At 58.8% G+C, this 50,462-nt stretch carries 46 protein-coding genes and 3 pseudogenes; 32 read left to right on the top strand and 17 right to left on the bottom strand.

What is annotated here, in order from left to right:
• The 5 genes and pseudogenes from ALO80_RS31780 to ALO80_RS29825 all read left to right on the top strand — a co-directional run.
• A pseudogene (locus tag ALO80_RS31780) lies at positions 1–192 on the top strand (hypothetical protein); the annotation flags it as partial.
• A gap of 69 nt (positions 193–261) precedes the next feature.
• Positions 262–2,610, top strand: a complete 2,349-nt coding sequence (gene fecA / locus ALO80_RS18695) for a TonB-dependent Fe(3+) dicitrate receptor FecA (protein WP_055010066.1) — start codon at positions 262–264, stop codon at positions 2,608–2,610.
• Between the two features lie 273 nt (positions 2,611–2,883).
• On the top strand, positions 2,884–3,312 hold the full coding sequence (locus ALO80_RS18690) for an HPF/RaiA family ribosome-associated protein (protein WP_003365451.1): 429 nt from the start codon (positions 2,884–2,886) through the stop codon (positions 3,310–3,312).
• Between the two features lie 931 nt (positions 3,313–4,243).
• Positions 4,244–4,576, top strand: a complete 333-nt coding sequence (locus ALO80_RS18685; RefSeq protein WP_054984412.1) for a DUF3509 domain-containing protein — start codon at positions 4,244–4,246, stop codon at positions 4,574–4,576.
• 263 nt (positions 4,577–4,839) lie between these two features.
• The gene (locus ALO80_RS29825) at positions 4,840–5,172 is read left to right on the top strand and encodes a YXWGXW repeat-containing protein (RefSeq protein WP_002552229.1); all 333 of its coding nucleotides are present in this window, start codon (positions 4,840–4,842) and stop codon (positions 5,170–5,172) included.
• Between the two features lie 60 nt (positions 5,173–5,232).
• Here ALO80_RS29825 and ALO80_RS18675 read toward each other — a convergent pair whose 3' ends face one another.
• The gene (locus ALO80_RS18675) at positions 5,233–5,721 is read right to left on the bottom strand and encodes a phosphate-starvation-inducible protein PsiE (RefSeq protein WP_003316964.1); all 489 of its coding nucleotides are present in this window, start codon (positions 5,719–5,721) and stop codon (positions 5,233–5,235) included.
• 397 nt (positions 5,722–6,118) lie between these two features.
• Between ALO80_RS18675 and ALO80_RS18670 the strand changes: the two genes are divergently transcribed.
• From ALO80_RS18670 to ALO80_RS18640, 7 genes are all read left to right on the top strand, one after another.
• Positions 6,119–6,385 carry a YebG family protein gene (locus ALO80_RS18670; protein WP_054984414.1) on the top strand — a complete coding sequence of 89 codons (267 nt, stop codon included), beginning with the start codon at positions 6,119–6,121 and terminating at the stop codon, positions 6,383–6,385.
• 701 nt (positions 6,386–7,086) lie between these two features.
• On the top strand, positions 7,087–8,337 hold the full coding sequence (wecB, locus tag ALO80_RS18665) for a non-hydrolyzing UDP-N-acetylglucosamine 2-epimerase (RefSeq protein WP_055010065.1): 1,251 nt from the start codon (positions 7,087–7,089) through the stop codon (positions 8,335–8,337).
• A 169-nt stretch (positions 8,338–8,506) separates the two neighbouring features.
• Positions 8,507–10,720 carry a cellulose biosynthesis cyclic di-GMP-binding regulatory protein BcsB gene (locus tag ALO80_RS18660; RefSeq protein ID WP_055010064.1) on the top strand — a complete coding sequence of 738 codons (2,214 nt, stop codon included), beginning with the start codon at positions 8,507–8,509 and terminating at the stop codon, positions 10,718–10,720.
• Positions 10,721–10,732: 12 nt separating this feature from the next.
• On the top strand, positions 10,733–12,853 hold the full coding sequence (locus ALO80_RS18655; RefSeq protein ID WP_055010063.1) for a glycosyl transferase family protein: 2,121 nt from the start codon (positions 10,733–10,735) through the stop codon (positions 12,851–12,853).
• Positions 12,850–14,820 carry a bacteriophage N4 adsorption protein A gene (locus ALO80_RS18650; protein WP_055010062.1) on the top strand — a complete coding sequence of 657 codons (1,971 nt, stop codon included), beginning with the start codon at positions 12,850–12,852 and terminating at the stop codon, positions 14,818–14,820. Before ALO80_RS18655 ends, ALO80_RS18650 begins: the two co-directional genes overlap by 4 nt.
• A 31-nt stretch (positions 14,821–14,851) precedes the next feature.
• Positions 14,852–15,724: an alpha-amylase family protein gene (locus ALO80_RS18645; RefSeq protein ID WP_055010061.1), complete on the top strand. Its 873-nt coding sequence runs from the start codon at positions 14,852–14,854 to the stop codon at positions 15,722–15,724.
• Between the two features lie 81 nt (positions 15,725–15,805).
• Positions 15,806–16,609 (top strand): SirB1 family protein, encoded by an 804-nt coding sequence (locus tag ALO80_RS18640; protein ID WP_055010060.1) that lies wholly within the window; start codon positions 15,806–15,808, stop codon positions 16,607–16,609.
• Positions 16,610–16,804: 195 nt separating this feature from the next.
• Here the strand turns inward: ALO80_RS18640 and ALO80_RS18635 are convergent, their stop codons facing one another.
• From ALO80_RS18635 to ALO80_RS18625, 3 genes are all read right to left on the bottom strand, one after another.
• Entirely contained in the window at positions 16,805–17,362 is a 558-nt protein-coding gene (locus ALO80_RS18635) for a hypothetical protein (protein ID WP_083493331.1), read from the bottom strand.
• 212 nt (positions 17,363–17,574) lie between these two features.
• Positions 17,575–18,486, bottom strand: a complete 912-nt coding sequence (locus tag ALO80_RS18630) for an SDR family oxidoreductase (RefSeq protein WP_055010059.1) — start codon at positions 18,484–18,486, stop codon at positions 17,575–17,577.
• Between the two features lie 110 nt (positions 18,487–18,596).
• On the bottom strand, positions 18,597–19,049 hold the full coding sequence (locus tag ALO80_RS18625; RefSeq protein ID WP_055010058.1) for a flavodoxin: 453 nt from the start codon (positions 19,047–19,049) through the stop codon (positions 18,597–18,599).
• A 209-nt stretch (positions 19,050–19,258) separates the two neighbouring features.
• Here ALO80_RS18625 and ALO80_RS18620 point away from each other — a divergent pair, with 209 nt between their 5' ends.
• From ALO80_RS18620 to ALO80_RS18590, 7 genes are all read left to right on the top strand, one after another.
• Positions 19,259–19,864 (top strand): hypothetical protein, encoded by a 606-nt coding sequence (locus ALO80_RS18620; protein ID WP_054984423.1) that lies wholly within the window; start codon positions 19,259–19,261, stop codon positions 19,862–19,864.
• Positions 19,865–20,015: 151 nt separating this feature from the next.
• Positions 20,016–20,585, top strand: a complete 570-nt coding sequence (locus tag ALO80_RS18615) for a hypothetical protein (RefSeq protein WP_054984424.1) — start codon at positions 20,016–20,018, stop codon at positions 20,583–20,585.
• A 235-nt stretch (positions 20,586–20,820) separates the two neighbouring features.
• Positions 20,821–21,531, top strand: a complete 711-nt coding sequence (gene folM, locus ALO80_RS18610) for a dihydromonapterin reductase (RefSeq protein WP_055010068.1) — start codon at positions 20,821–20,823, stop codon at positions 21,529–21,531.
• Between the two features lie 21 nt (positions 21,532–21,552).
• Entirely contained in the window at positions 21,553–22,116 is a 564-nt protein-coding gene (gene folE, locus ALO80_RS18605) for a GTP cyclohydrolase I FolE (protein ID WP_054984425.1), read from the top strand.
• Positions 22,116–22,487, top strand: coding sequence for a dihydroneopterin triphosphate 2'-epimerase (gene folX / locus ALO80_RS18600; RefSeq protein WP_054984426.1), 372 nt, complete (start codon positions 22,116–22,118; stop codon positions 22,485–22,487). The genes folE and folX overlap by 1 nt, the downstream gene beginning before the upstream one ends.
• Before the next feature lie 43 nt (positions 22,488–22,530).
• Complete coding sequence (locus ALO80_RS18595; RefSeq protein WP_054984427.1) at positions 22,531–22,827, top strand: DUF1244 domain-containing protein; 297 nt, start codon at positions 22,531–22,533, stop codon at positions 22,825–22,827.
• Entirely contained in the window at positions 22,820–23,161 is a 342-nt protein-coding gene (locus ALO80_RS18590) for a HopJ type III effector protein (protein ID WP_055010057.1), read from the top strand. The genes ALO80_RS18595 and ALO80_RS18590 overlap by 8 nt, the downstream gene beginning before the upstream one ends.
• Before the next feature lie 118 nt (positions 23,162–23,279).
• Here the strand turns inward: ALO80_RS18590 and trxB are convergent, their stop codons facing one another.
• Entirely contained in the window at positions 23,280–24,242 is a 963-nt protein-coding gene (trxB, locus tag ALO80_RS18585) for a thioredoxin-disulfide reductase (RefSeq protein WP_055007264.1), read from the bottom strand.
• 366 nt (positions 24,243–24,608) lie between these two features.
• Here trxB and cysZ point away from each other — a divergent pair, with 366 nt between their 5' ends.
• Positions 24,609–25,370 carry a sulfate transporter CysZ gene (gene cysZ, locus ALO80_RS18580; protein WP_055010056.1) on the top strand — a complete coding sequence of 254 codons (762 nt, stop codon included), beginning with the start codon at positions 24,609–24,611 and terminating at the stop codon, positions 25,368–25,370.
• A 184-nt stretch (positions 25,371–25,554) separates the two neighbouring features.
• Positions 25,555–25,902, top strand: coding sequence for a hypothetical protein (locus ALO80_RS18575; protein ID WP_055010055.1), 348 nt, complete (start codon positions 25,555–25,557; stop codon positions 25,900–25,902).
• Between the two features lie 97 nt (positions 25,903–25,999).
• Here ALO80_RS18575 and ALO80_RS18570 read toward each other — a convergent pair whose 3' ends face one another.
• On the bottom strand, positions 26,000–26,596 hold the full coding sequence (locus ALO80_RS18570) for a hypothetical protein (RefSeq protein WP_055010067.1): 597 nt from the start codon (positions 26,594–26,596) through the stop codon (positions 26,000–26,002).
• A 346-nt stretch (positions 26,597–26,942) separates the two neighbouring features.
• Here ALO80_RS18570 and ALO80_RS32360 point away from each other — a divergent pair.
• Both ALO80_RS32360 and ALO80_RS18565 read left to right on the top strand, forming a co-directional pair.
• Positions 26,943–27,278 (top strand): annotated as a pseudogene (locus ALO80_RS32360) (hypothetical protein).
• Between the two features lie 221 nt (positions 27,279–27,499).
• Positions 27,500–28,720, top strand: a complete 1,221-nt coding sequence (locus ALO80_RS18565) for a glycosyltransferase family 4 protein (protein ID WP_055010054.1) — start codon at positions 27,500–27,502, stop codon at positions 28,718–28,720.
• Here the strand turns inward: ALO80_RS18565 and ALO80_RS18560 are convergent.
• From ALO80_RS18560 to ALO80_RS18550, 3 genes are all read right to left on the bottom strand, one after another.
• Positions 28,689–29,792 (bottom strand): NADH:flavin oxidoreductase, encoded by a 1,104-nt coding sequence (locus tag ALO80_RS18560; protein WP_055010053.1) that lies wholly within the window; start codon positions 29,790–29,792, stop codon positions 28,689–28,691. The two genes, ALO80_RS18565 and ALO80_RS18560, sit on opposite strands and share 32 nt — an antisense overlap.
• A 172-nt stretch (positions 29,793–29,964) precedes the next feature.
• Positions 29,965–30,453 carry a glutathione peroxidase gene (locus ALO80_RS18555; protein WP_054984435.1) on the bottom strand — a complete coding sequence of 163 codons (489 nt, stop codon included), beginning with the start codon at positions 30,451–30,453 and terminating at the stop codon, positions 29,965–29,967.
• A gap of 182 nt (positions 30,454–30,635) precedes the next feature.
• Positions 30,636–31,121 (bottom strand): FKBP-type peptidyl-prolyl cis-trans isomerase, encoded by a 486-nt coding sequence (locus ALO80_RS18550; protein ID WP_054984437.1) that lies wholly within the window; start codon positions 31,119–31,121, stop codon positions 30,636–30,638.
• A gap of 14 nt (positions 31,122–31,135) precedes the next feature.
• Between ALO80_RS18550 and ALO80_RS29810 the strand changes: the two are divergent.
• The 3 genes and pseudogenes from ALO80_RS29810 to ALO80_RS18540 all read left to right on the top strand — a co-directional run bounded on the left by ALO80_RS29810 (position 31,136) and on the right by ALO80_RS18540 (position 34,578).
• Positions 31,136–31,441: pseudogene (locus ALO80_RS29810) on the top strand (DUF3565 domain-containing protein).
• Positions 31,442–31,518: 77 nt separating this feature from the next.
• Complete coding sequence (gene pta, locus ALO80_RS18545) at positions 31,519–33,609, top strand: phosphate acetyltransferase (RefSeq protein WP_055010052.1); 2,091 nt, start codon at positions 31,519–31,521, stop codon at positions 33,607–33,609.
• A gap of 63 nt (positions 33,610–33,672) precedes the next feature.
• Positions 33,673–34,578, top strand: coding sequence for an acyltransferase (locus tag ALO80_RS18540; protein WP_055010051.1), 906 nt, complete (start codon positions 33,673–33,675; stop codon positions 34,576–34,578).
• 242 nt (positions 34,579–34,820) lie between these two features.
• Here the strand turns inward: ALO80_RS18540 and ALO80_RS18535 are convergent, their stop codons facing one another.
• The 6 genes from ALO80_RS18535 to rutR form a co-directional block, all read right to left on the bottom strand.
• The gene (locus tag ALO80_RS18535) at positions 34,821–35,510 is read right to left on the bottom strand and encodes an OmpA family protein (RefSeq protein WP_003433676.1); all 690 of its coding nucleotides are present in this window, start codon (positions 35,508–35,510) and stop codon (positions 34,821–34,823) included.
• A 113-nt stretch (positions 35,511–35,623) separates the two neighbouring features.
• Entirely contained in the window at positions 35,624–36,550 is a 927-nt protein-coding gene (locus tag ALO80_RS18530; RefSeq protein ID WP_055010050.1) for an ABC transporter permease, read from the bottom strand.
• A complete protein-coding gene (locus ALO80_RS18525; RefSeq protein ID WP_055010049.1) occupies positions 36,550–37,671 on the bottom strand; it encodes an ABC transporter permease in 1,122 nt (373 codons plus the stop codon). Before ALO80_RS18525 ends, ALO80_RS18530 begins: the two co-directional genes overlap by 1 nt.
• Complete coding sequence (locus ALO80_RS18520; RefSeq protein ID WP_055010048.1) at positions 37,664–39,175, bottom strand: ABC transporter ATP-binding protein; 1,512 nt, start codon at positions 39,173–39,175, stop codon at positions 37,664–37,666. The genes ALO80_RS18525 and ALO80_RS18520 overlap by 8 nt, the downstream gene beginning before the upstream one ends.
• Positions 39,172–40,263 (bottom strand): BMP family ABC transporter substrate-binding protein, encoded by a 1,092-nt coding sequence (locus ALO80_RS18515; protein ID WP_055010047.1) that lies wholly within the window; start codon positions 40,261–40,263, stop codon positions 39,172–39,174. Before ALO80_RS18515 ends, ALO80_RS18520 begins: the two co-directional genes overlap by 4 nt.
• A gap of 220 nt (positions 40,264–40,483) precedes the next feature.
• Entirely contained in the window at positions 40,484–41,212 is a 729-nt protein-coding gene (gene rutR / locus ALO80_RS18510) for a pyrimidine utilization regulatory protein R (protein ID WP_054984445.1), read from the bottom strand.
• A 281-nt stretch (positions 41,213–41,493) separates the two neighbouring features.
• Here rutR and rutA point away from each other — a divergent pair, with 281 nt between their 5' ends.
• From rutA to ALO80_RS18480, 6 genes are all read left to right on the top strand, one after another.
• Positions 41,494–42,576, top strand: a complete 1,083-nt coding sequence (gene rutA / locus ALO80_RS18505; RefSeq protein ID WP_055010046.1) for a pyrimidine utilization protein A — start codon at positions 41,494–41,496, stop codon at positions 42,574–42,576.
• A complete protein-coding gene (gene rutB, locus ALO80_RS18500) occupies positions 42,576–43,313 on the top strand; it encodes a pyrimidine utilization protein B (RefSeq protein WP_055010045.1) in 738 nt (245 codons plus the stop codon). The genes rutA and rutB overlap by 1 nt, the downstream gene beginning before the upstream one ends.
• Positions 43,314–43,323: 10 nt before the next feature.
• Positions 43,324–43,707, top strand: a complete 384-nt coding sequence (gene rutC / locus ALO80_RS18495; RefSeq protein WP_054984448.1) for a pyrimidine utilization protein C — start codon at positions 43,324–43,326, stop codon at positions 43,705–43,707.
• Between the two features lie 40 nt (positions 43,708–43,747).
• On the top strand, positions 43,748–44,527 hold the full coding sequence (rutD, locus tag ALO80_RS18490) for a pyrimidine utilization protein D (RefSeq protein WP_055007252.1): 780 nt from the start codon (positions 43,748–43,750) through the stop codon (positions 44,525–44,527).
• 13 nt (positions 44,528–44,540) lie between these two features.
• On the top strand, positions 44,541–45,080 hold the full coding sequence (rutF, locus tag ALO80_RS18485) for an NADH-dependent FMN reductase RutF (protein ID WP_055010044.1): 540 nt from the start codon (positions 44,541–44,543) through the stop codon (positions 45,078–45,080).
• A 287-nt stretch (positions 45,081–45,367) separates the two neighbouring features.
• Complete coding sequence (locus ALO80_RS18480) at positions 45,368–46,549, top strand: HD-GYP domain-containing protein (protein WP_055010043.1); 1,182 nt, start codon at positions 45,368–45,370, stop codon at positions 46,547–46,549.
• Positions 46,550–46,574: 25 nt separating this feature from the next.
• Here the strand turns inward: ALO80_RS18480 and ALO80_RS18475 are convergent, their stop codons facing one another.
• Together ALO80_RS18475 and ALO80_RS18470 are read right to left on the bottom strand one after the other, a co-directional pair.
• On the bottom strand, positions 46,575–49,304 hold the full coding sequence (locus ALO80_RS18475; RefSeq protein ID WP_055010042.1) for a LuxR C-terminal-related transcriptional regulator: 2,730 nt from the start codon (positions 49,302–49,304) through the stop codon (positions 46,575–46,577).
• A 209-nt stretch (positions 49,305–49,513) separates the two neighbouring features.
• Positions 49,514–50,462, bottom strand: a 949-nt coding sequence (locus ALO80_RS18470) for a DUF1329 domain-containing protein (RefSeq protein ID WP_055010041.1), incomplete at its 5' end; no start/stop codon positions are given.

The raw sequence follows: 50,462 nt of genomic DNA, 5'->3' as shown, positions 1-50,462 counted from the left end.
TACGTCGCACTCTGTGTCGTCTGTGCCATCGCGGTGGAAAAGCGTTTTAGAGCTGTTTGGCTAAAAGCACGGATGACTATCGTGCCTACGCTCCGCGTGGGCATGCAGTTCGTGACGCTCTGCGTCACACGGCGGTTTTGTGGTGTCAGTTGGATTTGCGCTGGCCGGCTAAAATTTTTCAAAAAAATGTGAGCCGTTTTCCACTCCTCGCGTGACAGACAGGGAAAGCATCTCTCAACCTTCCGGTCAAAGGACTTCTGCATGTCAGCCCGCCCTACCCAACTTTCACCGCTGGTGCGCACGTTGCGCCATGTCATTTTCGGTGCCAGCCTCTCGGTCGGCAGCTTGTCGATGGCGCAGGCAGCCGATGTGGCACCCAAGGCGTATCACATCGCGCCGAGCGAGCTTGAAGCTGCGCTGAGCCAGTTCGGTCGAGAGTCCGGCGTGCTGATTTCCTACGGTTCGCAGATCACCAGTGGCCTCAAAAGCCGTGGCCTGGAAGGTCAGTACACGCCCGAGCAGGGCCTCAATGCGTTGCTCGAAGGCACCGGCCTGCAGGCTTTGGCCGATGGCAATAACGGGTTTACCCTGCAACCGGCCAATGCCGCTGGTGCGCCCATCGAGCTGGGTGTGTCCACCGTAGTCGGCGACTGGCTGGGCGCTGCACAGCAGACCAACGTTTTCGAGCATCCCGGCGCACGTGACGTGATTCGTCGCGAGGAGTTCGAGCGTGTCGGCGCGACATCGGCGCGTGAAGTGCTCAACCGCATCCCTGGCGTCAATGCCCCGGACAATAACGGCACCGGCAGCCACGACATGGCGCTGAACTTTGGTATTCGTGGCCTCAATCCACGTCTGGCTTCGCGCTCTACCGTACTGATGGACGGCATTCCGGTGCCCTTCGCCCCTTACGGCCAGCCTCAACTGTCCTTCGCACCGATCAGCATGGGCAACATGGACGCGGTCGATGTGGTACGCGGCGGTGGCGCAGTGCGTTACGGCCCGCAGAACGTGGGCGGCATCGTCAACTTCGTGACCCGCGCGATCCCCGATGCCCCCACGCTCAAGGGCGGCATCCAGACCGAGACCAGCCCGTCGTCCACCCATGACGGCTTCAAGACCACGGGCAACCTGCTGGCGGGCGGCACGGCGGACAATGGTCTGGGTGGTGCGATTCTGTATTCCGGCGTGCGTGGCGGCGACCGGCGTGAGCACAGCGACACCGAAATCGACGACCTGATCCTCAAGGGCAAGTACCAGATCGACGAGGCCAACAGCCTCAATGCCATGGCGCAATACTACGATGGCGAGGCACAGATGCCCGGTGGCCTGAGCGTCAGGGATTACGATGCCGATCCGTATCAGTCGACGCGTCTCAAGGACAAGTTCTGGGGCCGCCGCACGATGTTCAACTTCGGCTACCGCTACGAACAGGACGCGCGCGTGTTCACCGCCAACACGTTCTTCACCAAGACCCTGCGCAGCGGCTATCTGGATCAGGGCAGTTTCGTTTCCCTGTCGCCCCGCGAATACTGGGTGCGTGGTCTGGAAACGCGCTTCTCGCAGGGCTTCGCCCTGGGCGAGACCTGGCATGAGGTGGGCGTCGGCTACCGCTACGTCAACGAGGCCGGCCACGAACTGCGCTACCGCGAACCAGTAACTGGCAATCTGCCGACCACCGCCAGCCGCAACGACCGCGACACGCGTGGCGCTACCGAAGCCCATGCGTTCTACATTGACGACCGAATCGATATCGGCAAGTGGACCATCACGCCGGGCATTCGCTACGAGATGATCGACACCGCGCAGAACAACAACCTGACCAACGCTCGTTATCAAGGCGACTACAGCACCGCACTGCCGGCATTGAACGTGCTTTATCACCTGACCGACACCTGGAACCTGTATGCCAACACGGAAGGCTCGTTCGGCAGCGTGCAGTACAGCCAGATGCCTAACCGCGTCACCGGCGATGAGGTCAAACCGGAAAAGGCCCGTACCTGGGAACTGGGCACCCGCTACGACAACGGCAACCTGCGGGCCGAGATAGGTGCGTTCCTGATCAATTTCGATAACCAGTACGACAGTAACCAGACCAACGATACCGTTATCGCCCGCGGCGAAACACGCCATCAAGGCATCGAGACCAGCGTCAACTATGCGCTGGAAGGCCTGAGCCCGATGCTGGCCGGTTACGACGTCTACGCGACCTATGCGTTCGTTGATGCAACGATCCGTGAAGACGGCCCGAACAAGGGCAACCGTGTGCCGTTCTCGTCAAAACATAAAGGGACGATGGGCGTCAGTTACACCGAGGGGCCGTGGAAGCTCAATGTCGACAGTTCGTTCCAGAGCGATCAGTTTGCCGACAACGCCAACACAGCGACCGAGAGCGCCGATGGCAGCACCGGCAAGATCCCCGGGTACATGCTGTTCAGCACCCGCGCCAACTACGATTTCGGCCCGCAGTTGTCAGACCTCAACGTAGCGGTCGGAATGAAAAACATCTTCAATCGCCAGTACTACACGCGCTCGTTCGACGATAACAACCGCGGCAAGTACGTCGGCGAACCGCGCACGGTGTATGTGCAGACGTCGGTTGCGTTCTAGTTTCGGACGCCAGGGCGCGAGAGCAGTGTTCTCCCGGACACCTCTCGTCCCTCACGTTCCGCGTGGGAATGCCGTTCTGGACGTTCTGCGTCCGCTCCTGATTCGCAACCTTGCGCCAGGGTTGCGATTTTTTGCTGCGAAATATTTCTTACACATTGGGGTTGAATTGTCAGGCCATTGCCGCCAACACTGTGAATGAGCGCAAACGAAATCGATTCCGACAGGAATCATGCAGTCCAGCCTCGCACGAGCAAGCCCTAATAAGGATTAACTATGCAAATCCAGGTCAATAGCGATAATCACATCGAAAGCAGTATCCGACTGGAGGAGTGGGTTCGTACCACCGTTGAAAGCACGCTCGAACACTACGATGAAAACCTGACACGCGTGGAAGTCCACATCCGCGACGAAAACGGCGACAAGCCTGGCCCGCACGACATCAAGTGCCAGATGGAAGCTCGCCCCAAAGGACACCAACCCATTTCTGTTTCCCACAAGGCCGATACGGTAGATCAGGCTGTGGATGGCGCTGCTGTAAAACTCGATCACGCCCTCGAGCATCTGTTTGGCAAACTACGCGGCAAACGAGGCGCCGCACCGACCATCGCCGAACAGGATGAAGATCCGGTCAGCCCGGATGCGCTGCTCGAAGAAGAATTTCTGGAGAAAGAGCAGGAGAAAGAAGCCGCTCGTCTGACCTGATACTTCGCTGACACGTTTTGCAAGAAAAGGGCGAACCGGCAACGGTTCGCCCTTTTTGTTCGCCATGGAAAAGCAAGCGCGGCGTTGAACACAATCCACAGGCTCGTGAACCGTTCGAAGCGGATGAACACTTTACCGCCAGCGTGCCCAACGCACTGATCATGCCCTGATCAGTGCGCACCACAAACGGTCGCTGCACAGCTTTGGCCACCCTGACACACCCCTTGCCTCACAGCCACTTCGATCTCGGGTGCCGTCCATCGAATTTAACATTCGGTGCCGAGCAGCCAGAGCGCTGAATCTGACAGCCATCAGCGAGCAAAAAATCATGCCGCCCACCCTCAGCACCCATACATACCGACCAAGCGCTCAGCACTCATCCAGCCGCTGGCAGCACGACGCTCAACGCCAGAACCTGAACAGCAGGCAAGTACGGTTTCGACCCCGCCGTTACGAATCTCTGGCGTCAACAATCGGATGCAAAAGTGTCAGACAATCACTTCAAAAAACCATGCGGAAACTGCATTCGCGAGAGAACCAGGTCATGTACGGGAGGTGCATACCGTGCGTGTTCGAGAGCATTTTTTCAATCGGATTGACCGGCTCGTCTGGCTGCAAAGCAAGCCATGAAGCGGTTGCGAAGTGCTCACGCCTCGCGGCCTCTCACACATCGTCCACGCAATATGGCCCGAACCATGCAATGCCCTGTAGTACGCGCCAGGCAGCGGCCATCAGGACGGCCATTGCCTGACGCGAACTGAACGTCGTGAATGCGTCAAAGCGTCTCAAACAACCCCTGTCATCAACGCACAAGACGACAGCAACACCGTCAGCAGCAAGCGCAGGAGTAACGCAACCGCTGATCAGTCGTCGAGAACCAAAAGGACTATTACCCGGTCAACTTATGCAGACCATTTAGCAGGTGAATGATATGGACAATCCTTTTCAGATGATCACGGACACTTTTCACCCCGACTATCGGGTGAATCTGAGCATTCAAGGACTGGACGGCAGCATCATGCTGACCTTGTCCAACGAATGTGGAGTCGTTGCCAAGCGCCTGATCAGCGCTGCCCAACGCAATGACCCACAACGCCTGCGCAAGCTGATAGAAAGCGTGCAATTCGGCATCGCCATCGAACGTGGCGACAGCGCGATCAAGATCCTTGCAGCCATGACTGACGGCGCGACGCTGAAAAAGACACCTGTCCCGGCCAATGGTCTGTGGCCGCAGAGTCATGCAACGGTGAATGCCGGGGTTTGATTCACACCTGCCCTTCCCCTCTGTGCAGTCCCGGTGTCGGCGCTGCATAGAGCAAGCACATGTTGCTGCCGTTCAATACCCTCCAGTCTGCTTGCACGGACTTTTCCCCCAGTAAAACCGGCCTTCAGCCATCAGTCCCCCTCCCGCTTCTTCAGCAAAAGTACAGATACATCCTGCTACAACAATCCTTGCGCAGAAACATTCGAGCGACTGGACACCGCGTTCAGCGCCGCTGCACCTGCGGATGATTCCGAGGAGGCAACATGTTCTTACGGTATGGGGTATTGATCGCATCACTTGCGATAGCGTCAGGTTGTGTCGAGGAGCGGGTAGTGCATGAACGACCGCACGTACATCATGAGTACGTTGAAGAAGTCATCGCGCCGCAACCACCCCCTGAACGGGTGATAGAAGTAGAACCGGCACCTCGTCCCGGCTATATATGGGCTCGCGGTTACTGGCACTGGAACGGACAGCGTTTCGTGCCGGTGCATGGCCACTGGGAGGCTGAACGACCCGGCTATCACTACGTGCATCCGCACTGGGAAAGCGCGGGTGACGGCTGGCATTGGCATGCCGGGGTCTGGCTTAACTGATTGCTTTCCTCCATTACAACGTAATGGCGGCATCCTTCACGGTTGCCGCCATTGTTTCGATCAGATCTCGCCCTTTTCTTCCGTCACAGCGCCTTTGACGGTGCTGGACGAGTCGGGAATCTTCGCCGACGGGTATTTGTACGACGCGTAACGCACCACCAGAATCGCAAACGCCAGCAACAGAATGCCGCCACACAGGTAGATGATGCCAATGTCCGGCGGATTGTGATGGGACACGTCAGAGATCAGCAGCCGGGTCAGTGCAGTGATCGCGACATAGATCAGAAAGCGCACGGGCATGTGGTTGGTCTTGAAATAAATCCCGGTCATCGCCCCCAGTTCCAGGTAAATGAACAGCAGCAGGATGTCATCGACCGTGACGTTGCCCTTCTCGACCATGCCCAGGAACGCAACCACGGATGCCCAGGCGGTGATCGCGCCGATCGCGAACAACGCCAGAAAGTGGAAGCTTTCGACGCAGAGATTGCCCAGCGACTCGGCCTGTGCATGCACACGGTGTCTTATCTTTACTGCCCATTTGTTTCCCATGACGCGCTACCTCTGAACCTTCGTTTATGCCGACCGGATGATGCCGGGTACTCGTGACACCTGTGTGGCCTGCTTTTTAAAGCAGGAACAGGGCCATAGGCTATGGTTGAGAGCGCGGCGGGTTGTCGCAAGGCACATTTGCAGCGCAAAAAGATGCCTGAACGCCACTATTCAGGCAGGGGTTGATTGGCACATGGCTTTTACTGTATAAAAACACAGTAATCACGAAGTCGCTTTCGCCGATGCGCTGGCGACGGGTCTTCATGCGGTGCCCGCTACACCTGACCGGCACGCTGGTCATGCACGACCGATGCTTTGCACACCCGCTGGTCAGAGCGTGAAGCGCTGAACGTCCGGGTCTAGCCCTTTCAACACTGGATAACACGACGAGGCCAAAATGGCTGTTGAAACCCTTTACCGCAGTACCCGCGATCTGGAGACTACTTTCGTGGACCGTAAACTCGCCGATGCGCACGATCAAATGCTCGAGCTGGCCGAGCTTCTCACCGACGTCCTGATCAAGAACGTACCGGGCATTTCGGAGAAGCATGCAGAGGATGCGAGTATCTACATGGCGAAGAATCGCGCCGTTTTTGCCGCCGCGTTCAAAAATAATGCCAGTGCGCTGAGCGAGCTGTCGGAGCCCGTCGAGTCGCAAGGCTGACTCTGCGCGGTACTGCGACCCTCCTCATTCCGAGGGGGTCGCTCATCCCTCTCTTCTAACAACTGGGCAACTGCCCGTAATGCTGCTACAACTCACTACTGCAGGCAGCCGTAACTTTCGTGGCACCCAAGCTAAATATTAACTTCCCGTCTACCTGCCCACGCCTCAAACTCGCTATATCCACAAAGTTCAACACCGCCATTATATCAACGCCAATTTTGTGAACCCCTTCGCTTCTCCTGTCATTAATCAGGCGTCAGTAATCTGCTGTAGTGACGCACGCCTCAGCGCGGCTATTTTTGTTGGAACTTTTTGCCATCATGGCGATTCCCCAAACACTAGCGACCTTTGAAAACAGCTCAAAAGACTTTATCATACAGCGGCAAAACCCCCGTATTCATTGGCCAAAACGGTATTTTTAAACATTTTAACCCTGTACTGACCGCTCTGAAAAAACAAAGTTCCTGCCAATTGTTACTTTGAAAAATACTTAATAAAAAGTTTTGCTTTATTATTTTGTTCTGCTAATAATCCCGACAATTCCGGGTATCAAGGCATATTGCTACATCACACTGAAGTGAACATCGAGCCATAAACTCCGATCTTCCCCGCCCGAGAAACTCATCAACTCGCAAGCTGGCCAAGCTGTTCTCAGCCTGGTTCTGCTGCTGTGCGGCGCGCAAAAAGCGCGGGAGGAAATAATGGCTGGTCAGCAACCCAGAATGAAGGTCCTTTCCATATTCGGCACTCGTCCAGAAGCCATCAAGATGGCTCCGCTGGTCAGAGCACTGGCCGCAGAGCCGGGTATCGATTCCAGAATCTGCATCACCGGGCAGCATCAGAGCATGCTGCAACAGGTGCTGGACATGTTCGAACTCAAGGCCGATTACAGCCTCGACGTGATGCGCCCCGATCAGACGCTGAATTCTCTGACGGCAGCGCTTTACGCTGCCATCGATCCGATTCTGGACGAGATGAAACCAGACAAAGTGCTGGTTCACGGCGACACCACCTCAGCCATGGTCGCGGCAATGTCGGCATTTCACCGCCGCATTCCCATCGGTCATGTCGAGGCCGGTTTGCGTACTGGCGACATCCGTCAGCCATGGCCTGAAGAGATGAACCGCCGCTGCATCGATCTGATTTCCGATCATCTGTTCGCACCGACCGCCGAGTCGCGTCGCAACGTGCTGGGCGAGCGCCTGCAGGGCATCTCGTTCGTGACCGGCAACACCGTGATCGACGCCTTGCACCTGACGGCTCAGCGCATCGACAGCAACCGCCAGTTACGCCACGCACTGGATCGCCAGTTCTCGTTTCTGGTGCCTGAGCGCAGGGTCCTGGTCGTCACTGGACATCGGCGCGAGAACTTCGGCGATGGCTTCCTGAACATCTGCAAGGCGCTGGGCGAACTCGCGCTGCGCGACGACATACAAATTGTCTATCCCGTGCACCTGAACCCCAATGTACTGGGGCCGGTGACCGAGCATCTGGGCAATTTGCCGAATGTGCACCTGATCAAACCACTGGACTACCTGTCGTTTGTGCGTCTGATGCAACGCGCCCACGTCATCCTTACTGACTCCGGGGGCGTGCAGGAAGAAGCGCCGTCGCTGGGCAAGCCAGTGTTGGTCATGCGTGACGTTACCGAGCGTCCGGAAGCCGTCGCCGCTGGCACTGTGCGCCTGGTGGGCACCGAGCCGGACGCCATCATTCGCGGCGTGAACGCGCTGTTCGACGATGATGCCCTGTGGCAGAGAGCGTCCCATGCAGCCAACCCTTATGGCGACGGCAAGGCCAGCGCACGCATCGTCGACGCGCTGATGGGCCGTCCGGTGGATGAATTTGTCGCCGAGCTGCCGCGTTATCGCTCCGACCCGGTGGATGTCCAGCTCGACACGCTGATCCAGCCTCAGCACCACCATACCCAGATGCGCTCGATGGCAAGTTAGCGAAAAACAAACGCGCAGGTAGCGCAAACGAACACTAAACACATCCGCAGGAAGCAGTCCGCAAACGATACGGGCACCCGGTTCAGGCCGGGTGCCCGAAAAACGTTGTAGCAGACCGGCAGCCTGTATCAAGACCCAATGGCCTTGAGCCTTTACCGAGATCTGCACGATGAAATCTTCCGTTGCCGTAAATATGGGCGCGCTGAATATCCTTGCCTGCGGGATGAGCCTGCTGGCCCTGATGCCTGCGTTCGCCCTGGCTGCCGACAGCCCGTTGACCCAGGCTATCAACCGAATCACCGCTGACAGTCGTCAGGAACGAGTGATCGAGCTGAGAGAACTGGGCATTGATCGCCCGATCATTCTCAATGCCACCGATGCACGTCGCGAGCTGTACCTCCCCGTGCCCGCCAATGTGCCGCTGACGGATGCAACGCTGAATTTTGACGCCAGCTATCTGAACGGCGAAGCAGGCCGCAACACGCTGCTGCTGTCGCTGGATGGTTATCCGGTGCGCGCACTGGGCCTCAACGAAGAACAGGGTAATGCCAGTGCAACCCTGGGCGTAGACAAGGCAGCCCGGGAAAGCGGCTCGGTGCGACTGGGCATTGCCTGGTCCTCTGTGATCTCGAAAGTGCTCTGCGAAGACGAGCGCGCCATCGGCAACGTATTGCGCATCGATCCGCACACGCGTCTGACTTACAGCTACGACGCCAGTCAGTTGCAGGATGTAGGCGCGGCATGGAATGCGCTGCCCGGCAAGCCTGGCCTGATGGTCGCACCCGGCACATTGTCGAGCGCCAGCTACGACGCCGCCTGGCGTATGGGTGTAGCGCTGGAACGCATCGGTAAACAGGCGCGCATCCTGCCGTTTCCAGCGGTTCGGGACAGTGTCGACCTGGGCAACCTGACGGTTCCGGCAGAACTCAAGCAGATCCCGGCGTTCGCCAGTCTCGACGGCAAGGGCCAGTACACGCTGCGCGATCCGGCGGAAATCGGTGCCTTGCTGATGCTTGGCCAGAGCCCGGCATTGCAGGCCGACCTGGCGATCAGCGATCCGCAGTTGCTCAAGGCAATCGACGACGCCCTCAATGCGCTTCAGGCCCAGGTGCAGGGTCTTGATGCAACCGCGGCCACCGCACTGGGCCAGTGGCGCGAGCGTCATATCAGACAACCGCTCGCCAACAGCCCGGAAGACGTCAGTCTTGCCCTGCTCGGCAATCGCGCACTGTTGATGATCAAGCCCGAGTCAGCCGACAAGGCTATCGCCCTGTTCAGTTCGGCGTGGAACAAACTGGCGCGCAATCGCCAACTGACCATCGGCGAAGAAACTGCCATGCCGCTCAGCGAGGACGGTCGTGTCGCGTTGACGCGTCTGGGTGGCAAGCCCGGCACGGTGGATGTACTGGCGAAAACCGACTGGAGCGCCTCGTTCCCGCTGGGCAGCGTTGCCTATGACGGTCGCGTGCCGGTAACGGCGATGATTGATATCGCGGCGGCACCCGGCGCGTCGGGAACGCCACCGGTCGCCACGCTGTTTCTCAATGACTACCTGATCGGCGCAATGCAACTGACTGCCGACGGCAAGAAGGAACGCATCGAAGCAAGGATTCCGCAGTACGCACTGGCGGCGCAGAACACCTTGCGGGTGTCTTTCCAGCGTCAGCCGGTCAGTAACCAGTGCCTGGAGACGCCGCAGGCGTTCCCGATTTCGGTGTTGCCGACCAGCCACGTGGTACTGGACAAGGTTACTCCCGATGAAAACTTCTCGGGCATGGCCGCACGCTTCGCTGCGGACACTCAGATAATGGTTCCCAAGGGCTACCTTGAGCGCCCGGCCAGCAGCCTGCCGCAAGTCATCCGCATTGCCAGTGCTTCCGGTGTCTCGCCGTTGCGCGCTCAACTCAGCGTCAGCGATGACGCCAGTGTAGCGGTGACGCCCGCCAAAGCGTTTCTGGCCTTCGAACTGCCAGTCAAGGACGGCGCCGAGTCGGTCAAGGCCAGCAACGACGGTCATCTGCTGATCAATCACAAAGAACAGACGCTGCTCGACCTCAAATCCCTCAATCACCTGGCCTCGCTGCAAGTGATCGACGCAGGCGGCCAGCACGGCATGGTCTATCGCACACTCGGCGGCCAGGCACCGATTTTCGAGCGTCCGCTACTGCTGGAGCGCGGTAACGCCACCGTGCTTGCCGACAACGGCCCGATCGCCACCTTTGACGCCAAGGATCCGACCGGCAGCCAGATGATCGAGGACGAAGAAAGCACCGGCCTCGACGCCTGGCGCAAACCGTCGCTGCTGTGGCTGATTCCGGCTGGCATCGTACTCTTTCTCATCCTATTGCTGGCTGGCCGTAGCGCCCGTCGCAATCGCTCGTAACGGGCCGCCGCAATGACGTCGCTCTATTGGCCTTACTGGCTGGCCCATTACTACAGCGTGCTGGAAGTCGCGACGATCGTTGTCGGGCTGATTATCCTGGTATCGAGCATCGACGACCTGTTCATCGACATCTGGTACTGGGCCAGGCGGCTGTACCGCAAGTTCACCGCCGAACGCCGCTACCGGCCACTGACTGCCGAGCAGTTGATGGCCCGCGACGAGCAGCCGCTGGCGATCATGGTCCCGGCCTGGCTGGAATATGACGTCATCGCGCCGATGATCGAAAACATGGTATCGACGCTCGATTACCAGAACTACGTGGTATTCGTCGGCACCTACATCAACGATCAGCGCACCATTGATGAAGTGGAGCGCATGCGCCGCCGTTACAAGCAGTTGCACCGCGTGGAAGTGCCGCACGCCGGCCCGACCTGCAAGGCCGACTGCCTGAACTGGGTCATCCAGGCGATTTTTCTGTACGAGAAAACCCACGCCGTACAGTTTGCCGGGACCATCCTGCACGACAGCGAAGATGTACTGCACCCGCTGGAGCTGCGCCTGTTCAATTACCTTCTGCCGCGCAAGGACATGATCCAGTTGCCGGTCGTGTCGCTGGAGCGCAACTGGTACGAGTGGGTGGCCGGCACCTACATGGACGAATTTGCCGAATGGCACGGCAAGGACCTGGTCGTACGCGAAAGCATGACCGATACCGTGCCTTCGGCTGGCGTCGGCACCTGTTTCTCGCGGCGCGCACTGATGGTGCTGGCGGATGAAAACCAGAATCAGCCCTTCAATACCGAAAGCCTGACCGAAGACTACGATGTCGGCGCACGGTTGGCGAAATACGGCATGCAGGCGATCTTTGTGCGCTTCCCGGTGCAGTTTCGGGTGCTGCGCAAATCCTGGTTCCGCAAGCCCTATGAGTCGACGCTGGAAATGCCCCTGTGTGTGCGCGAATTCTTCCCGGACACCTTCCGTACCGCCTTTCGCCAGAAAGCTCGCTGGACGTTGGGCATCGGTCTGCAAGGCTGGGAGCAAATGGGCTGGACCGGTTCGCTGGCCAACCGCTATCTGCTGTTCCGGGACCGCAAAGGTGTGGTGACCTCGTTCGTCAGTATCCTCGCTTATGCGATTCTGGTTCAGTTGCTGGCGCTGATCGTGCTGCGCTCCAGCGGGCTGTGGAACACCAGCTTTCCGACCCCGTTTGAAACCAGCGGCCTCATTCAGTATCTGCTGGTGGCTAACGGCATCGCGTTGCTGTGGCGAATTCTGCACCGCTGCTACTTCACCACGGTTCTGTACGGCTGGCAGCACGGCCTGCTGTCCATCCCGCGCATGGTGGTTGGCAACTTCGTCAACTTCATGGCTGCGGCACGCGCCTGGCGGATGTTTCTGGTGGGCAAGGTGCTCAACCGCAAACTGGTCTGGGACAAGACCATGCATGACTTCCCGTCGACCGACCTGGTGGCTGCCGCACCAAGACGCCTGGGCAGCGTACTGCTCTCCTGGCAGGCCATCAACGATGAAAAACTGCAGACCGCATTGACTGAACAGCAGACTCGCCAAGTGCCACTGGGCAGGATTCTGTTGAGTCATGGCTGGCTCGATGACGAGACCCTGGCTGAGGCCATTGCGTTCCAAAACGACCTGCCGCGGGTCTTCGACATCGCGGGCAAACGTTCGGCAACCAATGTCCTGGCCGACGAGTTCTGCCTGCGCTGGCGCGTCGTACCGCTGCAGATGAATGTGCTGGGCCGTCAGGAAATTGCGGTCGCCAGCCCGCTACCGGATGAAGGCCTGCAGCAGATTACCGAACAGTTGGGGGCCGAGCCGGTGCAACTGATCGCGCGTGAAAGCGACATCGTCGCGCAGCTGCGTCAGCTCCAGGCGGTAGAAGGCCAGCCGTTGCCGGCCACTGCCCCGCTGCTGGGCGATCTGTTGATCGAGCAGGGTTTGCTGGACCGCGACGTATTCCAGAAAGCCATGCTCGGTTATCGCCCGCATGTGCATGGGCGGATCGGCGATTACCTGGTCGATATCGGCGTACTGCCCAGAGAAACCATCGAACAGGCGGTGGCACGCCAACACAACCATTACCGGTCTGACGGTCATACGGAGCAGCCACTATGAAGCGCCCCTTCATCCTGTCGCTGCTGGTGAGCGGCCTGAGTCTAGTTTCGCCGCTTAGTCAGGCAGAAACACTGCCTCTGCCGTTGACCGGCCCTGCGTATGCCATCGCCAACGAAGCCTACCTGGCCTACAACCGCAAGGACTACGACCTCGCTATCGCCAAGGCACGCGAGGCGTTGCGTCAGCGGGGCGATGCCGACCAGCTGCGCGATCTGATTGCGCTGGCCGAACGTGACAAATACCGTCGCGATCATCCTGCACGCTTCCCCAAGGCCCGCCCCAAGCCCGGTTACCTGGAAGGTAATCAGGCGCTGCGCGCGTATGCCAACCGCGACTACGACGGCTCGGCAAGCCATGCGCGCAAAGCCATTGCCCAGGCACCGAACAATCTCGATTACCGCATGATGCTGATCGAAGCGCTGCAACGTCAGCAGCGTCTGGACGAAGCGCAGGTGGCGATCAACGAGGCGGAGCAGGCACTCGGCGCACAGCCGGTGTTGACTCGTCGCCGTCAAGCGATTCAGGAGCAGGTAGCGGTCGACAAGGCGGCCACCGGCTATAAGGCACTGGCACGTGGCGACAACGAAACCGCGGTCAGCGAAGCCCGTGACGCTGTCCGCAGCTTCCCGAAACAAATGGCCTACCGCAAGCTGCTGGTCAGTGCGCTGATTGCTCAGGGGCAGTACGCCGAAGCGCGCTCTGCGGCGACTGAAGCACTTGCGCTGAATGGCAACGATGCCACGCTGCTCGTCCAGCGCGGGCAAATGCGTCAACGCCTGGGCGATCAGGACGGAGCCCGTCAGGATTTTTCCCAGGCCATGGCGGTTGGCAATCTGCCGCTTCGTGAACAGGCTTCTTTATATGCCGCCATGGGCCAGCCGAGCGAAGCGCTGCAACGTTTGCAGAAAGCTCGCGATGCGGGCGAACTGCAACCGGGCGATGAGGTGCAGATTGCCTACTTCCTCAGCCAGGCTGGCGATGATCGTGGCGCGCTGAACGAATTCAAGCGCGTCGACCGAAGCTCCGGACTCAAGCCGCGTGAAGTTCAGGACGCTGCCTACAGCGCCATGCGTACACCGGACGACGTGCAAGCCATCGCCTACTTCAAACGGGTACTCGACTATCAGCGGACCGGCGATTTGCAGATGCCGGCGCAACAGGTGTTCGATACCCGGCGTGCTGTCTCCGACCTTTCCCGTGAATGGGGCCTGACCAACACCACGACCTATCGCGGTGCAAGCACCAGCAGTGGCAGCGGCCTGAACAGCGCGCCAAGCAGCAACACGGACAGTGTGCAGAACAGCAGCGAGGTGTTCTGGCGACCATTCGGCTACCGCAATGCTCGCTTCGTCGAGCTTTACGGGCGCGTAACCGACACATTGTGGAGCAAGGACGGTGAGTCCGACACCGGCGCGGATGCCTTGCAGGGTGCGCTGGGCATCAGGGTCAAGCCGTTCACCGCGGTCAACGTCATCGGTGCCTTTGAACGCACCTTTCCTCTGGGCAACTCCAACGCCGATGGCGACTGGTTGGTCCGTCTTGGCTATGGCTCCAGCATCGGCACTGATTTGCGCGTCGATGTACCAAGCTGGTGGACCTCGCAGCTGTACGCTGAAGGCGGGCGTTATCTGCAGGACAAGCGCAACTATTTCAACAGTGAATGGCAGGTCGGACGCAGCTTTCGTCTGGACAGCATCAGCCCCAGGCTGGTGGTATTCCCACATGTCGTCGCCGCAGTGGACTACGATTCAAAGATGCGCAGTGAAATCGACAGCCTGGGCCGCAGCAGTACGTCATCCGGCAACGCTGGCGGCATAGGGGTGGGTACTGGCGTGCGCTACTGGTTCCGCGAGGACACTTACAAGGCCCCCCAGTCGTATGTCGATTTCTCGGTGCAGTATCGCGAGAAAGTATTTGGCGAAGACCGGGCAGAAGGCGTGTTCGCACGCATGACGTTCTCGTGGTAATCATCCCGAGTGACCCATCAGGGAGTAATGTTTGAAGGCTTTGGCCGCACTGCTGCGACAGACAACGTTGATCAGGACCTCACTGGCCGCTGTGCTGGTGGGGGCTCTGACCCTGGCCTCCAGCGAGCTTTATCAGTTGATACAGCCCAAAGGGCCGGGAGTCGTCGGCATCGTCTGGCAACCGGATAACGCAACGGTGGGTATAAGCGGCAATTGGGACAGGCTCGGCGCACGGCAATTGCTCGTGCAGTGGACGGCGGTCGATGACCAGTCGTTCATACCGGGCACCCAGATGCCCCATGTGCCGGTGCTGCCGGACTGGGCGCGGATCGGCAAGGAGCCTTGGGCGCAAGAGGTGATTCTCGGACTGGCCGGGTACTTCAGCGAAAACCGTTCACGGGACAATATCGAACAGTTGGCGCTGCTGTCGGCGCAACTGGCCAAGGTGAAAACGCCACTCAATGTAACCGGCTGGTATTTTCCGGCCGAGGTCGACCCCAGCTGGAGTCGCGCAAAGGAGTTACCCGCGCTGCTGGCGAAACTGCCCAGACCTTTGTGGATCAGCATCTACGATGGCGCCAACATCGGCCCGATTGCCACTGCGGACTGGCTGAAAACCTGGCTGCCGGACGATATCGGCGTGTTCTTTCAGGATGGCGTAGGTGTGTATGCCCGCACCGCTCCGGTGGCCCGGACCTATGCAGACGCCTTGCGCAACAGGCTGAGCAAGAATCGGGTCAGAATCATCGTCGAAGCGTTTCGCCCGCAAGTGGGCGGCGGTTTCCGTCCGGCGACGGCTGCCGAACTGGAGCCGCAGATCGCCGCCTTCGATGGCTATCCGCTGTACCTGTTCGACGGCCCGCATTATGTGACGCCCGACTTGATAGAAGCCCTGAACAAGTAGAAACAAGTGGCGCTGGACGAAATTCCCGCGCGGGGCTACAAAGAGTCTTCGTACTGGATTTTGAGCCGCACGGAGTGGTCGATGACTCCACGTCAGCATTGCCTGTCCTGCCTGCAAAAAACGCCACCCCTGGTGTTTGAGGCCGCGCTATGGGTGTCGACCGAGCATGACGCGCACTTTGCGCGACATGAGGTGATGAGCGACATGGACCAGTTGCAGCGCCAGATAGGCGCTGCGCTACCTGTCCTGCCCACTCCCGAACTCGCGCAACCCCTGTTGCGACAACTCAATGCGCTGGGGTTCCAGCAGGATGACTGGAACCCGCCCAAGCCCGATTCAGCGCTCCTGCACAAGGTCGTGCAACAGCGCCGAGGCCAGCCGTTGGGGCTGGCGATGGTCGCTCTGGAGATTGCACGGCGGCTGGAGATTGCGCTGGAAGGGGTAAACTTTCCGGGTCACTTCCTGCTGCGCGTGCCGGGTGCCGATCATTTGCTCGACCCCTGCAGCGGGCGCAGACTTTACCCCAAAGACTGCCGCGAACTGCTGATAAGGCAATTCGGCCCAACCATGCAGTTGCGCGCCGAGCACATGACGCGTGCCACACCGACCAGCATGCTGCAGCGGCTGTCACGCAACCTGAGGCACTTGCATCAGATCAACGATGATTTTCTCGCTGCTCTCAAGGACGCAGACCGAATCGTCGAGCTGGGCCAAGCGACCAGCAGCGATCACCTGGCCCGTGCCAGCCTGTATAAATTCCTGGAATGCCCGCAGGCCGAACGTTTCGACCTGGAGCGCGCGCTGTTGCTCAGTGAAGATCCGCTGCAACGCTTTGAGCTTGCCCAGCGCCTGAGCCGTCTGCCGGCCAGTAACAGGGTTCATTGAACCGCGTATGCTCTTCCTGCGAATTGTTACCTGCCCGGTAAGGGTGCATATCCCCTGCGGGGATTTTTCAGCGCAACGAGGGCAGGTAACCTGCGCGCGTTGAATCGACGTGGATTTGCAAGCTCCCTTGATCCTGCGTTTTGTTTGGCCGCTGCCTGTACAGGTACAGCGGCCTTTTTTATTGCCTGGGCAACCTCACGCCTTGGCATTCGGTGATCGTTTGACCAGCCCCTTGTTTTCCATATCCTTGATCTTGCGCATGTCGTAACTGTCGCCCGATTCGGCGAATGCCTGAAGATTCTGCATGATATGGATCGTCTTTATGTAATCCGGCAATAATATCTTGGCGTAAGGATCTCCGCTCATTGCCTTTTCTTTCATTTCAATGATCCGATTGGCAAAAAACTCCAGCGCATTGATTTCCTTGGCTGGATCGACGAGTTTGCCTTTCTTGTCGAATTCATCACCGGTTCGGCTCATGAGTTCGGCGGTGTGATTGTCGATCATGCCGAACTTGTACAAGATCATTCCGGCCCTGTTAAGGTCCTTCGGGGTAATCTGTTCAGGATTGAAGCCCTTGAACAGCGGCTTCATTTTGCGTTTCTCCATTGCCACCGAATTAAGCGCAATTGCGTTCTCACCCACCTCCTGCAAGACCTGAATGACCTGTGCTGCAGCCTTTTTTATCTTGAGTCTTGCCGGGGGCGCGGCGACAGTGACCGGTGGTAAGTCGCCCCACATTGTTTTGGCCATGTGATACTCCTGATATGAATGTAGTCAAACTTCATATCGGAGCTGACGCGGCCTAATTAATAGCCATAAAGAAATCCATCCCGTGCCTACAGTGCCCCAAGACCGTTCTGACAACAGAAAGTAAAAACCCTTATAAACAATTAAGTAATTATAAGCCCCCTTGGCCAGACAAACACTTTTCTCTCCGCTGTCCGTCGCCTATAAGAGCCTGATTAATTAACGTACTTTTGCAGATTGGCCATCATTTCTTTCAACGCCTCGATATTATCAGCGGGGTGCGCGGCGTTATCGAAATCCCCAATTGTCTGCCACTGCGCGGCGACGTCCTCGGGGCTGAAACCTGTCTGCGGGTCGAAGCAGGCTCCCTGACTGCGCTGCCAGCGGACCTTGCCGATCCAGCCGCCGCCCACTTCAAACAGGTCGCCGCTGCCCAGACACTGTTCGCTGCCCAGATACACCACCAGCGGGCTGACCAGTTCAGGCTTGAGCAACTCGAACACATTGGCCGGGATCAGGCCTTCGGTCATGCGTGTACCGCCCGTTGGCGCAATGGCGTTGACAAGAATCCGGTTCTTGCGACCTTCCAGTGCGAGGGTGCGCGTCAGCCCGTAAAGCCCGAGCTTGGCCGTTGCGTAATTGGACTGTCCGAAGTTGCCGTAGATACCGGACGTCGATGACGTGAAGATCACCCGTCCATAATTCTGCTCGCGCAGGTGCGGCCAGGCGGCATGGGTCACCTTGTAGGCACCCTCGACATGGACGCGATAAACGAGATCCCAGTCGGCATCCTCCATTTTGGCGAAGGTCTTGTCGCGCAGGATGCCAGCGTTGTTGACCAGTACATCGATACGACCGAAAGCATCGAGCGCGTGCTGCACTATCCGCTCGCCGTCGATCACCGAGTCATGGTTGGCTATCGCCGTGCCACCGGCCTCGCGTATCTCGGCCACGACACGATCGGCAGCCGACGCACTGGCCCCTTCGCCGTACGCCGAGCCACCCAGATCGTTGACCACCACGCGCGCACCATGTCTGGCAAACAGCAGCGCATGAGAGCGTCCCAGCCCGCCACCGGCGCCAGTCACAATCACGACTTTATCTTCGAAACGTACCGACTCGCTCATCGCAGGCTCCAGGCTTAAAGGACACGTGCGATGAGTGTCGTCCAGGCACCTGCCGGTCACAATCAATACTCGCTGTGCTGAATCATGCCTGATAAAGCAGCAGGATGATTTCAGCCCAGGTGCTTGATGAACGCTGCCAGCCAAGGCTCGGCGTCGGTTTCCGGGGTTACGCTTTCACTTCCGTCCAGCCGCAGCATGTCCTGCACTTCATTCACACCCAGTTCAGCGAACAATTCGCGCATCTGCTCGCCGCCGGCGCAGAAGGTGTCACCGTAGCTGGCATCACCCAGTGCGATCACCCCTCCCGGCAAACCGCGCAGCCTGGCAGGCAGAAGATCACGCAACTCTGAATGGAGCGGCACGAGGTTGTCGGGCAATTCGCCCATTCCCGTGGTCGACGTCACCGCAAGGATTGCGTCGGGCCCGAAGGCCAGCACGTCAGGCAACGTCATTCGTGGGTTGACGAGTGTCTCGTGGCCCGCGGCACGCAACAGTGCAGAGGCGTGTCTGGCAACTTCTTCGGCCGATCCGTAGACCGTTCCACACACGATGGCAACTTTCATGGCTATTCCTGCAGCAGCTTAAAAAAAGTGAAACATTATGCCTTAGAATGCCATCTGAATTTTCTACGGACCATTCTGCCTTTGGCCTGCACGGAAACCGCATGGCAAAGTTGAAACATTAAAAGGGAACAATACGATGAGCGGTCAGAACAACTTGCGGAATCAATGGTCTTTGTTCTCAATAACCGGTCAGACCGAGTCTTCCGCCAATGCAACCTGATTCACTCCTCACACAGGCTGAACTGGACTTCATCCAGAGCATGCAGCGCAATCCGAAGCTGAACGTACGCGACAGTACGCGCAGTCTGCTGGTCAATGGCGGGGTTCAGATTCAGGATCTGTTGACGCGTCTGGCCGCTCACGAGCAGGTGACGATCCATGCGCAGTTCGAAAACCAGCAGATGAATTTCCCTCTGCACCTGGTGGAGGACGAATTCCATGCACTGCACCTGGAGCTGGGCGCACCGAGTATTTTCGAGGAAGGCCCGAAGATTCGCCCGTGGCGACTCGTGCTGGAAGAGCCGATCCCGCTCGAAACAGAAAAAGGCGCATTGACGGCGCTGTGGGTACACGAGCTGTCGTTCAAGGGCGTGCTGCTTGAGTACCGCAAGGAAGGCAAGCTGCCGAGAAACTTTTCGGCCTGGTTCAACCCGCCAGGTCATGCGCCTATTCCGATGCGCGGCAAGCTGGAGCGAATGACCGAGCCCAATGTCGGTGCCTATCACTTCAGCAAGCACGGCAAGGACGACGCCGAGCGTTTGCGTCAGTACATTCTGCAGGAGCATCGTCGCAAGCATCCGTCCTTGCACAAGTAATCCGCCGACGCAGCAAATCTCTACCGGTCGCGCAGCGTTTAAGGAATAATCCTTGCTTGCTTTTCAAGTGAAGCTGTCGCGACCCATCACCCCGGATCGCGGCATGTGACCTCCCTACCCGGGAATCTCACGCCTCTACCGGAGATACACAATGTCTACCTCACCCGTCACCCTGATGGTTGCCCGCCGCGTGGCGCATGGTCGCTACCATGAAATGATGGCCTGGCTGCACGAAGGCGAACAGTTGGCCACGGATTTCCCGGGCTATCTGGGCTCTGGCGTGCTGGCTCCCCCGCCTGGCGATGACGAGTTTCAGATTATTTTCCGCTTCACCGATGAGCACACCATGCACGCCTGGGAGCATTCCGCCTCCCGACGCTCCTGGCTGGTGCGCGGCAGCGGTCTTTTTGCGCAACCTTCGGAACATCGCGTCAGTGGTATCGACGGCTGGTTCGGCGCAATCGATCAGCGCCCGCCCCGCTGGAAACAGGCCGTTGCGATCTGGCTGGCGTTTTTTCCGGTATCACTGATCTTCAACTTCCTGCTCGGTCCGCTGCTCAATCATCTGGACCTGCTGCCTCGTATCATGATCAGTACAGCGGTGCTCACCCCGCTGATGGTCTATCTGTTCATTCCCCTGTCCACGCGTCTGCTCGCACCCTGGCTGCAAAGCGCACCAGCGACACCTGCACGCCCGACACAGTCGCCATCCCCTCGCTAATATCGAAAAGACCTGTACACGCCTGATACTCAGGTACAGGTCTTTGCAACCCCGACACACGCTCAATTCTCCATGACGCTTACGGACAGCGCTTGCTCACGCTGCCTCTACAGGCGCTTAATATCGCACAGGGTTGTACAAAAAAATTCTCTGGTATAACTTTGCCTGTGAACTGGAAGAAACAATCGACCGTACAATCCCCGTCCACTTCGGACAACTGATACGCGAGCTGTCGATGGCCTTATCTTCTGCACCGATCCTGATCACCGGCGCCAGCCAGCGCGTGGGCCTGCATTGCGCCTTGCGCCTGCTCGAGCATGGGCATCGGGTTATCATCAGTTATCGCACCGAACATGCGAGTGTGACGGAACTGCGCCAGGCCGGAGCAGTGGCGCTCTACGGCGACTTTTCCTGCGAAACCGGAATCACGGCGTTCATCGATCTGCTGAAGACCCAGACCTCGTGCCTGCGTGCCATCGTTCACAATGCGTCCGAATGGCTGGCAGAAACCCCTGGCGAAGAAGCCGAAAATTTCACCCGCATGTTCAGCGTGCATATGCTGGCACCCTATCTGATCAATCTGCACTGCGAGCCTTTACTGAACGCCAGTGAGGTCGCTGACATCGTGCATATCAGCGATGACGTAACCCGCAAGGGCAGCAGCAAGCACATCGCCTATTGTGCAACCAAGGCCGGCCTGGAAAGCCTGACGCTGTCCTTCGCCGCAAGGTTCGCCCCTCTTGTCAAAGTCAACGGCATAGCACCTGCGCTGTTGATGTTTCAACCCAAGGACGATGCAGCCTACCGCGCCAACGCCCTGGCCAAGTCGGCCATCGGCATAGAGCCTGGTGCAGAAGTGATTTACCAGAGCCTGCGCTACCTTCTGGACAGCACCTATGTCACCGGCACCACACTGACCGTAAACGGCGGACGGCACGTCAAGTAAGCCGCCCCGAGGAACATTCTGATGAGTTCATCCCTGCCACAGCACTACCGGGAAATCCTTCTGGGCCTTGGTGAAGATCCAGACCGTGAAGGCCTTCTGGACACCCCGAAACGCGCCTCCAAAGCGATGCAGTATCTGTGTCATGGCTACACCCAGAGCGTCGAAGAGATCGTCAATGGCGCCCTGTTCGCTTCCGATAACGATGAGATGGTGATTGTCCAGAACATCGAGCTGTATTCGCTCTGCGAGCATCACCTGCTGCCATTCATAGGCAAGGCGCATGTGGCTTATATCCCGACCGGCAAGGTACTGGGCCTGTCGAAAATCGCACGCATTGTGGATATGTTCGCCCGCCGCCTGCAGATCCAGGAAAACCTGACCAAACAGATTGCCGACGCCATTCAGGCAGTCACGGGGGCCGCAGGTGTCGCCGTGGTCATCGAGGCCAAACACATGTGCATGATGATGCGCGGTGTCGAAAAACAGAATTCGACCATGAACACGTCAGTGATGCTGGGTGCCTTCCGCGATTCGAGCACCACCCGCATGGAGTTTCTGCAATTGATCGGACGGAGCAGGCAATAATGGCAAGACTCGAACCTGGCACCGCACGCATCCGGGTCAAGGACCTGCGCCTGCGTACATTTATCGGTATCAACGAGGACGAAATCGTCAACAAACAGGATGTGCTGATCAACCTGACGATTCTCTACGCGGCACAGGAAGCCGTTCGGGACAACGATATCGAGCATGCACTCAACTATCGCACCATCACCAAAGCCATCATTCAGCATGTCGAAGGGAACCGCTTTGCCCTGCTGGAAAGACTGACGCAAGAAGTGCTGGACCTGGTGATGAGCCACGAAGCAGTGACCTACGCTGAGGTGGAAGTCGATAAGCCGCATGCGCTGCGCTTTGCCGAGTCGGTATCGATCACGCTCGCCGGTCAGCGCTGAAACTCTTATCATGGCGCGAACCGTCTATTTAAAAGAGCCCGTCATGACCGAGCAAGAACGCCTCGAACTTGAAGCTGCAGCCTTCCGTCGTCTGGTCGCACACCTGGACAGCCGCAAGGATGTCCAGAACATCGACCTGATGAACCTGTCCGGCTTTTGCCGTAACTGTCTGTCCAAGTGGTACAAGGCCGCTGCCGATGAAAAGCACATCGACATCAGCCTCGATGATGCCCGCGAAGTAGTTTATGGCATGCCGTACAACGAGTGGAAAGCGCTCTACCAGAAAGAAGCGAATGCCGAACAACAGGCGGCGTTCGCCAAGGAAACCAGACATGACTGATCTGAACTCCCTGCGCAACAGTCTGCGCAGCGGCGAGCATGCATTCGCCGATACCCTGGCCTTCATCGCGCAGGGTTACGACTATCAGCCTCAGGCATTCAGAAATGGCAACGTTGACAACGCTGCCGGACAAAACGAAGGCTCTTGCAAGACACTTGGGCTGGCGTTACTGGAGGGCTTGAGCGACGAGGAGGCACTGCTGGCGTTCGGCGAACACTACCGCTCGGTGCAAGCCACCCCCGAAGGCAGCGACCACGGCAATATACGTGCGCTGATTGCGAGTGGTCTGGCGGGTGTGAAGTTTGAAGGCGAGCCGCTCAAGCGCAAGGCTTGATCAAGCGTCTGTAAACCTGTCGTTGCTCACGGTCCAGCGTGGCAGTGTCTTTCCGACACTCCACGCTTGATCCGGTGCGTGCCGATTTGCATTGGCACGAGAGTGAATCAGACGGCAATCAGAACGATACGTCTGCCAGCCCGTCCAGGTAACGCTCTACGTCCAGCGCTGCCATGCAGCCCGCACCGGCCGAGGTAATTGCCTGACGATACACGTGGTCGGCCACGTCACCGGCAGCAAATACGCCTTCGACGCTGGTTGCTGTGGCGTTGCCTTCGCGGCCGCCCTGTACGACCATGTAACCGTCCTTCAAGGCCAGTTGCCCGTCGAACAGCGAGGTGTTCGGTGTATGGCCGATAGCGATGAACACGCCGTCGACTTTCAGTTCGTCGCTGCTACCGTCATTGTTCTTCAGGCGCGCACCGGTCACGCCCATGTTGTCACCCAGCACTTCGTCCAGCGTGGCGTTGAGCTTGAGTTCGATCTTTCCTTCGGCAACGCGTGCGTGCAGCTTGTCGATGAGAATCTTCTCGGCGCGGAACGTTTCGCGACGGTGAACCAGGGTCACCTTGCTGGCGATGTTGGCCAGGTACAGCGCCTCTTCCACAGCGGTATTGCCACCACCGACCACCGCGACCTCACGGTTGCGGTAGAAGAAACCGTCGCATGTGGCGCACGCAGAAACACCCTTGCCCATGAAGGCCTCTTCCGAGGGCAGCCCCAGATAACGGGCACTGGCACCAGTGGCGATGATCAGCGCGTCGCAGGTGTAGGTTGCGCTGTCGCCCTGAAGGCTGAACGGCTTGCCGGCCAGATCAACGGAGTTGATGTGATCGAAGACGATTTCAGTCTCGAAACGCTCGGCGTGCTCACGCATACGCTCCATCAGCGCAGGACCGGTCAGACCATGGGGATCGCCCGGCCAGTTGTCGACTTCAGTGGTGGTGGTCAATTGACCGCCAGCCTGCATGCCGGTAATCAGCAGAGGCTTGAGGTTGGCGCGTGCGGCGTAAACCGCAGCGCTGTAACCGGCAGGGCCGGAGCCGAGAATAATCACTCGGGAATGACGTACGTCTGACATGACACACTCCTGTCGACCGACTGTTCAAGCCGCAATCGAAACAGCTGGATAAAAAAGGACCGCCGAAACACTTGGGGAAGTGCCATTCACTCGGCGGATCCTGAAAGTTCTGACGCCTGAGACAGGTCCTGAAATTGGTGCCAAGCCTATCGGGGTAGCAAAGGTTAAGGAAATATCGTTTCACAATCCACCCCATAGGTCACTTCTATAGAATGACTGGGCGACAGCGGCGTGCTCACATCAACATCCGGCCCCTACGGGCGCAGGCCACGCGCAGCGAACGGCCCTCGACGCTGACCGCCATCAGCTCTTTCATGCCTGTCACAAAGTCGGTAAGGTCACGCCTTTCAGCACCTGGAGGCTGCCATGCCCGCTCCCGCCCTCACCGGCCCGCAATACCTCAGAGAGGGCCTGAAACTGGTCCTCAGTCCTGGCTTGCGATTGTTCGTTCTGCTGCCATTGAGCATCAATGTGGTGTTGTTCTGCGGTCTGATCTATCTGGCGGTGCACCAGTTCGAGCTGTGGGTCGACACCTTCATGCCCACGCTCCCTCACTGGTTGAGCTTTCTCAGTTATATCCTCTGGCCGCTGTTCGTGGCGCTGGTACTGCTGATGGTGTTCTTCACCTTCACCGTGGTCGCCAATATCATCGCCGCGCCGTTCAACGGTTTTTTGTCCGAAAAGGTCGAAGCCGTGGTTCGTGGCGTGGACGACTCGCCCGATTTCAGCTGGGCCGAACTGGTGGCCATGGTGCCACGCACGCTGGCCCGCGAAGCCCGCAAGCTGGGCTATATGCTGCCGCGCATGCTCGGGTTGTTCATCCTGTCGTTCATCCCTGTGGCAAACATCATCGCCGCCCCGCTATGGCTGCTGTTCGGCATCTGGATGATGGCGATCCAGTACATTGACTACCCCGCCGACAACCACAAACTGGGCTGGAACGAAATGCTCGGCTGGCTGAAAAGCAAACGCTGGCAGAGTCTGAGCTTCGGCGGCATTGTCTACGTCGCCTTGCTGATCCCGGTGGTCAACCTGCTGATGATGCCTGCGGCAGTGGCCGGTGCGACATTGTTCTGGGTGCGCGAGCGCGGGGCGGATGCGTTGCCGGTGACGCAGGCAAGGGGCTGAAGGCTTGAAAGGCCGGGCCGTGCAATACGGCCCGGCCGACCTGAAGAAAAAGTCACACGCTATATATAGTTACCGCACTCGACCTTTCCGACTGAGGCTCAATGAAGCCTCAACCAACCCGTTCATGTGAAGCCCGCTTCCATCGAACACGGCGACACATGAAACTTAACAAGGATGTTAAATCATGAATACTCCAGTAAACCCAGCGGCATTTACTACCCAAAACACTGCAACCGTCGAAGAAAAGATTCGCGCCTTTCTGATCAGCGAACTGTCTGAGTGGTCGATCAACCCGGATGATGTGTACATCAACGGTGTGAACAATCCCGAAGAGCGCCTGGTCATCAGTTCCGCGTCCCTGACTGCCGAAGCAGTCAACCGCGTTTTCGAGAAAGACGCCCCCGCCTACTCCAGCCACGCCGCAGGCCTGTTCACCGTGGCTTACTCGTATGCCGACGAACATCGCCTCGCTGCACCAGACCTGGCCAAGGTGGGTGAAGTGATCGGCCAACTGGTCAATGACCTGGGCTGATTGCTCTGATTGACTGGCCGAGTGACGACAAAGCCTGAAAGAGTGCCGAATAGATAATGGATGATCTGTTCGGCACGTCAATTGGCGTCAGTAGTATCTACCCTGCAGCAGACGCAGAGAGGTAGGTCGGCATGCTCATCAACCAGATAGCACACCCGGCAAGAATCCATATGCCATTGGCCCATGTCAATCTTGAGTTGGTACGTCCCTCTGGATCAAGCGCCGCGGCATTCATCTTCGACTGCACCAGCATTAAATTAAATGTTTGCGCAGTTGCCAGCAGAACGGCCCATACCAGAAAGCCGCCGACCGGTTTGAATTGCATATGCCCAGAGACACCTTGCGAAAGCACCATCCCCGCAATAGTCAACGCCAGCAACACCAAAGCGCTAATCGCCCAGTACGCCATATGGCCACGACCCTGTCGGCGTAGACTTTTGTCCACCGTACGAAATAGCGGAAAGGCGTAAATAACGGCGAAGATCACACGCGCAACGGGCCACACTTTACTGCCTGAAAATTTCTTGTTCAGCGACCAGTTTCGATAAAACCAGTACATCGCGAAAAAGCCCGATGTCAAAAGGTACAGAATGAAGAATTTCTTTAGAGACACGACGTAAAATTCCGGACCGCTACTGCCCGACTCATCTTTTCCCAGGCTGGCTTTCGGTGGCGCATACATTAAATCTGACATTTCATATCCCTTTGAAAAGAGAGCGAATGCTATCAGACGAATCAAAACCCTGCAAAAAATATAGCTATAAAGAAGTTTCCTACAAACAAAAACTTCAAGCCTTACAACCATGACCGAACTCGTCTACCTGACCGCCGGCAAGCCGTTGCTGCTAGAGAACAAACGTTGCCAGCGTTTCAAAAAATTTCATGCAGGCCGCCCCTGTAGGCCAAAAAATCAGAACCCTGCCCACTCGACTCAAGCGCGCAGGACTAAACTAACATGTCAAGATTGGCCTTACGCTTGCTCTGTTGCGTCTAGATAACAGGAGCCATAGAGCAATGGAAAGTAACAGAGGACCGTTGAAATGACCTCTAGCAGCTCTACGCCGTTTCTGAACGTTACACCGTTGGGAGTACGACAAAAAACAACACCACTCACCACCCCATCGATACCTGGAATCTTCGCTAACGTGCTCGAAATTATCTGATTACGCTGTAATTTTTTACTGTGCTACTGGAAAAAATCGCAAAACCCGAGTCAAGCGCTTACTTTCAGAAAACAGAGGGTTGGGTACATAAAGAGAGAAGCCCCCCTTTATGAAGAGGATTACTTGAAAGGTACGCCCGCCGCTAAAACACTTGAGAAAATATTAAACTTTAACGACTCTCTTCCCAAAACATTTCGAGACATGGCCAGTTAGTAGCATGGGCGCACTACACACCGTTGGGAAATCTTGTAAACTTTTGCAGGACGCCAATACGCCTCATCACGGCTTTTATAAAACACATTTTACAATCACTCTATTTACTTATTGGCTATTATGCACAATGTCACACCCGCTCACCTGTCTCCCAGCGTCCTATCACCAATCCATCACACAACCGCCATATAAACGAAATGTAATCAGCCGACACTGCTCCCATGAGCCAAATCCTTAATGTCACCCTGATTACTGAAACCTTTACTCCCGAAATCAATGGCGTTGCCAATACCCTTGGGCGACTTTGTGACGGGTTGCGATTGCGCGGGCATCGGGTTGAACTGGTCCGGCCACGCCAGAATGACGAGACTCATGCGGGTGCTGCGGAAGACCTGCTGTTGTGCCGGGGCTGGCCGATACCGGGCTATCCAGGGTTGCAATGGGGTCAGTCTTCGATGCACAAGCTGTTACGGCGTTGGCAACGGCGTCGGCCGGATGTGCTGTACATCGCCACCGAAGGCCCGCTGGGGCTATCGGCATTACGGGCGGCGCGGCGCTTGGGGATCGCAGTGATCAGCGGCTTTCACACCAACTTTCCGCAATACACGCAGCAATACGGTATGGGGTTTATCACGCGATTGCTGACTCACTACCTGCGCTGGTTCCATAACCGTTCGCGCATGACCCTGGTGCCGAGCGTCAGCCAGAAGCTGGAGCTGGAGCGGCGTGGCTTTGAAAGGATCGAACTGTTGTCTCGCGGCGTCGACAGCCAACTGTTCACACCCGCCAGACGCTCGCAGTCGTTACGCGAGAGCTGGGGCCTGCAGGCAGGTGACATCGGGGTCATACACGTCGGACGACTTGCGCCAGAGAAAAATCTGGGGCTGCTCAATGCCAGCTTCGCAGCGCTCAAGGACAGTTACCCACAACGCAATATCAAACTGATTGTCGTGGGCGATGGACCTCAGCGGTCACAGCTTGAGCAACAGATCCCGGACGCGATCTTTTGTGGAACTCAGCGGGGCGAGGTGCTGGCGATGCACTATGCCTCGGCAGATATGTTTCTGTTTCCGAGCCTGACCGAAACGTTCGGCAATGTGGTCCTGGAAGCGCTGGCCTCAGGGCTGGGTGTCGTCGCTTACGATGAGGCCGCTGCCGGGCAGCACATCCGCCATGGCCACAATGGTGCGCTGGCGATGCCGGGTGACCAGACTGCGTTTATCGACGCGGCGCGCTGGTTGCTGGAAGACGACGAGACATTGCGTCGGGTGCGCCTGAACGCCCGGCAACATGCGAGTCGCCAGGGCTGGACAGCGATTATCGATCAGTTCGAGCGTCAGTTGCGTGAGGCGTGCCCCGGCGAAAATACCGCTCACGTCAAAGAAATCAGGCACGCAGCCACCAAGAAGATCAGACCAGTGTCATCAGTGCGTCTCGACTGAATGGCAGGATGTCTTGCTCGCGTCCCTCGCGCACTTTCACTGCCCAGTCCGGATCGACCAGCAGGGCACGCCCCACTGCCACCAGATCAAACTCGCCGTTGCCCAGCCGCTTCAGCAGATTCTCCAGACTGGCCGGTTGCGCGATCTTGTCGGTATTGACCATGAATTGCAGGAACTCGCCGTCCAGCCCGACACTACCGACGGTAATGGTCGGCTTGCCGGTCAGCTTGCGCGTCCAGCCCGCCAGGTTCAGGTCGGAGCCTTCAAACTCAGGCTCCCAGAAACGCCGGGTCGAGCAGTGGAAGATGTCCACGCCAGCGTCAGCCAGAGGTTGCAGGAATTCACCCAACGCTTCCGGTGTCTGCACCAGCCGCGCAGTGTAGTCCTGCTGTTTCCATTGCGAGAAACGGAAAATGATCGGGTAGTCAGGTCCCACTGCGACACGCACGGCCTTGATCAACTCGATGGCAAACCGCGAACGGTTGGCGAGGCTGCCGCCGTATTCGTCAGTGCGCTGGTTGCTGCCTTCCCAGAAGAACTGATCAATCAGATAACCATGGGCCCCATGGATTTCGACGCCGTCCATGCCAATCGCCTTGGCATCGGCGGCGGCCTGGGCAAAGGCAGCCACAACATCGTCGATGTCCTGCCTGTTCATGCCATGCACCAGCACCTGACCGTCCTTGACCTTCTCCATCGGCCCGTAGGCAGGCACGCTTGCGTGCGGCTCGGTACCGGGACGGCGCACTGCGCCTACATGCCAGAGTTGCGGGACGATCCTGCCGCCCTCCGTATGCACCGCCTCAACCACCTTGCGCCAACCGGCCAGCGGCGCGTCACCAAAAAACTGCGGAACGTCTGGATAGCCATTGGCAGCCTTGTGATTGACCGTTGTGCCTTCGGTAACGATAAGGCCTACACCTGCCGCCGCACGACGCCGGTAATACTCGACAACCTTCGAGTTGGGCACATGCCCCGGCGAGAACGAACGGGTCATAGGCGCCATGACTACCCGCGACGACAACGCCAGGCTGCCCAGGCGCAAAGGCGTAAACAAGGCTTCTACCGACATGCGGAACTCCGGACATAAGTGAATTGCACTGCGGCGACAGGCGCCAGATCAGGCGCGCAGGATATCGCCGGGCGTCAGCAATGGCCCAGTACTATTGATCTGGCTGATTTAAGTGCAGAAGCTGCGAAGGCAGAAGAAAGCCGGGCGAGCAATCGCTACCCCGGCCACATGATCAGTTTTGCGCCAGGGCCTTTTCGATGGCCAGAATCACTGCGGGATCATCCGGCGGAGTACGCGGAGAGAAGCGCGCGCTCACCCCACCGTTCTTGCCAACCAGAAATTTTTCGAAGTTCCAGGTGATGTCCCCGGGAAACTCGGCACCTTCGCCCGCCAGCAGGCGGTAAAGCGAATGCCGCTCTGGCCCGTTGACATCGAGTTTTTCACCCAGAGTAAACGTCACGCCGTAATTAAGTTCGCAAAATTCGGCAATCTCTTTTTCGGTACCCGGTTCCTGCCCGGCAAACTGGTTGCACGGCAGCCCGAGGATCTCCAGGCCCTTGTCCCTGTATTGCTGATAGAGGTTTTCAAGTGCTGCGTATTGCGGCGTCAGCCCGCATTTGGACGCGACGTTGACTACCAGAACCACTTTATTCTTGAAATCCGCCAGCGGCAGTTCCTGACCACCCAGCGCTTTCAATTTGATGTCGTGAAAAGCACTCATGAGAACCTCTTTTGAAACAAGTAACCCAAGGCCACAACCTGAAAAAAGGCACCGTGACCGCACGCGTAACGAAAGTCGTCATCGCAGAACAGCCAGGGCGCCTTTTCAGTGACCTGAGCCTGGGGTCTGTTTCCGTTCCAGCGCGGCCGCGATGAAACGGGAACGGACCCTGACCGCACAAATCAGTGTTGATGACCGCCTTCACCGTGAACATGGCCGTGAGCCATTTCTTCTTCGCTGGCATCGCGAATTGCCACAACCTTCACGTCGAAGTTCAGGCGCTGGCCTGCGAGCGGGTGATTGCCGTCGACAGTGACGTCATCGCCATCCAGATCGCGGATAGTCACGATCTGCATGCCGCCATCCGGGCCGGAAGCGTGAAACTGCATGCCGACTTCAAGTTTGTCGACACCTTCGAACATGCTGCTGCTCAGGGTGCTGACCAGCTCGGCAGAATATTCGCCGTAGGCATCTTCCGGCTCGACGGCGACTTTCAGCTCGTCACCGACGTCCTTGCCTTCCAGCGCCTTTTCCAGGCCAGGGATGATGTTGCCTGCACCTTGCAGGTAAACCAGCGGCGCACCACCGGCAGAGCTGTCGATGACCTCACCAGCGTCGTTGGTCAGGGTATAGTCAATGGAGACAGCCTTATTGGCGGCGATCGGCATGGGGACAAGACCTTTTGCTTAAGATTGAAGAACGAGCAAGTTTAACCAAGCAATCGCCCGAAAGCGAACGCAACTCTGACAGACGGCCCTGATTGGAAAGTTCAACGGTTATTGGCTTCAGGCAGGATGAAGAAGGGCACTGGATTGCGCTACTGTCCTGCGGCCACACTCAACACCTGCGTCACCAGCCACCGTGGCAGTCGCGTGCCTGGGTGCTGGACCCGATAAAACGTCAACAGATGACAGGTCAGGCCTTTCGTTGCGGCTGGTGTGCGAACGCTGCAGATAACGATAGTCTTGCCGCAGAGAAATCGCGCTAGACGATTTCCGGACTTTTTCGGTCGGCAGCTGTTCCCTATGTGCTGCGACCCTTGCACTGCTCAATCGAGAAGCCAGTATGCAGACTTTTTTCATCGCCCCCACTGACTTTGGCGTGGGGTTGACCTCCATCAGCCTGGGCCTGGTGCGCACGCTGGAGCGGGCCGGCTTGAAGGTAGGTTTTTTCAAACCGATTGCCCAGCCACATCCAGGGGATCTTGGCCCCGAGCGCTCGACCGAACTGATGGCCCGCACCCACGGCCTCAAGCCGCCCAAGCCTCTGGGCCTGGCGCATGTCGAGCGCATGCTCGGCGACGGGCAACTGGATGAACTGCTCGAAGAGATTATCAATCTTTACCAGCAGGCCGCTGTCGGCAAGGACGTGCTGGTCGTCGAGGGCATGGTCCCGACCCGTAGCGCGAGCTACGCCGCGCGGGTCAATCTGCATTTGGCCAAGAGTCTGGACGCCGACGTCATCCTGGTCTCTGCGCCGGAAAATGAAGTGCTTGCCGAGCTGTCGGGAAGGGTCGAGTTGCAGGCTCAGCTGTTTGGCGGACCCAAGGACCCGAAGGTGCTGGGCGTCATACTCAACAAGGTCCGCACCGAAGAAAGCATGGAGGTCTTCGCCTCGCGCCTGAAAGAGCACTCGCCGCTGTTGCGCAGTGGCGATTTCCGGCTGCTGGGCTGCATCCCCTATCGCGCCGAACTCAATGCACCGCGCACCCGTGATGTGGCCGAGTTGCTGGGCGCGCAGGTGCTGAACGCGGGCGACTACGATCAGCGTCGTATGTCCAGAATCATTATCTGTGCCCGTACGGTGCTCAACACCGTGCCGCTGCTCAAGCCGGGCGTGCTGGTGGTGACGCCGGGCGACCGTGACGACATCATTCTGGCGGTAAGCCTGGCGGCAATAAATGGTGTACCGCTGGCTGGCCTGCTGCTGACCAGCGATACCGTGCCCGACCCGCGCATCATGGAGCTGTGCCGAGGCGCATTCCAGGCCGGTCTGCCTGTGCTGTCGGTCAGCAGCGGTTCCTATGACACGGCAAACCGCCTCAATCAGTTGAACAAGGAAATCCCCATCGATGACCGCGAGCGCGCGGAAAACATCACCGATTTCGTTGCCAGCCACCTCGACGCCAGCTGGCTGCATCAACGTTGTGGCACACCCCGCGAGCTGCGCCTGTCACCCGCGGTGTTTCGCTATCAACTGATCCAGCGTGCCCAGGCAGCCAATAAACGCATCGTCCTGCCGGAAGGCAACGAGCCGCTGACCATTCAGGCAGCCGCCATCTGCCAGGCGCGTGGCATTGCACGCTGCGTGTTACTGGCCAGGCCAGAGGACGTGCAGGCTGTCGCGCAGGCGCACGGGATCGAACTGCCGCAGGGGCTCGAAATTCTTGATCCGGAGCTGATTCGAGAGCGCTATATCGCGCCAATGGTAGAACTGCGCAAAAACAAAAGCCTGAACGCACCCATGGCCGAGCAGCAGCTCGAAGACCCGGTGGTGCTCGGCACAGTGATGCTGGCGCTGGACGAGGTCGACGGGCTGGTGTCGGGCGTTGTTCATTCCACCGCCAATACCATTCGGCCTGCCCTGCAACTGATCAAGACCGCACCGGGCTGCACGCTGGTGTCTTCGGTGTTTTTTATGCTTTTCCCCGAGCAGGTGCTGATGTATGGCGACTGCATCATGAACCCGCACCCAAGTGCCAGCGAACTGTCCGAGATCGCTCTGCAAAGCGCCGATTCGGCCACAGCGTTCGGCATTTCGCCACGGGTGGCGATGATCAGCTATTCCAGCGGCAACTCAGCCAGTGGCGAAGAAGTGGAGAAAGTCCGCGAAGCCACGCAACTGGCTCGGGAGACCCGGCGCGATCTGTTGATCGACGGGCCGCTGCAGTATGATGCTGCCGCCAACGAGCATGTCGCCCGGCAGCTGGCTCCGGACAGCCTGGTGGCAGGACGCGCCAACGTGTTCGTGTTCCCGGACCTGAACACAGGCAATACCACGTACAAGGCGGTGCAACGCAGTGCCGACTGCGTAAGCCTTGGCCCGATGCTGCAAGGCCTGCGCAAACCGGTGAACGACCTGCCTAGAGGCGCACAGGTCGACGACATCGTCTACACCATTGCGCTGACAGCCATCCAGGCGGACACGCTGTCCTGATACCCGATCATGGTGCCGCAGAGCAGTCTGCGGCTTCCGACAACTTCCGGAGCCATCTCCTTCATGGATTTCCTGCCTGCCCCGTTACGCGGCGTCATTGCCTCGCTGTTGCTGGCGCTGAACACCATCATCTGTTGCTCGGTGCTGTTCGCGGTCACGATTCTCAAGATCTGCCTGCCCTTCTCTGCTGCACAGCGCTTCACCGACTGGCTGATGAGCCACATTCATGAAATCTGGATCGGTAACAACAATGCCTGGATCAGACTGCTTTGCCATACCCGCTGGCACCTGAGCGGCCTGGAAGGACTCGATTACCAGCACTCGTATCTGGTCACCAGCAATCACCAGAGCTGGGTTGACATCATGGTCTTGCAGTACGTGCTCAACCGGCGCATTCGCCCGCTGAAGTTCTTCCTCAAGCAGGAGCTGATCTGGGTCCCGATCATCGGTCTGGCGTGGTGGGCTTTGGGCTTTCCGTTCATGAAGCGCTACTCCAAGGCTTACCTTGCGAAACACCCGGAAAAGAAAGGCAAGGACCTGGAAACCACGCGCCGCACCTGTGCGAAATTCCGCCACAACCCCGTAGGGATTTTCAACTTCGCCGAAGGCACGCGCTTTACGGCCGGCAAACACGCCCAGCAGAACTCGCCGTTTCGCCACTTGCTCAAACCCAAGGCGGGCGGCATTGCCTTCGTGCTTGATGCGATGGGCGAACAGCTGGAGTCGATCATCAACGTGACCATCCACTATCCGGGCGGGCAACCCGGCTATTGGGACCTGCTGTGCGGCAACGTCAAGGAAGTGGTTGCCCACTTCGAAGAAATCAGGATTCCGCAGCAGTTCCTCGGCAAAAACTACGACCAGGACGGTGAATACCGGCTGGAATTTCAGCAGTGGATCAATGCGTTATGGGAGGAGAAAGACAGGCTGCTGGACAGACTGCATGAGCAGTATCCGGCGCGGCATTGATATTGACTGGTGAGAAGTGGAAGCGAGCTTGCTCGCGAAGAGGCCATCAAGGCCGCCGCAAACCTCGCGTTTCAGCTATCAACTGTTGTGCCAATGCTCCGCGTCGGCATGCCGTCCTGGACGCTGCGCCTCCTGCTCACGTCATCGCATTGCGACGCAGAGCGTCACACAGTGCATTCCCACGCTGCCGTGAGAAACAATAGGTAGCGGGTGTGCTACCTATCGTTTCCGAGGCGTTCGGCTTAGTACTGCTGACCCGGAATCGGCTTCAGGTTGACCTCTACGCGACGGTTCTGCGCGCGGCCGTTGACGTCGGCGTTGCTGGCAATCGGCTGGTCGGGGCCTGCGCCACGCACCGAGAGGTGCGACTGGTCAACGCCCTGCGAGGTCAGGTACGTCGCCACGCTCTGAGCGCGCTGTTGCGACAGGTCCATGTTGTGCTGACGGCTGCCGGTGCTGTCTGTGTAACCGACGATTTCAATGTTGTTCTGGTTGAACTGCTTCAGCGAACTGGCCAGGTTGTTGAGCGGCGAATAGAAGCTGCTGGCGATGGCCGAGGAGTCCGTCGCAAACGTGATGTTGCCCGGCATGATCAACTTGATCTGATCACCCTGACGCTGCACCTCGACGCCGGTGTTGGCCATGCTCTCGCGCAATGCCGCTTCCTGCTTGTCTGCGTAGTAGCCGTAACCTGCCGATGCAGCCCCCGCAACGGCAGCACCGATCAATGCGCCCTTGCCACGATGGTTATGATCGATGGCTGCGCCTGCTACCGCACCGGCCAATGCGCCGAGTCCGCCGTATTTGGCGGTTTTGCTCATGCCACCGGAGCTTTGTGCCTGGCCTTGATTGTCATAGGGATTGGATGTCGCACAGCCGGACAGCATGGCTACGGCGGTGGCGACAATGATCAAACGACGCGAGGTAAACATTCAGGAGCTCCTGGTTTTGACGAACGCTGGTAACCGGATTAGAGCATGCCGTCTGTCAAAAATTCCTTAACCCCGGCTGAACCGCCCGTACTACGGCGCTTCGCGCGTTTCATTCAACGTCGTTCCTCACGGATGTAAGGTTCCCCCAGCGCACCCGGCTGGCTGCTGGATTGACGCTTGCCGCTTGCCACCCAGACCATGACCAGCAGCGTGACGGCGTAAGGCGTCATCAAGACAAAATACTGAGGCAGACGCACGCCCGTTGCCGCCAGCTGCGGGATCAGCGCCTCGATACCGCCGAACAGCAATGCACCCGCCAGGGCGCGCCACGGCGACCAGCGTGCGAAGATCACCAGTGAAACCGCGATCCAGCCGCGTCCGCCCGTCATGTCCGCAATCCACATCTTGGTACTGAGCACGGCAATGAAGCCACCCGCCAGCCCCATCAAGGCAGACCCGGCGACAATCGCTGCCAGACGATAACCCGATACGGAAATGCCCGCTGCATCGGCGGCCTGCGGGTTCTCGCCAATGGCCCGCAAACGAAGCCCGGTCCGGGTACGGTCAAGCAGCCAGACCACGGCAATGAAAACCACCACAGTCAGGTACACCATCGGATTCTGAACAAACACCCGGCCCACCACCGGCAGCTCGGATAACGGCCACAGTTCTACCGCCTGCAAGCCACTGACCGGTCGATTGGTCCAGCCAAGCAGCGTGCCCAGCAGCCCGGTCAAGCCCTGACAAAAGAACACCAGAGCCAACCCGGCAATCACCTGATTGATCCGCAGGACCAGCACCATCAGCGCAAACAACAACGAAACCAGACCTGCCGCGACCATCGACGCCAGCAGTGACAGGCCCGGCGACCCCAGGCTCAGTTGCATCCCGATGCCCGCCAGTGCACCGACCAGCATCAGCCCTTCGACACCCAGCGCCAGTACGCCACTGCGCTCGATGAGGATCAGGCCCAGTGCAGCCAGCGCGAACGGCACGGCAAAGTCCGGTGCGCTGCCCAGCCAGTGGGAAATAAGCTCCATCAACGTTCTCCTGCCTGAATGCGACGCAGGCGATGGCGGATAAAAAAGTCCGACGACGCGACGCAGATCACCAGGATCGCCTGGATCAGTTGCACCATCGAAAACGGAATCTGATAGAAGACCTGCAGGTTGCGCCCGGCCACGAACAGCATGGCGATCAGCAACGCGACCACAGTGGCGGCTACCGGATTGTTGCGGGCCAGAAAGGCGATGAGGATTCCGGAAAAACCGTACCCCTGATAGAACGACTGGGTCAGGCGACCTTCCTGTCCCGACGTCACGACAAACCCCGCGAGCCCGGCCAGCGCACCTGAAAGCAGCACAGTGCCGATAATCATCTTGCGCACCGGCACGCCTACGGCTGCGGCGACGTTCGGGTTGGCATCGACGAAACGCAGGTACAGACCGGCCCGCGAGACGCCGACAAACCACAGCGTCAGGCCGGTTACCAGCAGCGCCAGCGGAATCGCTGCGTTATACCCGGCAAACAGATCGGGTAATCGCTCAAAGCTCTGGAACGCAGGCGAGTAGGGAAAGTTGTCTCGTGGATCTTTCCAACTGCCGTAAACCAGGTGCAGCAGGAAATTGGCGGCGATGTAATTGAGCATCAGGGTCGAGATGATCTCGTTGACCTGCCATTTGAGCTTCAACAGAACCGGCCCCAGGCCCCACAGCAGTCCACAGAACAAGGCCGCCAACATCATCAGCGGCAGACGCAGCAACTCAGGCCCTACCTGAAACAGCGAAATCGCCGTGGCCCCGATAGCCCCCCAGATCATCTGGCCTTCCAGGCCCAGGTTCCAGAAGCGCGCCCGAAATGCCATGCACCCGGCCAGCCCGACCATAATCATCGGCGATGCCTGAAACAGCACGGCCTTGAAGTTTTGCGCATCGAATACCGTCTGAACGACGAACTCGTTGAGCAACTCGTCCGCAGGCACGCCGGCACCAATCAGGATTGAAGTACAAATGGCCAACCCGATCAGCAATGCAAGGGCAATGATCAGCACCTGCAAAGGCCAACCGGTCTGTTGACGGAGTTCCAGTGTGTAGCGTCGCGACAGCAACGGCTGCCGCACGGTTTTCGGGGCAGCTACAGGGGATTGCGCTATTTCATTCATGGCTCACCATCGCTTTGCCGATGGCTTGACGGTCGGCGGGGTAATCGAACTCGGCGACGATGCGCCCGCCGTTCATCACGCCGATACGGTCAGCCAGGGCCAATACTTCGTCCAGATCTTCGCTGATCACCAGCACCGCAGCGCCAGCGTCCCGAGCGGCCCGCAAGCGGGCATGCACCGCCTGTGTGGCACGCACGTCCAGCCCCCGGCTCGGGCTATGCACCAGCACCAATTGCGGGTCGCGGCTGAATTCGCGGGCAATCACCAGTTTCTGAGCGTTACCCCCCGACAACAGTGCGGCTTTCTGATCGAGAGAGCGCACGCCCTGCACATCGAAGTCCGCCACTGCACGCTGCGCATCCTGTTTCAGGCGTTTGTAGCCCAAACGCCAGAAAGAGCCGTACTGGCCACTGTGGATGTTGCCGACGCCGAAGTTCTCGGCCACCGACAACGACCCGGCCAGCGCCGCGCCATAGCGGTCCGCCGGGATAGACGCGATACGCAGTTGCCGGCGCTGGTCGGCCGAGGCGTTGCGCAAATCGCCGAAAGCGGTCATGTGGATTTCACCCTCGGTGACGTGCGGGAGCCCCATCAATGCATTGGCGAGTTCGGCCTGGCCATTGCCGCCAACGCCTGCAATACCGTAGATCTGCCCCGCGTGCAGGGCCATGTTCACGCCATTGAGCGCGCTGCTGCCGACACTGCGCAAGTCGCGCACCTGCAAGCGCAGTTCACCAGGCGTCGCAGGGTGATGCTCGGCGACCGACACCGATTCGCCCACGGTCAGTTGTACCAGTTGCTCGACACTTACCTTTTGCGGATCGAGGGTCTGCACGGTGCGCCCGCCGCGCATCACGGTCACGCGGTCGGCATAGCGTTTGACATCAGCCATCTTGTGCGTCACCAGAATCACCGCCGCACCCTGCCTCGCGAAGGCCTGAACGGTCAGCAGCAGGCGCTCGGCTTCCTGATCGGTGAGGACTGCGGTTGGCTCATCGAGAATCAGGATCCGCGCGCCGGCCAGCAGCACTTTGAGAATCTCGACACGCTGCTGTTCAGCGACCGACAGGCTGTCGACGGTCCGCGTCGGGTCAATCGCAAAACCCAGCGCGCCGGCCTTGTCGACAATCTCCTGTTCCAGTGCACGCAGACGCTTGCGATAGCTGCCTTCACCCGGTTGCTCGGGCAGCGCCAGCAGAACGTTCTGCGCCACCGTAAAGGGCTTCACCAGCTTGAAGTGCTGGTGAACCATGCCGATCCGGTAGCGGCTGGCATCTCTTGGCCCCTGAAGCTGAACCGGGTTGTCGTCCAGCAACAGCGTGCCGCTTTCCGGTGCATACAGCCCGGCTGCGATGTTCATCAGCGAGGACTTGCCTGCACCATTCTCGCCCAGCAACGCATGCACTTCGCCCCAACAGGCAGTGAAGTCGGCATCGATCAGCGCTTTGAAACCATCGAAAGATTTGCTGATACCCGTGAGTTGCAGCGCGTTGACCTGACTCATTGCTGAGTCTTCACGCCTTCGACGAACCAGTCCATTTTCCACAGATCCGGGTCAGACAACTGCTGACCCGCCGCAACTCGCTCTTTGCCATCGCGATCAGCCAGCGGACCGCTGTAGATGATTTTCCTGCCTGCCAGCAGCTCGGCGCGCTCGGCTTCGATCTTTTTGCGATTGTCGTCGGAAATGATCGGGTCTTTAGTCAGCGTGATATCGGTACCGCCCTGCTGCATCGACAACAGCGCACCGTTGGCGGCAGGCGTCCAGTTGCCAGCAATGACTTTCTTGAGTTCTGGCCCCAGGAAGCGATCCCACACCCACAACGAAGAACAGACGGTCGCCTTGGGGGCGAATTCGCTGAGGTCGCGATGGTGACCGGTCCCATGAATGCCGCGCTCTTGAGCAACGATCTGCGGTGTCGGACTGTCGACGTGCTGGCCGACCACGTCGACGCCGTTGTCGATCAGCGCCATGGTTGCCGCGCGCTCCTTGACCGGATCGTTCCAGGCTCCGGTGTAGACCACGGTAAGGGTGGCTTTCGGATTGATCTGCCGCGCCCCCAGTTCATAAGCGTTGATAGTCCAGTTGACCTGGCCGAACGGGTTGGCAGCGACGAAGCCCAGTTTACCGGTCTTCGAGGCAGCGCCTGCTGCCATGCCGCACAGATACTGGCTCTCGTAAGTACGGCCATAAAACGATTCGAGGTTGGCCGCGTTGGTGGTGCCCGAGCCATTCAGGAATGCGACATCAGGGTATTTTTTTGCCAGCGCAAGGAAGGTGTCGGAATAGCCGAACGCGGTGCCGACGATGATGTTTGCACCGCGCGCGATGAGTCGGTCGACCACGGGGGTAATGGCTGCTGCGTTCTCGGGCACGCTTTCCACGAACTGGATTTTTGTGTCCAGTTCCTTTTCCAGCTTCACCCGCGCCTCGTCGAAGGCCTGAGTCCAGCCGCCGTCATTGCGCGGGCTGATATACACCATGGCGATCTTCGCAGGCCCTTTGAGGGTCAATCCTTCAGCCTGAGCGAGGCTGACTGTCCCGAACGCTACGGCCGCACACAATGTCCCGGGCAACAGTTTCTTGTACATAGACGTTTTCCTGAGGGTAATGGCCGATGAGGACAGCACGTGGCCGACTCTCAGGCTTTAGCAGCATCCATGCCACTCCCCGAAAAACATTATGCAACAACGACCTGACCTGATCGCACCGTTGAAAACAGATCAAACGGTCCGAATCAGAGCACTTGGTTTGTGCATCACGCACATTTGCTGCCCGTCCGGAGTGCGCGTCCAGGAGCAAGCGCAGCATTCAGGCGTTGCGCGGCAAAATCCCGTCCAGAACCATGCTGCGCAGGCTCGCCAGCACTTCCTCGAAAAACGCCGGATCGTCCAGCGTCTTGCCGGTGACCGCCTCGACCTGAGTACGGAAGTCGGCGTAATGCTGAGTCGTCGCCCACAAGGTAAAAATCAGATGGTGCGGGTTGACGGGGGCCAACCGGCCGCTGTCGATCCAGTGCTGAATCACTGCCACCTTGGCCTGCACCGTGTCGCGCAACGGATGCTGCAACTCGCCCTGGATCAGTGGTGCGCCCTGCATCACTTCCATGCAGAACAGCCGTGATTCGGCCGGATGATCACGAGACATCTCCAGCTTGGCCTTGATATAGGCACTGATCGCCTGAACCGGCTCCTTGTCGGCGGTGAAGTGCACAAGCGGACTCAGCCAGACCTCAAGCAACTGACGCAGCACGTTCAGGTAAAGATCGTCCTTGCTGCTGAAGTAGTACAGCAGGTTGGTCTTGGAAACGTCCGCCAGGCTCGCGACCTGATCCAGACTGCTGCCGTGCACGCCGTAGCGGGAAAATATCTCCAGCGCCGCATCGAGAATCAGCGTGCGCTTGCCTTCCATCAGGCGCATGCGCCTTTTCAGGGACGTTGCACTGGGCTCGCGGGTCGTCTTGACCACAGTCTCTGGCTTGACCTTGCGTGCACGCTTGTTCGCGGGTTCAGCCAAGGGAGGTTTCTTGTTCACGCACATCCATCCAGTGATGCCGAAATAAGCGGGCATCTTAACGGGCGCAGCTGTTTTGTCGATACGGATTACCTGCCCCGTCAGACCTGCCCCATCCGCGTGCACCCTGCACAAACCAAGTGCTCTGATTCAGACCAGATGGTCTGAAAAACTTCCAGTAAATTTACAAGCCATTGAATAAAAACGATAAAAATTCTTGGCCCGCTTAATGCAAAAGCCGATTACGAAGACGATTCAAATGCCGCCAGTCGTTTTGGCATGCATCGACCCACGCAGAGAGGCCTTATATGGACATCGGTATCTTCATCCCCATCGGCAATAACGGCTGGCTGATTTCCAGCAACGCACCGCAGTACATGCCGACTTTCGAGCTGAACAAACAGATCGTGCAGAAGGCCGAGGGCTACGGCTTCGACTTTGCGCTGTCGATGATCAAATTGCGGGGCTTTGGCGGCAAGACAGCGTTCTGGGAACATAACCTGGAGTCGTTCACGCTGATGGCCGGGCTGGCAGCCGTGACCAGCAAAATTCAACTGTTCGCTACCGTCGCCACCCTGACCATCCCGCCCGCCATTGCAGCGCGCATGGCGTCGACGATCGACTCGATTTCCAACGGACGCTTCGGCATCAACCTGGTCACTGGCTGGCAAAAGCCGGAATACGAACAGATGGGCCTGTGGCCCGGCGATGAGTTCTTCCACACCCGCTACGAATACCTGGCCGAGTATGCCCAGGTCTTGCGTGACCTGTGGGCTACCGGCAGCAGTGATTTCAAGGGCGAACACTTCAGCATGCAGGACTGCCGCGTCAGCCCTCGCCCACAAGCCGACATGAAGCTGATCTGCGCGGGTCAAAGCGAAGCGGGCATGGCGTTTTCAGCGCAATACGCCGACTACAATTTCTGCTTCGGCAAAGGCGTGAACACCCCCACCGCCTTTGCGCCTACCGCTCATAAATTGATCGAAGCCAACGAAAAGACCGGTCGCAACGTCACCTCCTGTGTGCTGTTCATGATCATCGCCGACGACACCGACGAAGCGGCACGCGCTCGCTGGGAACACATCAAGGACGGTGCCGACGAAGAAGCCATCGCCTGGCTGAGCGAAAAAGGCTCGGCGGATAAAAGTGCCGGTTCCAATCTGCGACAGATGGCCGACCCGACCTCGGCGGTCAACATCAACATGGGCACGCTGGTCGGCTCGTGGGCCACAGTGGCTCGAATGCTCGACGAGGTCGCCACTGTACCGGGGACTCAGGGCGTGATGCTGACGTTCGATGACTTCGTCAAAGGCGTCGAGGACTTTGGCGAGAAGATCCAGCCGCTGATGACCAGCCGCAAGCACATCGTGCAGCTCAAGGAGGTGGTCTGATGAACACCTCGACAACTGTCGCAGGCGTTGACCTGCCGGACCCGCAGCCCGCCCGCGAGCTGCCCGCCCGTCCCGAACCGCTGCGCATGAAACCCGGCGAAACCGCGCTGGTGGTGGTCGACATGCAGAACGCCTACGCGTCGCTCGGCGGGTATCTGGATCTCGCCGGGTTCGATGTCAGCAGCACCGGGCCGGTCATCGCCAATATCAATAAGGCCTGTGCCGCAGCACGAGCTGCAGGTATCCCGGTGATCTTTTTCCAGAATGGCTGGGACCCGGCCTATGTCGAGGCCGGCGGCCCCGGCTCACCGAACTGGCACAAGTCCAATGCTCTGAAAACCATGCGCAAACGCCCTGAGCTTGACGGGCAACTGCTGGCCAAGGGCGGCTGGGACTATCAACTGGTCGATGAGCTGAAGCCACAGCCTGGCGACATCGTGGTGCCGAAAATCCGCTACAGCGGTTTCTTCAACTCCAGCTTCGACAGCGTGCTGCGCAGCCGCGGGATTCGCAATCTGGTGTTCACCGGCATTGCCACCAATGTCTGCGTCGAATCGACATTGCGCGACGGTTTCCATCTGGAATATTTCGGCGTGGTGCTGGCGGATGCAACCCATCAGGCAGGTCCGGAATTCGCTCAGCAAGCCGCGCTGTTCAACATCGAAACGTTCTTCGGCTGGGTGTCCAGCGTCGACGATTTCTGCTCTACCTTCAGCCCTGTCGGGCAACCTTCGTGAGGACTCCAGCATGACCAAGAAAGCGATCATCCCAGCCGGCACCACCAAGCCCATCGCCCCCTTCGTACCGGGTTCCATGGCCGACGGCGTGCTCTACGTCTCGGGTACGCTGCCGTTCGACAAGGACAACAATGTGGTGCACGTCGGCGACGCAAGCGCACAGACCCGCCATGTGCTGGAAACCATCAAAAGCGTGGTCGAAACGGCTGGCGGAACGATGGACGATGTCACCTTCAACATGATCATGATTCGCGACTGGTCCGACTACGCCAAGGTCAACGAAGTGTATGCCGAGTATTTCGCCGGCGAGAAGCCAGCCCGTTACTGCATCCAGTGCGGCCTGGTAAAACCCGATGCCCTGATCGAAATCGCCAGTATCGCCCACATCGGCTGAATCGCACCGTGGGCAGTTGACGCCCACCCGGAGAAAACCCATGTTCCATGAGTTTCATGCCTGCCAGCATGCCGACGCGCCCACACTGGTGCTCAGCTCCGGGCTGGGCGGCTCCAGCCGCTACTGGGCGGATGACCTGGCGTTGCTGACCCGCGATTACCGTGTGCTCGTCTACGATCATGCCGGGACCGGACGCAGCCCTGCGGTTCTGCCGCCGGACTATTCGATCCGGCATATGGCCGTGGAGTTGCTGACCCTGCTCGATTCACTCGGCATCCAGCGCTGCCATTTCATGGGCCATGCGCTGGGCGGTCTGGTGGGCCTGGAGCTGGCGCTGCTAAGGCCGGAGCTGCTGCAAAGCCAGGTGTTGATCAATGCCTGGAGCAGCCCCAACCCACACAGCGCGCGGTGCTTTTCAGTGCGCAAAAAACTGTTGTTGAACAGCGGGCCGGAGGCCTACGTACAAGCGCAGGCGCTGTTCCTCTACCCGGCAGACTGGATCGCTGCCAACGGTGTCCGACTGGCCGATGACGAGGCCCATGCACTGGCGCACTTTCCCGACACCGACAACCTGCTGCGGCGCATTCATGCGCTGGAGAGCTTCGACGTGGAGGCTGACCTGGCACATATCCGCACGCCGACCCTGCTGATTGCCAACCGCGACGACATGCTGGTGCCGTGGCAACGATCGCGGCATCTGGCCGAAGCCCTGCCCAATGCCAGCCTGGTGTTGCTGGAATATGGCGGCCACGCTTCGAACATTACCGATCCGCTGCCCTTCCAACGCGCCGTGCTCGACTTCCTCAGCGCACAAACCTGAAAGGACTCATCCCATGCCTGCCAACTCTCAAGCCCATGCCAGCCTGCCAGACACTGATCCGGTCAGTCAGTCGGCGTTTCGCGATGCAATGTCCAGCCTCGCCGCCGCCGTCAACGTCGTCACCACCGACGGCCCCGGTGGTCGTGCCGGCTTTACCGCCACAGCTGTCTGCAGCGTGACCGATCAACCACCGACGCTGCTGGTATGCATCAACCGCAGTGCCTCGGTCTATGAAACCTTCATCGAGAATGGCCTGCTGTGTGTCAATACGCTGGGCGACAGTCAGCAGGACCTGTCCAACCTGTTCGGCGGCAAGACTTCACAGCAAGAGCGTTTTGCCTGTGGCCAATGGGAAAGCGGAGTGACCGGCGCACCGATACTGGACAAAGCCAAGCTGGCGCTCGACTGCAAGATCACCCAATCGGTCAGCGTCGGCACCCATGACATTCTCTTTTGCGAAGTGATGGATATAAGGCATCAGAGCGACTCGGACGCGCTGGTGTACTTTGCCCGCCGATATCATCATTTGTCGGGCGGCGTACCCGTCGCGTGAAATGCTTTCAGGCACTCGATTACGTCAAAAATCCTGCAGGGCAGCCACTCTGAAACCGTCAGGCAGGGCGATTGACGTGTTGTTGACACACAATAAACAGGCATATTTTTTTGCTGGCAGCACCGTATACTGGCATTTCGAAATCAGGATGATCCTTGCAGTCAACGAGGTGACATCATGTCGTTCGGTAGCGCCTGCACCCTGCCGCTGGCATCAGCCAGCAACCTGCAGCCTGCTTGTTGCGCCCGCTCGTTGCCTGCCATGCCAACGCACGCGGGTGACTGAGCATGCTAAAAAAAATCCCTGTCGCCGACCTTGTCCTCGGCATGCACATCCATAAAGTCTGCCGCCGCTGGACGGACGATCCTTTCTGGACAGGCCTGATCGAAGTCATGCTTGATGACGTCGAAGTGCTCAGGCGCATCCAGCAATCGGACACCCGGAACGTCTGGATCGAAACCGGCAAAAGCCGTGCAATTGTACCTCAGGCCTCATCGACACCAGCCGTCAAGGACACCGCCCCAGCCAGTCTGGACAAGGAAGTCCTGCGCGCCCGGGCTATCTGCGGGAGGGCCAGAAACGCAGTCATGGCCATGTTTACCGAGGCCCGCATGGGCCAGGCCATGGATGTCGACAATGTGCAGTTACTGGTGGAAGAAATCTCCGGTTCGATCCTGCGCCATCCGCATGCGCTGATCAGCCTGTCACGCCTGAAGACGTCCGACGAATACACCTACATGCATTCGGTGGCGGTCTGCGCACTGATGGTAGCGCTCGCCAGACGCATGGGTCTGCCTGACGACCAGGTGCGCGAAGCGGGTGTTGCCGGACTGATGCACGATGTCGGCAAAATGATGATCGCACCGGAAGTGCTGAACAAACCGGGCCGCCTCACTCATGAAGAGTTCGAGATCATGAAGGCTCATCCCGAACTGGGCCTGCAGATCCTCAAAGAGACTCAACCTGTGGCGGCAACGGTCATGGACGTGTGCCTGCATCACCACGAGAAGGTCGACGGCTCGGGTTATCCCCACGGCCTGAAGGGTGATCAGATCAGCATCTTTGCGCGCATGGGCGCAGTCTGCGATGTCTATGACGCGATTACCTCCGACCGCCCGTACAAAAAGGGTTGGGGCGTTGCCCACTCGATTCGCGAAATGGCGTCCTGGAAAGGGCATTTTGACGACATCGTGTTTCAAAGTTTCGTCAAAACCGTGGGCATCTATCCGATCGGCACGCTGGTCCGCCTTGAAAGCGGGCGTCTCGGCGTCGTGGTAGAGCAAAGCGAGGCGTCGCTGCTAAAACCAAGGGTGAAGGTTTTCATGTCGGCGCGCACCGGCAAGACGTTCGCCGCGCAGATCATCGACCTGGGCTGCTTTGCCGATCCGGACGCGATCGTCAAAATCGAAAGGCCCACCGACTGGGGGCTGGCAGAGGTCGATACGCTGTGGGCGGGCAGCCCGGCCTGATCACCACGGTGGATCAACCGGCCAGCTAACCCAGCAAGCCCAGCACCTTCGCTCTCGCCACCGCCTGGGTACGCCGTTCGACCCCCAGTTTGCTGTTGATATGGCTGGCGTGCGTCTTGACGGTGTGCAGGGAAATGAACAGTTGCTCGCTGATCTCCTGATTGGAACAGCCCTGTGCAATCAGTTGCAGCACGCCCAGTTCGCGGACACTCAGGCAATTGCTGCCTTGCGCAGGCTCGGCTGCCGCTGCGCAAGAGGCCGGAAGCTTTTCCAGCAAGGCGTCGCGAACCCTGCAGGGCGGAACCTGAAGCAGTTGCTCATGCAGCCATTGGGAATGCTCACTCAGCAACGCTCTGAAAGGTAACAGTGCCCCGCCGGCCGCTGCGTGCAGACTGCGGAGCAACAGTGCTTGCGCCTCGTCCTGCCGTGTCTGAGTCAGCAGCAGACCGATTTGCCGGGTCATGGCGAGCAGCCCGAGCAGATGCGCACCCACCTCCTGAGCGCACCGTTCGAGCGCCTGCAAACGTTGCTCGCTGGCAACGCTGTCACCTTGTGTCTGTTCCAGTACCGCACGCTGCAATTCAATGTGTTGCGGCAATTGTGGGTGACACTCGGGAGCCGCAGCGCCCGCCCCTCCGCTGTAGGTCTGAGTCAAGCGCAGCAGCCAGGCTTCGGCAAGATCCATGCGCCCTTGCAACAGCCACAATTCGCACTTGACCTGGGTAATCATCGCCAGATAGTAGACCGGTGGTACGTTCCAGATATGCATCAGGCGTTCGGCCTCGGCGAGCTCGGCAAAGGCTTCGGCAAATCGTCCGGCGCATCCCTCCATAGTGGCAATCATACTGTGGCCGATCAGCACGCTGATGTCGCGACAGGCGCGTGCTTCGGCCAGACCGGCCAGCAATAGAACCCGCCCCTGATCCACGTGCAGGCGCAGGGTCAGCAAATAGCCTTCATACAGCGTCAGGCGCGCGCGCACCGCGTACAGGCGCACGGTGGACAGCCCTTTGAGACGCTGCTGTCCACGTCGCACTTCGTCCAGCGCACGCAGAATTTCGCCACGGGCCTGGAGGACTCTGGCACGGTCGTAATGCGCCAGCGCCTCGAACAACGGGTTGGCAACACGCTGCGCCAGCTCCAGCGCATCACGATTCAGCACACGGGCTTGCCACAGATCTCCCTTGGCAACCGCAAGGTTGGCCAGTGTCGACAGGCAGACCAGCCGCTGGCCATAGCGTTTTTCCGGCAGGCTCAGCAAAGCCTCAGTGCAATAGCGTTCCGTCTTTTCACTGTCCCCGCGGCCACGCGCGATGATGCCGCTGAGTGCCAGCCACTGGGCAAGCATGGATTTTTGTGCGGTCGCCGAGGGCGCAGGCAGGAACCGGCTCAGTTGGTTGGCCAGTTCCTCGGCAGCATCCAGTTGGCAGGCCAGCCCCAGTGCCCAGGCGTAAAGCACAATCAAGCGTGGCGTACTGGTCAACAGCTCATCCGGCAAGTCCATCTTCCAGCGCAGCAACATGCCGACATTCTGCTCGGCCAGCAGTTGCTCTTCGGAGAGGTTCTGCACCAGATTGGCGGCCACATCCAGGTGACCGGCGCGCAATGCCTGCTCGACCGCTTCGTCCAGTTGCCCCTGGGCACTGAACCAGCGACAGGCATTCAGGTGCAGACGGGTCGGTTGCGCGCCGCCAGTCTGCCGTGCGCGCAACAGATCGGAAAACAGATGGTGATAGCGAAACCAGTGGCCCCGCTCGTCCAGAGGCACCAGAAATACCTGATGCGCCTGCAGATAAGCCAGCATCTCGACGCTGTCATGGCTGTCGCGCGCAGCATCGCACAGCTCGGCGCAAAATCGCTCCAGACACGCAGTGTCATAAAGAAACGCCTGAACCTCGGCTGGCAGGCAGTCGATCACTTCCTCGAGCAGGTATTCGCGAATCAGCACCTCACTGCCACGCAGCGTGTGTGACAGGGTGCTCTCATCCCCGGCCCCGGACGCCGCCAGCAACCAGAATCGCAGCCCGGCCACCCAGCCTTCGCTGCGCTGGACAAGGCTTTGCAACACCTCGCTGTCGAGCGAGCTGCTGTGCCGATCCAGCACCGCCATGGACTCGGCATGCGTGAGGCGCAGGTCCTGCTCGTTGAGCTCGAGCAACTGCCGGGTCAGACGCAGGCGTGCCAGGTGCCACTCAGGACGCTGTCGACTGGTCACCATGATCACCAGTCCAACCGGCAAGTGGTTGAGCAGGAACTGCAAGCAGCGGTCAAGAACCGGGCCTTGTGCCAGATGATAATCATCAAGCACCAACAGTAGCGGCTTGCTCAGCATCAGGTGCATGGCCAGTTCGTCGAGCAGACCGTCGAGCCACTCCTCGAACGCGAACGGTTGGTGACGCTGACGCATTTTCAGCAAGCCCATTGCCTGCGTGCCCAGTTGCGGAAAGAACTGCTGAAGGCTGGCCAGCAAACGTTCGAGAAAACGACCGGGGTCACTGTCGCGTGCGCTCAGACCCAGCCATGCGTTCTGCCATTTGTCCGGCAGCCCCTGACAGAACTCGACGGCCAGCGAACTCTTGCCGAACCCGGCCGGAGCACACACCAACAGCAACCTGCCACTCAAGCCCTGATCGAGGCGTTGGCACAAGCGGGGGCGAGGAACATAAGCCTCAGGGAGAGGTGGACGGAAAAATCGCCCTTCCAACGCAGGAATCGCGCTGTCTGCGAACCCTTGCATTCGGGACAGATCAGTCATGGCCGGCTCGTGTGAAGATCGTTGTTTCGGCATCGCGGTGTTCCGAGACTAGCGGGTAAAGCGTTTCTTTTGAAAGGTCATCACCGAAAAGACTGTAACAAAATTCCTACAGTTTATAAGTCAGCGTCCTGAAAATGAAAAAGCCCCAATCAAGGGGCTTTTCAGGAGCACGAGGCAGACGTCCACTCACAGCGTGTATCGATCAGGTATCAACGAACGCCTTCCTGACGCAGTGCGTTGGGGGTGAAGTCGCTGGTGCCGGCAGTGAAACCGAACTCGTACGCCCGCTTCTCTTCGTTTTTCATGCCCAAAGCCACATAGCGGCCGGATTGCAGGTCATACAGCGTTTCCACCGCGTACCACGGCACCTGCTGGTCGTAATAGTTTTCCGCGTGCGCTTCGGCAACCCGCCACAGCTGACCACGCCCGTCGTAATGGTCGATAACGGCAGCCTGCCAGGTGTCTTCATCGATGAAGAAGTCACGCTTGGCATAGATATGCCGCTGACCTTCCTTGAGGGTGGCGGTGACGTGCCAGACGCGACGCAGCTCATAGCGGGTCAGGTCCTGGTTGATGTGACCAGCCCTGATGATGTCGGCGTACTTGAGCGTCGGATCGTCCAGCTTGTGGCTGTTGGACGCTATGTACATTTCCTGCTTGCCGATCAGCTTCCAGTCATAGCGATCCGGCGCACCGTTGTACATGTCCAGATTGTCGGAAGTACGCAGACCATCCGAAGCGGTGCCCGGCCCGTCATAGGAAACCTGTGGGGCACGTCGCACACGCCGCTGACCGGCGTTATACAGCCATGCCGAACGCGGTTCGGCGACCTGATCCAGTGTTTCGTGCACCAGCAGCACGCTGCCCGCAAGACGTGCCGGAGCAGTCACTTCCTGCTTGAAGTAAAACAGGATGTTGCCTGGATTTTTCGGATCGAAATCCCTCATCTTGTCGCGAAACACGAACTGATCGGAGAAGTACACCAGACTGTAGGAGCCGTTGGGCTGCGGCGTGGCCTGAGTGACCAGACGCTTGACGCTGCCGCCGCGGTAACGGGTGATGTGGTTCCAGATGACTTCGACACCATTGGCCGGAATCGGGAACGGGATGGCCGTGTCGAAGTTCTCCAGGCCGCTGCCGCCGCCGACCAGTTTGGTG

Origin of the sequence: Pseudomonas caricapapayae (assembly GCF_001400735.1) — a bacterium.
In the GTDB taxonomy this organism is placed as follows: Bacteria; Pseudomonadota; Gammaproteobacteria; order Pseudomonadales; family Pseudomonadaceae; genus Aquipseudomonas; species Aquipseudomonas caricapapayae.
Note: the sequence above shows the minus strand (reverse complement) of the source record. Positions and strands in the feature narration are given on the sequence as shown.

Bases quoted from the DNA above. Each gene is read 5' to 3' on its own strand.
- fecA (WP_055010066.1), top strand. From the start codon at position 262: ATGTCAGCCCGCCCTACCCAACTTTCACCGCTGGTGCGCACGTTGCGC.
- ALO80_RS18690 (WP_003365451.1), top strand. From the start codon at position 2,884: ATGCAAATCCAGGTCAATAGCGATAATCACATCGAAAGCAGTATCCGA.
- ALO80_RS18685 (WP_054984412.1), top strand. From the start codon at position 4,244: ATGGACAATCCTTTTCAGATGATCACGGACACTTTTCACCCCGACTAT.
- ALO80_RS29825 (WP_002552229.1), top strand. From the start codon at position 4,840: ATGTTCTTACGGTATGGGGTATTGATCGCATCACTTGCGATAGCGTCA.
- ALO80_RS18675 (WP_003316964.1), bottom strand. From the start codon at position 5,721: ATGGGAAACAAATGGGCAGTAAAGATAAGACACCGTGTGCATGCACAG.
- ALO80_RS18670 (WP_054984414.1), top strand. From the start codon at position 6,119: ATGGCTGTTGAAACCCTTTACCGCAGTACCCGCGATCTGGAGACTACT.
- wecB (WP_055010065.1), top strand. From the start codon at position 7,087: ATGGCTGGTCAGCAACCCAGAATGAAGGTCCTTTCCATATTCGGCACT.
- ALO80_RS18660 (WP_055010064.1), top strand. From the start codon at position 8,507: ATGAAATCTTCCGTTGCCGTAAATATGGGCGCGCTGAATATCCTTGCC.
- ALO80_RS18655 (WP_055010063.1), top strand. From the start codon at position 10,733: ATGACGTCGCTCTATTGGCCTTACTGGCTGGCCCATTACTACAGCGTG.
- ALO80_RS18650 (WP_055010062.1), top strand. From the start codon at position 12,850: ATGAAGCGCCCCTTCATCCTGTCGCTGCTGGTGAGCGGCCTGAGTCTA.
- ALO80_RS18640 (WP_055010060.1), top strand. From the start codon at position 15,806: ATGACTCCACGTCAGCATTGCCTGTCCTGCCTGCAAAAAACGCCACCC.
- ALO80_RS18635 (WP_083493331.1), bottom strand. From the start codon at position 17,362: ATGGCCAAAACAATGTGGGGCGACTTACCACCGGTCACTGTCGCCGCG.
- ALO80_RS18630 (WP_055010059.1), bottom strand. From the start codon at position 18,486: ATGAGCGAGTCGGTACGTTTCGAAGATAAAGTCGTGATTGTGACTGGC.
- ALO80_RS18625 (WP_055010058.1), bottom strand. From the start codon at position 19,049: ATGAAAGTTGCCATCGTGTGTGGAACGGTCTACGGATCGGCCGAAGAA.
- ALO80_RS18620 (WP_054984423.1), top strand. From the start codon at position 19,259: ATGCAACCTGATTCACTCCTCACACAGGCTGAACTGGACTTCATCCAG.
- ALO80_RS18615 (WP_054984424.1), top strand. From the start codon at position 20,016: ATGTCTACCTCACCCGTCACCCTGATGGTTGCCCGCCGCGTGGCGCAT.
- folM (WP_055010068.1), top strand. From the start codon at position 20,821: ATGGCCTTATCTTCTGCACCGATCCTGATCACCGGCGCCAGCCAGCGC.
- folE (WP_054984425.1), top strand. From the start codon at position 21,553: ATGAGTTCATCCCTGCCACAGCACTACCGGGAAATCCTTCTGGGCCTT.
- folX (WP_054984426.1), top strand. From the start codon at position 22,116: ATGGCAAGACTCGAACCTGGCACCGCACGCATCCGGGTCAAGGACCTG.
- ALO80_RS18595 (WP_054984427.1), top strand. From the start codon at position 22,531: ATGACCGAGCAAGAACGCCTCGAACTTGAAGCTGCAGCCTTCCGTCGT.
- ALO80_RS18590 (WP_055010057.1), top strand. From the start codon at position 22,820: ATGACTGATCTGAACTCCCTGCGCAACAGTCTGCGCAGCGGCGAGCAT.
- trxB (WP_055007264.1), bottom strand. From the start codon at position 24,242: ATGTCAGACGTACGTCATTCCCGAGTGATTATTCTCGGCTCCGGCCCT.
- cysZ (WP_055010056.1), top strand. From the start codon at position 24,609: ATGCCCGCTCCCGCCCTCACCGGCCCGCAATACCTCAGAGAGGGCCTG.
- ALO80_RS18575 (WP_055010055.1), top strand. From the start codon at position 25,555: ATGAATACTCCAGTAAACCCAGCGGCATTTACTACCCAAAACACTGCA.
- ALO80_RS18570 (WP_055010067.1), bottom strand. From the start codon at position 26,596: ATGTCAGATTTAATGTATGCGCCACCGAAAGCCAGCCTGGGAAAAGAT.
- ALO80_RS18565 (WP_055010054.1), top strand. From the start codon at position 27,500: ATGAGCCAAATCCTTAATGTCACCCTGATTACTGAAACCTTTACTCCC.
- ALO80_RS18560 (WP_055010053.1), bottom strand. From the start codon at position 29,792: ATGTCGGTAGAAGCCTTGTTTACGCCTTTGCGCCTGGGCAGCCTGGCG.
- ALO80_RS18555 (WP_054984435.1), bottom strand. From the start codon at position 30,453: ATGAGTGCTTTTCACGACATCAAATTGAAAGCGCTGGGTGGTCAGGAA.
- ALO80_RS18550 (WP_054984437.1), bottom strand. From the start codon at position 31,121: ATGCCGATCGCCGCCAATAAGGCTGTCTCCATTGACTATACCCTGACC.
- pta (WP_055010052.1), top strand. From the start codon at position 31,519: ATGCAGACTTTTTTCATCGCCCCCACTGACTTTGGCGTGGGGTTGACC.
- ALO80_RS18540 (WP_055010051.1), top strand. From the start codon at position 33,673: ATGGATTTCCTGCCTGCCCCGTTACGCGGCGTCATTGCCTCGCTGTTG.
- ALO80_RS18535 (WP_003433676.1), bottom strand. From the start codon at position 35,510: ATGTTTACCTCGCGTCGTTTGATCATTGTCGCCACCGCCGTAGCCATG.
- ALO80_RS18530 (WP_055010050.1), bottom strand. From the start codon at position 36,550: ATGGAGCTTATTTCCCACTGGCTGGGCAGCGCACCGGACTTTGCCGTG.
- ALO80_RS18525 (WP_055010049.1), bottom strand. From the start codon at position 37,671: ATGAATGAAATAGCGCAATCCCCTGTAGCTGCCCCGAAAACCGTGCGG.
- ALO80_RS18520 (WP_055010048.1), bottom strand. From the start codon at position 39,175: ATGAGTCAGGTCAACGCGCTGCAACTCACGGGTATCAGCAAATCTTTC.
- ALO80_RS18515 (WP_055010047.1), bottom strand. From the start codon at position 40,263: ATGTACAAGAAACTGTTGCCCGGGACATTGTGTGCGGCCGTAGCGTTC.
- rutR (WP_054984445.1), bottom strand. From the start codon at position 41,212: ATGTGCGTGAACAAGAAACCTCCCTTGGCTGAACCCGCGAACAAGCGT.
- rutA (WP_055010046.1), top strand. From the start codon at position 41,494: ATGGACATCGGTATCTTCATCCCCATCGGCAATAACGGCTGGCTGATT.
- rutB (WP_055010045.1), top strand. From the start codon at position 42,576: ATGAACACCTCGACAACTGTCGCAGGCGTTGACCTGCCGGACCCGCAG.
- rutC (WP_054984448.1), top strand. From the start codon at position 43,324: ATGACCAAGAAAGCGATCATCCCAGCCGGCACCACCAAGCCCATCGCC.
- rutD (WP_055007252.1), top strand. From the start codon at position 43,748: ATGTTCCATGAGTTTCATGCCTGCCAGCATGCCGACGCGCCCACACTG.
- rutF (WP_055010044.1), top strand. From the start codon at position 44,541: ATGCCTGCCAACTCTCAAGCCCATGCCAGCCTGCCAGACACTGATCCG.
- ALO80_RS18480 (WP_055010043.1), top strand. From the start codon at position 45,368: ATGCTAAAAAAAATCCCTGTCGCCGACCTTGTCCTCGGCATGCACATC.
- ALO80_RS18475 (WP_055010042.1), bottom strand. From the start codon at position 49,304: ATGACTGATCTGTCCCGAATGCAAGGGTTCGCAGACAGCGCGATTCCT.